The organism is Phyllobacterium sp. 01N428 (genome assembly GCF_056399405.1).
Map to the genome: position 1 here is coordinate 227,249 of NZ_JBFTRH010000003.1, position 57,671 is coordinate 284,919.

General features: G+C 58.0%; 51 protein-coding genes, 2 tRNA genes and 1 pseudogene (1 of these 54 cut by a window edge). 10 read left to right on the forward strand and 44 right to left on the reverse strand.

All coding sequences use genetic code 11. The features are described 5' to 3' along the window. The 4 genes from dnaE to proS all read right to left on the reverse strand — a co-directional run. Positions 1-1,042, reverse strand: partial view of a DNA polymerase III subunit alpha gene (gene dnaE / locus AC1DNI_RS11150; RefSeq protein WP_477691893.1) — the beginning only. Its footprint begins 2,453 nt before the window's first position; the window shows 1,042 of its 3,495 coding nt (coding positions 1-1,042); the start codon lies at positions 1,040-1,042; its stop codon lies off the left edge, out of view. A gap of 455 nt (positions 1,043-1,497) precedes the next feature. Continuing rightward, positions 1,498-2,181 carry an ABC transporter ATP-binding protein gene (locus AC1DNI_RS11155; protein WP_027232490.1) on the reverse strand — a complete coding sequence of 228 codons (684 nt, stop codon included), beginning with the start codon at positions 2,179-2,181 and terminating at the stop codon, positions 1,498-1,500. After that, positions 2,182-3,462, reverse strand: a complete 1,281-nt coding sequence (locus AC1DNI_RS11160) for a lipoprotein-releasing ABC transporter permease subunit (protein ID WP_477691894.1) — start codon at positions 3,460-3,462, stop codon at positions 2,182-2,184. Next, positions 3,455-4,786, reverse strand: coding sequence for a proline--tRNA ligase (gene proS / locus AC1DNI_RS11165; RefSeq protein ID WP_477691895.1), 1,332 nt, complete (start codon positions 4,784-4,786; stop codon positions 3,455-3,457). The genes AC1DNI_RS11160 and proS overlap by 8 nt, the downstream gene beginning before the upstream one ends. A gap of 833 nt (positions 4,787-5,619) precedes the next feature. Between proS and AC1DNI_RS11170 the strand changes: the two genes are divergently transcribed. Further along, entirely contained in the window at positions 5,620-5,757 is a 138-nt protein-coding gene (locus AC1DNI_RS11170; protein ID WP_175499012.1) for a hypothetical protein, read from the forward strand. Between the two features lie 60 nt (positions 5,758-5,817). Continuing rightward, positions 5,818-5,964 carry a hypothetical protein gene (locus AC1DNI_RS11175; RefSeq protein ID WP_027232486.1) on the forward strand — a complete coding sequence of 49 codons (147 nt, stop codon included), beginning with the start codon at positions 5,818-5,820 and terminating at the stop codon, positions 5,962-5,964. Positions 5,965-5,982: 18 nt separating this feature from the next. Here AC1DNI_RS11175 and AC1DNI_RS11180 read toward each other — a convergent pair whose 3' ends face one another. The 21 genes from AC1DNI_RS11180 to AC1DNI_RS11280 form a co-directional block, all read right to left on the reverse strand. Next, positions 5,983-6,252: a DUF1467 family protein gene (locus AC1DNI_RS11180; protein WP_091922555.1), complete on the reverse strand. Its 270-nt coding sequence runs from the start codon at positions 6,250-6,252 to the stop codon at positions 5,983-5,985. After that, positions 6,252-6,656, reverse strand: coding sequence for a methylmalonyl-CoA epimerase (gene mce, locus AC1DNI_RS11185; RefSeq protein ID WP_477691896.1), 405 nt, complete (start codon positions 6,654-6,656; stop codon positions 6,252-6,254). The genes AC1DNI_RS11180 and mce overlap by 1 nt, the downstream gene beginning before the upstream one ends. A 10-nt stretch (positions 6,657-6,666) precedes the next feature. Further along, on the reverse strand, positions 6,667-8,340 hold the full coding sequence (locus AC1DNI_RS11190; RefSeq protein ID WP_477691897.1) for a ribonuclease J: 1,674 nt from the start codon (positions 8,338-8,340) through the stop codon (positions 6,667-6,669). Between the two features lie 22 nt (positions 8,341-8,362). Beyond that, positions 8,363-9,202 (reverse strand): biotin--[acetyl-CoA-carboxylase] ligase, encoded by an 840-nt coding sequence (locus tag AC1DNI_RS11195; RefSeq protein ID WP_477691898.1) that lies wholly within the window; start codon positions 9,200-9,202, stop codon positions 8,363-8,365. A 5-nt stretch (positions 9,203-9,207) separates the two neighbouring features. Further along, complete coding sequence (nuoN, locus tag AC1DNI_RS11200; protein WP_113280099.1) at positions 9,208-10,632, reverse strand: NADH-quinone oxidoreductase subunit NuoN; 1,425 nt, start codon at positions 10,630-10,632, stop codon at positions 9,208-9,210. Positions 10,633-10,652: 20 nt separating this feature from the next. Next, entirely contained in the window at positions 10,653-12,158 is a 1,506-nt protein-coding gene (locus AC1DNI_RS11205; protein WP_091922545.1) for an NADH-quinone oxidoreductase subunit M, read from the reverse strand. Further along, positions 12,158-14,152, reverse strand: coding sequence for an NADH-quinone oxidoreductase subunit L (gene nuoL / locus AC1DNI_RS11210; protein ID WP_477691899.1), 1,995 nt, complete (start codon positions 14,150-14,152; stop codon positions 12,158-12,160). Before nuoL ends, AC1DNI_RS11205 begins: the two co-directional genes overlap by 1 nt. Before the next feature lie 7 nt (positions 14,153-14,159). Then, entirely contained in the window at positions 14,160-14,468 is a 309-nt protein-coding gene (nuoK, locus tag AC1DNI_RS11215; protein WP_027232478.1) for an NADH-quinone oxidoreductase subunit NuoK, read from the reverse strand. A gap of 13 nt (positions 14,469-14,481) precedes the next feature. Continuing rightward, entirely contained in the window at positions 14,482-15,102 is a 621-nt protein-coding gene (locus AC1DNI_RS11220) for an NADH-quinone oxidoreductase subunit J (RefSeq protein ID WP_027232477.1), read from the reverse strand. 181 nt (positions 15,103-15,283) lie between these two features. Then, complete coding sequence (gene nuoI / locus AC1DNI_RS11225) at positions 15,284-15,775, reverse strand: NADH-quinone oxidoreductase subunit NuoI (protein WP_027232476.1); 492 nt, start codon at positions 15,773-15,775, stop codon at positions 15,284-15,286. 11 nt (positions 15,776-15,786) lie between these two features. Then, complete coding sequence (gene nuoH, locus AC1DNI_RS11230; RefSeq protein WP_027232475.1) at positions 15,787-16,833, reverse strand: NADH-quinone oxidoreductase subunit NuoH; 1,047 nt, start codon at positions 16,831-16,833, stop codon at positions 15,787-15,789. A 17-nt stretch (positions 16,834-16,850) separates the two neighbouring features. Continuing rightward, positions 16,851-18,932 (reverse strand): NADH-quinone oxidoreductase subunit NuoG, encoded by a 2,082-nt coding sequence (gene nuoG, locus AC1DNI_RS11235; RefSeq protein ID WP_477691900.1) that lies wholly within the window; start codon positions 18,930-18,932, stop codon positions 16,851-16,853. A gap of 108 nt (positions 18,933-19,040) precedes the next feature. Further along, a complete protein-coding gene (locus AC1DNI_RS11240) occupies positions 19,041-19,610 on the reverse strand; it encodes a 5' DNA nuclease (protein WP_477691901.1) in 570 nt (189 codons plus the stop codon). A 12-nt stretch (positions 19,611-19,622) separates the two neighbouring features. Further along, positions 19,623-20,924: an NADH-quinone oxidoreductase subunit NuoF gene (gene nuoF / locus AC1DNI_RS11245; RefSeq protein ID WP_113280102.1), complete on the reverse strand. Its 1,302-nt coding sequence runs from the start codon at positions 20,922-20,924 to the stop codon at positions 19,623-19,625. Positions 20,925-20,987: 63 nt separating this feature from the next. Further along, positions 20,988-22,163: an NADH-quinone oxidoreductase subunit NuoE gene (nuoE, locus tag AC1DNI_RS11250; protein ID WP_113280103.1), complete on the reverse strand. Its 1,176-nt coding sequence runs from the start codon at positions 22,161-22,163 to the stop codon at positions 20,988-20,990. Next, positions 22,163-23,353 carry an NADH-quinone oxidoreductase subunit D gene (locus tag AC1DNI_RS11255; protein ID WP_091949254.1) on the reverse strand — a complete coding sequence of 397 codons (1,191 nt, stop codon included), beginning with the start codon at positions 23,351-23,353 and terminating at the stop codon, positions 22,163-22,165. Before AC1DNI_RS11255 ends, nuoE begins: the two co-directional genes overlap by 1 nt. Before the next feature lie 42 nt (positions 23,354-23,395). Beyond that, on the reverse strand, positions 23,396-24,004 hold the full coding sequence (locus tag AC1DNI_RS11260; RefSeq protein ID WP_477691902.1) for an NADH-quinone oxidoreductase subunit C: 609 nt from the start codon (positions 24,002-24,004) through the stop codon (positions 23,396-23,398). 9 nt (positions 24,005-24,013) lie between these two features. Further along, positions 24,014-24,595 carry a NuoB/complex I 20 kDa subunit family protein gene (locus AC1DNI_RS11265; protein ID WP_477691903.1) on the reverse strand — a complete coding sequence of 194 codons (582 nt, stop codon included), beginning with the start codon at positions 24,593-24,595 and terminating at the stop codon, positions 24,014-24,016. Then, on the reverse strand, positions 24,586-24,951 hold the full coding sequence (locus tag AC1DNI_RS11270) for an NADH-quinone oxidoreductase subunit A (RefSeq protein WP_091922538.1): 366 nt from the start codon (positions 24,949-24,951) through the stop codon (positions 24,586-24,588). The genes AC1DNI_RS11265 and AC1DNI_RS11270 overlap by 10 nt, the downstream gene beginning before the upstream one ends. A gap of 441 nt (positions 24,952-25,392) precedes the next feature. After that, on the reverse strand, positions 25,393-26,604 hold the full coding sequence (locus tag AC1DNI_RS11275; RefSeq protein WP_477691904.1) for an MFS transporter: 1,212 nt from the start codon (positions 26,602-26,604) through the stop codon (positions 25,393-25,395). 161 nt (positions 26,605-26,765) lie between these two features. After that, positions 26,766-27,092 carry a DUF982 domain-containing protein gene (locus tag AC1DNI_RS11280; RefSeq protein ID WP_477691905.1) on the reverse strand — a complete coding sequence of 109 codons (327 nt, stop codon included), beginning with the start codon at positions 27,090-27,092 and terminating at the stop codon, positions 26,766-26,768. Between the two features lie 781 nt (positions 27,093-27,873). Between AC1DNI_RS11280 and AC1DNI_RS11285 the strand changes: the two genes are divergently transcribed. After that, complete coding sequence (locus tag AC1DNI_RS11285) at positions 27,874-28,203, forward strand: hypothetical protein (RefSeq protein ID WP_477691906.1); 330 nt, start codon at positions 27,874-27,876, stop codon at positions 28,201-28,203. Positions 28,204-28,220: 17 nt separating this feature from the next. Here the strand turns inward: AC1DNI_RS11285 and AC1DNI_RS11290 are convergent, their stop codons facing one another. The 5 genes from AC1DNI_RS11290 to AC1DNI_RS11310 are packed head-to-tail and all read right to left on the reverse strand — an operon-like array spanning position 28,221 to position 33,871. Continuing rightward, a complete protein-coding gene (locus AC1DNI_RS11290; protein ID WP_091922532.1) occupies positions 28,221-29,207 on the reverse strand; it encodes an ABC transporter permease in 987 nt (328 codons plus the stop codon). Continuing rightward, positions 29,204-30,184: an ABC transporter permease gene (locus tag AC1DNI_RS11295; RefSeq protein ID WP_477691907.1), complete on the reverse strand. Its 981-nt coding sequence runs from the start codon at positions 30,182-30,184 to the stop codon at positions 29,204-29,206. The genes AC1DNI_RS11290 and AC1DNI_RS11295 overlap by 4 nt, the downstream gene beginning before the upstream one ends. Beyond that, entirely contained in the window at positions 30,181-31,707 is a 1,527-nt protein-coding gene (locus AC1DNI_RS11300; RefSeq protein WP_197030367.1) for a sugar ABC transporter ATP-binding protein, read from the reverse strand. The genes AC1DNI_RS11295 and AC1DNI_RS11300 overlap by 4 nt, the downstream gene beginning before the upstream one ends. Positions 31,708-31,766: 59 nt before the next feature. Beyond that, on the reverse strand, positions 31,767-32,891 hold the full coding sequence (locus AC1DNI_RS11305) for a sugar ABC transporter substrate-binding protein (RefSeq protein ID WP_370645607.1): 1,125 nt from the start codon (positions 32,889-32,891) through the stop codon (positions 31,767-31,769). Between the two features lie 47 nt (positions 32,892-32,938). Beyond that, the gene (locus AC1DNI_RS11310) at positions 32,939-33,871 is read right to left on the reverse strand and encodes an SMP-30/gluconolactonase/LRE family protein (protein ID WP_477691908.1); all 933 of its coding nucleotides are present in this window, start codon (positions 33,869-33,871) and stop codon (positions 32,939-32,941) included. A 380-nt stretch (positions 33,872-34,251) separates the two neighbouring features. On the opposite strand from AC1DNI_RS11310, the gene AC1DNI_RS11315 reads away from it, so the two are divergent. Beyond that, positions 34,252-34,455, forward strand: a complete 204-nt coding sequence (locus AC1DNI_RS11315; RefSeq protein WP_091922528.1) for a hypothetical protein — start codon at positions 34,252-34,254, stop codon at positions 34,453-34,455. A gap of 145 nt (positions 34,456-34,600) precedes the next feature. Further along, positions 34,601-35,374 carry a LuxR C-terminal-related transcriptional regulator gene (locus AC1DNI_RS11320; protein ID WP_153667628.1) on the forward strand — a complete coding sequence of 258 codons (774 nt, stop codon included), beginning with the start codon at positions 34,601-34,603 and terminating at the stop codon, positions 35,372-35,374. Between the two features lie 41 nt (positions 35,375-35,415). Here the strand turns inward: AC1DNI_RS11320 and AC1DNI_RS11325 are convergent. The 6 genes and pseudogenes from AC1DNI_RS11325 to AC1DNI_RS11350 form a co-directional block, all read right to left on the reverse strand. Further along, positions 35,416-35,673, reverse strand: a pseudogene (locus AC1DNI_RS11325) (transposase); the annotation flags it as partial. 95 nt (positions 35,674-35,768) lie between these two features. Next, positions 35,769-37,208 (reverse strand): HlyD family type I secretion periplasmic adaptor subunit, encoded by a 1,440-nt coding sequence (locus AC1DNI_RS11330; RefSeq protein WP_477691909.1) that lies wholly within the window; start codon positions 37,206-37,208, stop codon positions 35,769-35,771. Between the two features lie 4 nt (positions 37,209-37,212). Then, complete coding sequence (locus AC1DNI_RS11335; protein WP_091922524.1) at positions 37,213-38,934, reverse strand: type I secretion system permease/ATPase; 1,722 nt, start codon at positions 38,932-38,934, stop codon at positions 37,213-37,215. A 103-nt stretch (positions 38,935-39,037) separates the two neighbouring features. Next, on the reverse strand, positions 39,038-39,619 hold the full coding sequence (locus tag AC1DNI_RS11340) for a PE-PGRS family protein (RefSeq protein WP_091922523.1): 582 nt from the start codon (positions 39,617-39,619) through the stop codon (positions 39,038-39,040). Positions 39,620-39,909: 290 nt separating this feature from the next. Then, positions 39,910-40,944, reverse strand: a complete 1,035-nt coding sequence (locus AC1DNI_RS11345) for a hypothetical protein (protein WP_477691981.1) — start codon at positions 40,942-40,944, stop codon at positions 39,910-39,912. Between the two features lie 259 nt (positions 40,945-41,203). Beyond that, positions 41,204-41,884, reverse strand: coding sequence for a hypothetical protein (locus tag AC1DNI_RS11350; RefSeq protein WP_477691910.1), 681 nt, complete (start codon positions 41,882-41,884; stop codon positions 41,204-41,206). 128 nt (positions 41,885-42,012) lie between these two features. On the opposite strand from AC1DNI_RS11350, the gene AC1DNI_RS11355 reads away from it, so the two are divergent. Both AC1DNI_RS11355 and AC1DNI_RS11360 read left to right on the forward strand, forming a co-directional pair. Continuing rightward, the gene (locus AC1DNI_RS11355) at positions 42,013-43,308 is read left to right on the forward strand and encodes a glycosyltransferase (RefSeq protein ID WP_477691911.1); all 1,296 of its coding nucleotides are present in this window, start codon (positions 42,013-42,015) and stop codon (positions 43,306-43,308) included. A gap of 354 nt (positions 43,309-43,662) precedes the next feature. After that, positions 43,663-44,334, forward strand: a complete 672-nt coding sequence (locus tag AC1DNI_RS11360; RefSeq protein WP_091922519.1) for a class I SAM-dependent methyltransferase — start codon at positions 43,663-43,665, stop codon at positions 44,332-44,334. Between the two features lie 17 nt (positions 44,335-44,351). Here AC1DNI_RS11360 and AC1DNI_RS11365 read toward each other — a convergent pair whose 3' ends face one another. Continuing rightward, the gene (locus AC1DNI_RS11365; protein ID WP_477691912.1) at positions 44,352-46,688 is read right to left on the reverse strand and encodes a hypothetical protein; all 2,337 of its coding nucleotides are present in this window, start codon (positions 46,686-46,688) and stop codon (positions 44,352-44,354) included. A 564-nt stretch (positions 46,689-47,252) separates the two neighbouring features. Then, positions 47,253-47,329 (reverse strand) — tRNA-Asp (locus tag AC1DNI_RS11370). Between the two features lie 188 nt (positions 47,330-47,517). On the opposite strand from AC1DNI_RS11370, the gene AC1DNI_RS11375 reads away from it, so the two are divergent. Together AC1DNI_RS11375 and AC1DNI_RS11380 are read left to right on the forward strand one after the other, a co-directional pair. Further along, positions 47,518-47,593: transfer RNA gene (locus AC1DNI_RS11375), tRNA-Val, on the forward strand. A gap of 157 nt (positions 47,594-47,750) precedes the next feature. Then, positions 47,751-48,353 (forward strand): HupE/UreJ family protein, encoded by a 603-nt coding sequence (locus tag AC1DNI_RS11380; RefSeq protein ID WP_477691913.1) that lies wholly within the window; start codon positions 47,751-47,753, stop codon positions 48,351-48,353. Positions 48,354-48,416: 63 nt separating this feature from the next. On the opposite strand, the gene lon is transcribed toward AC1DNI_RS11380, so the two are convergent. From lon to AC1DNI_RS11400, 4 genes are all read right to left on the reverse strand, one after another. Beyond that, positions 48,417-50,837 (reverse strand): endopeptidase La, encoded by a 2,421-nt coding sequence (gene lon, locus AC1DNI_RS11385; protein WP_027232450.1) that lies wholly within the window; start codon positions 50,835-50,837, stop codon positions 48,417-48,419. A 440-nt stretch (positions 50,838-51,277) separates the two neighbouring features. Then, complete coding sequence (gene clpX, locus AC1DNI_RS11390) at positions 51,278-52,552, reverse strand: ATP-dependent Clp protease ATP-binding subunit ClpX (RefSeq protein WP_027232449.1); 1,275 nt, start codon at positions 52,550-52,552, stop codon at positions 51,278-51,280. A 209-nt stretch (positions 52,553-52,761) separates the two neighbouring features. After that, positions 52,762-53,391: an ATP-dependent Clp protease proteolytic subunit gene (locus AC1DNI_RS11395; RefSeq protein ID WP_477691914.1), complete on the reverse strand. Its 630-nt coding sequence runs from the start codon at positions 53,389-53,391 to the stop codon at positions 52,762-52,764. Positions 53,392-53,521: 130 nt separating this feature from the next. Next, a complete protein-coding gene (locus AC1DNI_RS11400; RefSeq protein ID WP_477691915.1) occupies positions 53,522-54,625 on the reverse strand; it encodes an NAD(P)/FAD-dependent oxidoreductase in 1,104 nt (367 codons plus the stop codon). 88 nt (positions 54,626-54,713) lie between these two features. Here AC1DNI_RS11400 and AC1DNI_RS11405 point away from each other — a divergent pair, with 88 nt between their 5' ends. Beyond that, positions 54,714-55,958 carry a cytochrome P450 gene (locus AC1DNI_RS11405; protein ID WP_477691916.1) on the forward strand — a complete coding sequence of 415 codons (1,245 nt, stop codon included), beginning with the start codon at positions 54,714-54,716 and terminating at the stop codon, positions 55,956-55,958. On the opposite strand, the gene AC1DNI_RS11410 is transcribed toward AC1DNI_RS11405, so the two are convergent. Beyond that, positions 55,959-56,303 (reverse strand): cupin domain-containing protein, encoded by a 345-nt coding sequence (locus tag AC1DNI_RS11410; RefSeq protein WP_477691917.1) that lies wholly within the window; start codon positions 56,301-56,303, stop codon positions 55,959-55,961. Next, a complete protein-coding gene (locus AC1DNI_RS11415) occupies positions 56,303-57,589 on the reverse strand; it encodes an O-acetylhomoserine aminocarboxypropyltransferase (RefSeq protein ID WP_477691918.1) in 1,287 nt (428 codons plus the stop codon). The genes AC1DNI_RS11410 and AC1DNI_RS11415 overlap by 1 nt, the downstream gene beginning before the upstream one ends. Between the last annotated feature and the right edge of the window lie 82 nt (positions 57,590-57,671).

A 57,671-nucleotide genomic window follows, 5' to 3' on the forward strand; every position in this document is an offset into this window, starting at 1 on the left:
CATATTGCTGGGGCGTATGGCCCTCAGCCAGACCCTGTTGCTGGATACGCTGGGCAAGCCCTTCCCGCGCCTGCCGGGCGAGTTCATCGGCCTCCGCCTGGAGGGCAGCATCGGGATCATCGCTTTCGCCGGTAAAGCGCGGCAGGATCGGAGCGCGATTCTTTGGATAATAGGAACAACGCAGCGCTATCTCGACACTGTTTTCGATTGCCTCCGGCAGATCGGCGAACAGCGCCACCATCTCCGCTTCGCTTTTCAGATAGTGGTCCGACGTGAGGCGCCGCCGGTCGTCGATGGAGAGAAGCGAACCCGAGGCAATGGCAAGCAGCGCATCGTGCGCCTCGTAGTCTTCGCTCTTTGAAAAGAAGACATCGTTCGTCGCTACAAGCGGCAACTCCAGCTCATAGGCCAGTTCGACCTGCGCTGCCTCCAGAGCACGGTCGTACCCCGCATGTCGCTGTAATTCGACATATAGCCTGTCCCCGAACTGCGACCGCAACAGGCTCAGGCGCTGGCGGGCCCGGTCGCTGCGGTCATCCTTGATCGCTTTGGCGATCGGCCCCTCCGGTCCGCCCGTCAAGGCAATAATGCCGTCGGTTCTGCCGGGAAGCCACTCCGCCGCGATGTGAATTGGATCGCCAGCAGGTGATTCAAGGTAGGCACGGCTGACGAGGCGAACGAGATTGGCATAGCCCGCCTCGGTAGCGGCGATCAGTACGAGCGGGGCAAGACCAAGCGCCTCGCGTCGATTGGCGCTGCGGCTTTCTTCGGCCTGGTCGTGGAAAGCAATGTCGAGCTGGCAACCGATGATCGGCTGCAATCCTGCTTTCGAACCCTTCTGCGCAAACTCGAGTGCGCCGAAGAGGTTGTTCGTATCGGTGATTGCCAGCGCCGGAAACTTGCTGGCAACCGCAAGGTCGATGACCTTGGGAACCTGCAATGCGCCTTCGAGCAGCGAATAGGCGGAGTGCACCCTCAGGTGGACGAATCGCAGAGCCTGCGCATTTGCCTTGCCGCCGCTATTGCCCTGCCCGTCTGCCAATTGTCGTCTCCGGATATTGAACGGAGAACTGATTCACCGCTGCGGCATAGTCGAACAAGCGCCACACGGTGTCCACCCGTATTGGGGTTCTTGCCCGACCGCAACAGTGGATAGAGCAAGATCGCACGGGCTGACGCTCTGCCGCGCGATCTCAGATTTTCAGATTACGCTGACCCACATGGCGAAAGTGGCAATGAAAAGGCTGACGGTAACGAATGACATGACGTCCTGGAAAAGTTCGCTCATCGGTAAAACCCTTCTTCGTTGTCTCTATGTATATGTTTTGTTCTATTTTTGTTCCAAAGTCAAGCGAACCAAAGCGCGGTTTGGCGCTATGGTTTGCAAAATCTTAAGAGAAGGTGAACGATGTCCGGAGCGAAGCGTATTTGAACAGAATTATCTGACCGCACGCTTCATTTCGGACGTGACGGTCAGGCTCCAAAATCCCCGGGGGATCAAAGATCGGTAATCTTGCCGTCCTTCAGGGTCACGCGCCGGTCCATGCGGCGGGCGAGATCGAAATTGTGAGTCGCGATCATCGCCGAAAGCCCGGATTGGCGAACGAGCGCCTCCAGAGCTTCAAACACATAGGACGAGGTAACAGGATCGAGATTGCCGGTAGGCTCGTCAGCCAGGAGCACCAGCGGCGCGTTAGCGACCGCACGTGCGATCGCCACACGCTGCTGCTCGCCGCCCGAAAGTTCGCTCGGCCGGTGCGAAGCCCTCGCCCCGACCTTCATGTAATCGAGGAGCTGCTGTGCCCGCTCAGCCGCTATTCCCGGCTTCATGCCACGAATCATCTGCGGCATCATCACGTTTTCAAGTGCGGAAAACTCCGGCAGGAGATGATGAAACTGGTAGACGAAGCCAATGTCGTTGCGGCGGATTGCGGTACGTTCTTCATCAGAAAGCGTGCCGCACGACCTTCCGGAAAGAATCACATCGCCACTGTCGGGCCGTTCCAGAAGTCCGGCCGTATGAAGCAGGGTCGACTTGCCGGCACCCGACGGTGCGACAAGCGCCACCATCTCGCCCTTGCCCAGCGCAAAATTTGCGTCGTTGAGGATCACCAATTCGCGGTCGATCTCATTGTACCGACGGCCGACGCCCGTCAGTTGAAGAATGGGACCGGCTGCCATTTATTCGTACCTCAGGGCTTCAACTGGATCGAGCTTGGCTGCGCGCCATGCGGGAAAAAGGGTTGCAAGGAACGATAGAACCAGCGCCATGAGAATGACCGAGAACGTCTCGTTGAAGTCCATCTTGGCCGGAAGCGTGCTGAGAAAATAGAGTTCCGGATTGAACAGGGTTGTTCCGGACAGCCAGGAGAAGAATTCCCTAATCCGCTCGACGTTCAGGCAAACGACGACGCCAAGCACGACACCTGCGAGCGTGCCGGTCACACCGATGGCGGCGCCGGTCATGAGGAAGATGCGCAGGATCGAATTGCGCGTCGCTCCCATCGTTCTGAGAATGGCGATGTCATGCCCCTTGTCCTTCACCAGCATGATCAAGCCGGAGATGATGTTGAGTGCTGCGACGAGCACGATCAGCGTCAGGATCATGAACATTACGTTGCGCTCGACTTGAAGCGCAGAGAAGAAGGTCTGGTTGCGTTGACGCCAGTCGGTGAGCATCAGCGCCCGCTGCGCAGCATCCTCGACCGGCTTCTTCAGCGCATCGATATTGTCGGGATTGTCAGCGAAGATTTCGAGCGACTGAACCTTGCCTTCCTGGTTGAAATAGAGCTGCGCTTCCTCGAGCGGCATGATGACGATCGAAGCATCATATTCCGACATGCCGATCTCGAAGATGGCGGTGACCGGATAGGATTTGACGCGCGGCGCCATGCCGAGCGGGGTCACGTCGCCATCGGGAGAAATCAATGTCAGGCGGTCACCAAGGCCGAGACCGAGATTTTCGGCCATGCGCGTGCCAATGGCGACGCCGCCTGCCGTATTGAACCCCTCGAAGGTCCCCTGCCGCACATTCGTCGCAACGAGCTTGAGCTTGGCGATGTCCTCCTCGCGCAAGCCGCGCACCAGAGCGCCCGTGCCTGCGCCGACAGTGCCCTTGGCAAGCACCTGGCCCTCGACAACGGGTATGGCGAAGGATACGCCGGAGACGCCGTCAACACGCTTGATCACCGAATCGTAGTCGTCGAGCGGCCGGTCTATCGGCTGCATGATCAGATGGCCGTTGATACCGAGGATTCGGGTCAGCAGTTCGCTGCGAAAACCGTTCATCACGGCCATGACAATGATGAGCGTCGCAACGCCCAGCATTATACCGGTGAACGAAAACCCGGCAATCACCGAAATGAAGGTTTCCTTGCGCCGCGCCCGAAGATAGCGCCAGGCGATCATCCGCTCATAGGCGGAGAACGGCTTGGAACCGGTCATCGCAGTCTGTTCAGTCATGGGGTCCTGCAAGCTTGTTGATCGCCGATTCGACGCTGAGCGTCTCGCGGGCGCCCGTTGCGCGATCCTTGATTTCGACTTCGCCAGCAGCGACGCCGCGCGGGCCGACGATAATCTGCGTCGGCAGACCGATCAGGTCCATGGTCGCAAACTTGGCGCCCGGACGGTCGTCCGTATCGTCAAGCAGCGGATCGAGCCCGGCATTGGTCAGAGCTTCGTAAATCTTGGCAGAAACCGCGTCGCAAGCTGCGTCGCCCGCCTTCATGTTGACGATGCCGGCGCCAAACGGCGCTACGGATTTCGGCCATATGATGCCGTTCTCGTCGTGCGAGGCCTCAATGATGGCAGCGACGACGCGCGACGGGCCAATCCCATAGGAACCCATCGAGACAAGGTGATCCTTTCCATCGGGGCCGCTGACTTTGGCGCCCATAGGTTCGGAATATTTCGTGCCGAAGTGGAAGATGTGACCGACCTCGATGCCGCGAGCGGCCAGCTGATCGGAGGTCCCGACCTTGGCCCAGGCGGCCTCATCATGCATTTCATCGGTCGCCGCATAGGGCGTAGTCCAGCGCTTTACGATATCGGCGATTTCGTCGTCATTGTCGAAATTCGTATCGGGACCCGGTACAGGCAGGTCGAGATAAGCCCGATCGCAGAAGACCTGGCTTTCGCCGGTATCGGCAAGGATAATGAATTCGTGGCTGAGTTCACCGCCGATGGGGCCCGTATCGGCACGCATGGGTATGACCTGGATACCGAGGCGCGAGAACGTGCGCAAATAGGCGACGAACATGCGGTTATACGCGGCCTTCGCTGCCTCGAAGTCAAGGTCGAACGAATAGGCATCCTTCATCAGAAACTCGCGCGAGCGCATGACGCCGAAACGCGGACGGCGCTCGTCGCGGAATTTCCACTGGATGTGATAAAGATTGAGCGGCAAGTCCTTGTAAGACTTCACATAGGCGCGGAAGATCTCTGTGATCATTTCCTCATTTGTCGGCCCGTAGAGCATATCGCGTTCGCCGCGATCCTTGATGCGCAGCATCTCGTCGCCGTAAGCGTCATAACGACCGCTTTCACGCCACAGATCGGCCGATTGAAGGGTCGGCATCAGGAGTTCGATAGCTCCGGACCTGTTCTGCTCCTCGCGGATGATATTGCTCACCTTGTTGAGAATTCTCAAACCCGCCGGCAGCCATGCGTAGATACCGGCCGACTCCTGTCGAATCAGCCCGGCGCGCAACATGAGCCGGTGGGAGACGATTTCCGCCTCCTTGGGGTTTTCTTTGAGGATGGGCAAAAAGTACCGGGAAAGCCGCATTGAAGATCACCAAATTGAATACAGCCTGAGTGCTTTAAGAATCAGGCAAAACCAAGTGCAAGGTAGCGCATAACACCATAAATCGTGTTCGATTTTTGGGAAGGAATCATGCACCCGTCAAAATCACGCTGCGTTTCTCGGAGTTCGAAAGAAGACAAGCCAGCAGCAAAGTTTACTTAACTGCTTCGCATCTGATTGGAAACCCGTAAGCAGGCGCGAAGAAGCTACTGATTTATCGAAGATTCATGATCCTGCTGGAAATGTAAGCAAAATGTGATGGCAACGAATATTTTTCGTGACATTTCGCAGGCAGTCCGCTATTTTTTTCGGCATAAGGAGAAAGTAAGAAAAATTCTGCTTTCCTACGCGGTCAAAGTCTTGGGAGGATGTGACCTGTGGCGCGATAACACGCAGCCGCCACGCAAGTGGATCAGGTCGGACGCGATCTTAAAATGCAAGGTGAAAGCCTTGCATTTTTTTTGTCCTTAAGCGCAGATTCAAGTACTTGCTTGCTGTTTTGAAATCGAATTCTAAGCAGCCGCTTTGTTGCTGCATTTTCGGCTCTGTTAACCTTTCTCTTCGGCCGATTTCAATTTCGAGCGGCCGCTGTTTGCCAGATCGCGCGACGCCCAATCAAAGTTCTTAGCCAGTTTACGTTTATCGACCGTTCCCGGAGATCGGTGCGAGGCGAAATTTGAGGCGGCAATTCAGGCGACAGGGTCGACGAGTCAATATCCTTTTCCTCGGGAACAATCCTGAAGAAGCGCAAAAGGCCGGCTCATCACGGAACTTTTCGCCGCCGCGCTGGTTGATAGGGCAAACTGGAAACCGTTATGAACTTGCAGACCCTGTTCATTGCAGCGCTTCTGACATTACTCATTCTTGCCGGCCTGCTGGCAGTCTTTCCCCTAAAAGGAAGTAATGAACCCGGAACACCGGCGCCGCACGCGCTGGATCAGACCAACGGCTAATATTCAAAGCCCGCTCACTTCTCTAGTTAGTCTCTCCATCACAACCAAAAGGAAATGATCTTGAATAATCGCAATGGCCTTTACCTGATCGTCGGAGCACTTCTCGTTGCCGTCATCGGATTGGGAATCTACATTTATCGCGAAGAGACCAAACCCGCCGTCGAGCTCAAAATCGGCGAAAGTGGCGTTTCGATCCAGCAAAACTGAAGTTAGTGGCGTGAATTTCTATTTTGCCTGCGGGAACCAGACCGGGAAACTGTCTACGCCAAAGCCATATTCCTGGTTCACGACGTAGAAGGTTGCGAATAGCACCGCCGAAATGATCGTCGTCAGAAGAAAGACCCTGCCCATGCGATGCTTGTGCGGGGCGCTGGCTGGCGTACCCAGCGTTACGTCATCCTCGTCGCCTTGCGTGCGCAGGCCGATCGGCAACATGGTGAACAATGTCAGCCACCACAAGATGAAATAGACTGCCATGGCCGTCGCGATAGGCATTATTCTTGCTCCAGTTCGATCAATGTCCCGTTGAAATCCTTCGGATGGAGGAAGAGAACAGGTTTGCCATGCGCGCCGATCTTCGGCTCTCCATCGCCAAGTATACGGGCGCCCTCACTTTTTAAATGATCGCGGGCGGCAATGATATCGGCCACTTCGTAGCAGACGTGATGCATGCCTCCGGAGGGATTTTTGGCCAGGAAGGCAGCGATCGGCGAATCAGCCCCGAGCGGTTCCAGGAGTTCAATCTTCGTGTTGCCGACGTCGATGAAGACCACCGTCACGCCGTGTTCGGGGAGCACCTGCGGCGCGGTTGGCCTGGTGCCCAGCGTGTTGCGATAGGTCGCCGACGCTGCTGCCAGATCAGGCACCGCAATGGCGATATGGTTGAGACGGCCCAGCATAAGGATTGTCCTATGGGCGGGTCACGAAGACGGTAACCACCGGCTTCTTGCCCCAGACCTCGTTTGTTGCTGCCCGCACGGCGCGGCGCACCGCTTCGCGAACCATCCCCAGATCCCTGCGCTTTTCACGGGGAATGCTTTGCACGGCGCTCACTGCCGCATCGTAGAGCAAGTCCTCGAGCAGTTCGCCCTCATCGTCGCTTTCCGGCAGGCCCACAGGCACGATCTCCGGATCTTCAATGATGTTGTAGTTGTCGTCGAGCAGCATCGACACCGCAACGTGCCCGACATAGGCGAGCTTGCGGCGTTCTACAATGCCCACCTCTTCCTCGTCGCCAATGAGCTTGCCGTCTTTGACTAGCCGGCCGAACGGCGCCTTGTCGATGATCTCGGCCCTGCCCGGCGCGAGCCTCAAGATGTCGCCATTGCGCACCTGCGGCACTTCCGGGATGCCGGCCATGGCAGCGAGCGAGCCTTGGGCGACGAGATGCGCCGCCTCGCCATGCACCGGCACGAGGATGCGCGGACGCACCCACTCATACATCCGCCGCAACTCGTTGCGACGGGGATGCCCGGAAACATGCACGAGCTGGTCGTCATCCGAAATGATCTGGATGCCCTGCTCTATCAAAAGGTTCTTGGTCTCGATGATGGGCTTTTCATTGCCGGGGATCGTGCGGGACGAATAGATCACCAGATCGCCGGCCGAAAGCGCGACGCTGCGCATTTCATCGCGGGCGAGCTTGGCGAGCGCTGCGCGCGGTTCGCCCTGGCTGCCGGTAAGGATAATCACCATGTTCTCGCGCGGAATGAAGCCGTAATCGTCTTCCGACAGGAATTCGGGGACATCGTCGAGATATCCGAGCTCACTGGCGACATCGATCATGCGCTTCATCGAACGGCCGAGCACCAGAACCTGCCTTCCCGCGTCGCGTGCGGCCAAGGCGATCGAGCGGATACGGCCGACATTCGACGAAAAGGTCGTGATGGCGACGCGGCCGCGCGCGTTCTCGATAATATTGCGCAGGCTCTCACCCACCTCGCGCTCGGAAGGCGATTCGCCTTCGCGCAGCGCATTCGTCGAATCGCACATCATTGCGAGAACGCCTTCATCGCCGATGGCGCGGAAGCGCGCTTCATTGATCAGCGGCCCCATTGATGGCTCCGGGTCCATCTTCCAGTCGCCAGTGTGGATGATCGTGCCAAGCGGCGTCCTGATCGCGAGCGATACCGGCTCGGGGATCGAATGGGTGACCGCCAGCGCCTCGAACTCGAATGGGCCGACATTGAATGTCTCGCCGGCGCGATAGATCGTTACCGGAATGTCGGGCGCGCCGGGCTCCGCATGACGCTTGGCCTCGAGCAGTCCGGCGGTGAAGGGAGTACCGTAAACCGGAACATTGAGCAGCGGCCACAGATCGAGCAACGCCCCGTAGTGATCTTCATGGGCGTGGGTGATGACGATGCCCTTGAGGTTCTGGCGTTCAGCCTGCAGGAACCGGATGTCGGGCAGAATGAGATCGGCGCCGGGAAGTTCGGGGCCGGCAAAGCTGACGCCCATATCCACCACCACCCATTCGCGCTTATGCGCCGGGCCGTAGCCGTACATGGCCAAGTTCATTCCGATCTCACCGACACCGCCGAGTGGAAGGAAAACAAGCTCAGCTTGATCGGAATTCGCCATCTACACTCCTAATAGCCGAATTCTATTCAGCCCTTGCGGACGCCACCGCACCAAAATGCACATCACCAGCGGCGATCTTTATGCGCTCGCCCTCGCTGTCGCGAATGACGAAACGGCAATCTTCGTCAATGGTTTCGAATATACCACGCAGGACCGCTCCGTCGACTCGCACAGCGACCTCGCTGCCGAGGCCGGCCGCGCGTGCCAGCCAGCGCTTGCGAACTTCGGCAAGTCCCCGTCCCTCGTTCCAAACCCAGCTGTTTTCCTGCCAGGCGTCGGACAGCGCCAGAAACAGCGTTTCGGCATTGCAATCAGCCCCAAGGCGGGCAAGCGACGTTGCCGGATAAGGCACGTATTCAGGGTATGCCACGACGTTGACACCAATACCGATGACAATCGCGAAACGATTGGCCGCAAGCTGGGTGGACTCGAGCAGGATACCGGCGAGTTTTGCCCCGCCTGCAAGCAGATCGTTCGGCCACTTCAACTCGACACGCAGCGGCGCGCTGGTCGGACCGCGATTGCCGGCACCGTCGAGGCCAACCGAGAAGGCAGTCGATGGGCAGACCGCGTCGAGTGCGTCGGCCAGTGCAAGGCCCGCGACAAAGCCGAGCGTCGCCGCGGCCTTCAGGTCGAATGCACCGGTGAGCAGCAGCGAGGCCGCGAGGTTGCCGTGCGATGTCGCCCAGGCGCGCCCGCGCCGTCCGCGCCCACTTTCCTGCTGCTTGGAAACAATCCAGAGCTTTCCCGGGTCGCCCGCAAGTGCCCGCTCCAACGCCACGGCATTGGTTGAACCTATCGTCTCAAAGGCTTCAAGGCGATAGAAGTTTTGCTGGGCCAGGGGCGATAGGGAAAAGCCCATAGTCGTCAGAAGAAGGTTTTCGCAGCAGCTTCCGCATAGGTGCTGACCGGTCCGCCGACGAAGACATAGAACAGGACCAGCAGGCCGGAAACGCCAAGAACAAGCCGCAACTCGCCGGCCATGGGCACGAACGCACCTGCCGGTTCATCGAACCACATGATCTTGATGATGCGCAGATAGTAGAATGCGCCCACGACCGAGGCGACGATGCCGATGATCGCCAGCGCATAGAGGTTTGCCTGCATCGCAGCAAGGAAGGTGTACCATTTGCCCCAGAAGCCGGCGAGCGGCGGAATGCCTGCGAGCGAGAACATGAGGATCGTCAGGATCGTCGCCATGATCGGATTGGTGCGCGAGAGCCCGGACAAATCGCTGATCTGCTCGACATTGCCGTCCTTGCGTCGCATCGCCAGAATGAAGGCGAAGGTACCAAGCGTGGTGACGAGATAAATGAGCATGTAGATTGCAACGCCGCGCACGCCGACAACAGTCCCGGCGGCGAGACCCACGAGCGCGTAACCCATGTGACTGATCGACGAATAGGCCATCAGCCGCTTGATGTTACGCTGGCCGATAGCCGCAAACGCACCGAGCACCATCGAGGCGATGGCAATGAAAACGACGACCTGTTGCCAATCGTGGGTGATCGGCTGGAACGTTTCGCTGACGACGCGGGTCAGAAGTGCCATCGCCGCCATCTTTGGGGCCGAGGCGAAGAAAGCCGTCACCGGTGTCGGTGCGCCTTCGTAAACATCAGGGGTCCACATATGGAACGGGACGGCCGAGATCTTGAAGGCAAGGCCGGCCAGGATGAAAACAAGGCCAAAGACGACGCCGAGCTGACGTTCGCCGCCGCTGAGCGCCTGCGCGATCGCTTCAAAGCCGGTATGTCCGGTAAAGCCATAGACCAGCGAAATGCCGTAGAGAAGCATGCCGGATGACAAAGCGCCGAGCACGAAATATTTGAGACCAGCTTCGGTCGAACGGACGTTGTCGCGATTGATGGCAGCGACGACGTAGAGCGCGAGCGACTGCAGTTCGAGGCCAAGATAGAGCGAGAGCGTATCATTCGCCGAAATCATCAGCAGCATGCCGAGCGTCGCCAAAAGGACGAGGATCGGGAACTCGAACTTGTCGAACTTCTGTTCCTTGGCAAAGCCCGCCGACATCACCAGCGTCACCACTGAACCGACAAGCGTCAACACCTTCATGAAGCGAGAGAAAGGATCGCTGACAAAGGCGCGTCCGAAAACATGGCCATCCTGCGGGAATATGACGACAAGCGCGAGTGCGGCGAGAAGCAGTGCAACGGCAAGCCCGCCAACCAGCCCGTTTGCCCGCTCGCCGGAAAACGCGCCGATCATCAACAGCACGAGCGCGCCGCCCGCGATGAGCAGTTCAGGAGCCATAAGCGTCAAGTTGGCAATCATGTCGGTTAGGCCTCTTCCTGCTATTTCAGCGCCAGTGTGGCGGCCGAGGACAGCGCATTATTGTATTGATTGATGAGGGCGTGCACGGAGCTTGCCGTCGCATCGAAGATCGGCATGGGGTAGACGCCATAGAAGATCGTCAGAATAACCAGCGGATAGACCACGGCTTTCTCACGCGTCGTCATGTCGAGCAGCGATTTCAGGCTGTCCTTGTCGAGCACGCCGAAGATGACGCGGCGATAAAGCCAGAGCGCATAGGCCGCAGAGAAAATAACACCGCTTGCCGCGAACATCGCCACCCACGTGTTGACGCGGAAGACGCCGAGGAGCGTCAGAAATTCGCCCACGAACCCGGACGTACCCGGCAGGCCGACATTCGCCATGGTGAAGATCATGAAGACGACGGCATATTTCGGCATGTTGTTGACGAGGCCGCCATAGGCCGCGATCTCGCGGGTATGGGTGCGGTCATAGATGATGCCAACGCAAAGGAACAGCGCGCTCGACACGAGGCCGTGCGATAGCATCTGGAACAATGCACCCTGGATGCCCTGCTCGTTGGCCGCGAAGATGCCCATGGTCACATAGCCCATATGCGCGACCGATGAGTAGGCAATGAGCTTCTTCACGTCTTCCTGCATCAGGGCAACGAGCGACGTGTAGATAATGGCGACAACCGAGAGCGTATAGATCAGCGGCGCAAAATCGGCGGAGGCAAGTGGGAACATCGGCAGCGAGAAGCGGATGAAACCGTAGCCGCCGAGCTTCAACAGAATGCCGGCAAGGATCGCGGAAGCCGCGGTCGGCGCTTCGACGTGCGCATCGGGAAGCCAGGTATGGACCGGCCACATCGGCATCTTGACGGCGAAGGAGGCAAAGAATGCCAGCCACAGCCAGGTCTGCATGGATGCCGGGAACTTGTAGGCGAGCAGCGTCGGAATGTCCGTCGTGCCAGCCTGCCAGTACATCGCCATGATGGCAAGCAGCATCAGCACCGAGCCGAGCAGCGTATAAAGGAAGAACTTGAAGCTTGCATAAACGCGCCGCTTGCCACCCCAAACGCCGATGATGATGAACATAGGCACCAGAACAGCTTCGAAGAACACGTAGAAAAGCACGATATCAAGCGCACAGAAGACGCCGATCATCAGCGTTTCCAGCACGAGGAATGCGATCATATATTCCTTGACGCGGTTCTGGATGGCATCCCAGCTCGCAAGGATGCAAAGCGGCATCAGGAATGTCGTCAGGATGACGAACAGCATGGAAATGCCGTCGACGCCCATATGGTACGAGATACCCGAGTCGAGCCACGCCGCCTTTTCGACGAACTGGAAGCCCGACTGGCTGTTATCGAAATAGTACCAGATCGGCAGCGACAGCAGGAACGTGATGATCGTCGTCCACAGCGTCACATTGCGGATGTTCGTCCGCGCTGAGTCGCTGTCATCACGGATGAACAGGATGAGCAGAACACCGACCAACGGCAGAAAGGTAACGGTCGAGAGAATTGGCCAGTCGGTCATTAGAAGTTGCTCCCGAGCATCATCCAGGTGACGAGTGCGGCGACCCCAATGAGCATCGCGAACGCATAGTGATAAAGGTAACCCGTCTGCAGCCGTACGACGCGATTGGTCACGTCAACGACGCGCGCCGAAATTCCATCGGGGCCATGGCCGTCGATCAGCCAGCCATCGCCCTGCTTCCACAGGAACCGTCCGAGCGCTTTCGCCGGGCGAACGAAGAGGAAGTCGTAGAGCTCGTCGAAATACCACTTGTTGAGCAGGAACTGATAAAGGCCAGGATGCTGGGCAGCGAGGCGCTTGGGTGTTTCCGGCGAGCGGATATAGAACTGCCACGAGACCAGGAACCCAACGACCATCGCAATGAATGGCGACAGCTGCACGATGAACGGCACGTGGTGGTGTTCCTCGAGAATCTCGTTGCCCGGAGCCGTGTACAGCGCGCCTTTCCAGAACTCGGCATATTCGTGGCCGAAGAAGTGCTCGTGGAACATCACGCCGGCAAAGAGTGCGCCTGCCGCGAGAATGAAGAGCGGCACCAGCATCACATAGGGCGACTCATGCACGTGATGCATGACATCGTGGCTGGCGCGGGGCTTGCCATGGAACGTCATGAAAATCAGGCGCCACGAATAGAAGCTGGTAAAGACAGCGGCTATGACAAGAAGAATGTAGGCGTAGTTCGCCACCGGATTATGCGAAGCGAAGGCCGACTCGATGATCATGTCCTTCGAGAAGAAACCGGCCGTGCCGATCAGCGTGCCCGGAATGCCGAGACCGGTCAGGGCAACAGTGCCGATGATCATCATCCAGTAGGTTGTCGGGATGAGCTTGCGCAGTCCGCCCATGTGGCGCATGTCCTGCTCGTTCGAAACGGCATGGATGACCGAGCCCGCGCCGAGGAACAGCAGCGCCTTGAAGAAGGCGTGCGTGAACAGGTGGAATATGCCTGCGCCATAGGCGCCGACACCGAGCGCCACGAACATGTAGCCGAGCTGCGAACAGGTCGAATAAGCAATCACGCGCTTGATGTCGTTCTGAACGAGGCCAACCGTAGCCGCGAAGAACGCGGTCGTTGCGCCGATGAAAGTGACGAACATCAGCGCCGTGTGCGAAAGTTCAAAGATTGGCGACAGGCGCGCGACCATGAAAACGCCGGCCGTGACCATCGTTGCGGCATGGATGAGCGCTGAAACAGGGGTCGGACCCTCCATGGCATCCGGCAACCAGGTGTGCAGCAGGAACTGCGCCGACTTGCCCATCGCACCCATGAAGAGCAGGAGCGCGGCAATCGTGATTGCGCCTTGCTTATCAAGCGTATAGCCAAGGAAGTTGAGAACGACCTGGCTGCCGTCGGTTGCGGCGCCTTCTGCCGGCAGATATTGCGCGGCTGACGCGAACAGTGTGTCGAACTGGACCGTATCGAACAGAACGAACAAGGAGAAAATACCGAGAAGGAAACCGAAGTCGCCGACGCGGTTGACGATGAAGGCCTTCATGGCCGCAGCGTTGGCGGATGGCTTCTTGTACCAGAACCCGATCAGCAGGTACGAGGCAAGACCGACGCCTTCCCAACCGAAGAACATCTGGACGAGATTGTCGCCCGTCACCAGCATCAGCATGGCAAAGGTGAAGAGCGAGAGATAGGCGAAGAAGCGCGGGCGATCGGGGTCATGGTGCATGTAGCCGATCGAATAGGTATGAACTAGCGCCGAGACCGTATTCACGACGACGAGCATGACCGCCGTCAGCGTGTCGATGCGCAGCGACCAGTCGAAGCTCAGCGAGCCAGACTCGACCCAATGCGCCACAGGAATCTTGAACGCCTCGGTATGCCCAAGGGCGACCGAGCCGAATGCGATCCACGAAAGGATGGCGCAGACGATCAGAAAGCCGGTCGTGACATATTCGCTCGCCTTCGCGCCGATAGCGGAGCCGAAAAGCCCGGCGATCAGGAAGCCGAGCAGCGGAAGGAAGACAATCGCCAGATACAGCATGCCCCCGTCAACCTTTCATCATGTTGACGTCTTCTACGTCAATCGATCCACGATTGCGGTAGAACACGACGAGAATAGCAAGACCGATGGCTGCCTCGGCGGCGGCGACGGTCAGGACAAACAGCGCAAAGACCTGGCCGACCAGATCGTGCAGAGCGGCGGAAAACGCCACGAAATTCAGATTGACCGCAAGCAGGATCAATTCGACCGACATCAGGATGACGATAATGTTCTTCTTGTTGAGGAAGATGCCGAAGATCCCGAGCGTGAACAGCAGGGCAGAGACAGTCAGATAATGTGCGATACCAATTTCCATCATGACGCTCCTGTCAGATACCCTTGCCGGTTTCGACCTGCTTGACCTCGATGGCCGTTGCAGGCGTGCGAGCCACCTGCTGCGCGATGTTCTGGCGCTTGATGTTCGGCTTGTGCCGCAGCGTCAGAACAATGGCGCCGATCATCGCAACCAGAAGCACCAGCCCGGCAATCTGGAAGAAATAGATGTAGTCCGTATAAAGAATGTCGCCGAGCGCTGCAGTGTTGGTGCGGGTCGCAAGATCGGGCGTCGGCTGGACCGGCGATGCGGTCAGCGTCGGCGCGAAAATCGAACCGCCAAGAACGATGATCAGCTCAGCGGCCAGGATGAGCCCGACCAGTGCGCCGATCGGCGCATATTGCAGCGCTCCGCTCTTCAGTTCGGCAAAGTCCACATCCAGCATCATGACGACGAAAAGGAAGAGCACCGCCACAGCGCCGACATAAACGACGAGAAGGATCATCGCCAGGAATTCGGCGCCGGTCAGCAGGAATAGACCGGCCGCATTGAAGAAGGCGAGGATCAGGAACAGCACGGAATGCACGGGATTGCGTGCAGCAATAACCATGAAACCACTGGCTACAGTGATGAAGGCGAAGAGATAGAAAAACGCCGCCGCGATACCTGTCAGCATGGGTTCCCCCGATTTCCATTCTGGCAGGTCGTCCTGCCATTAAACCCGGCAGATAAAACTGCCAATTCAAACGGATCGTTTGCCGTTGCGGCCAAATGATCTTTCAATTTTTCAAGCCTCTTAGCGCATGTTCCCCGCCGGTTGAAGATCAACGGCCAAGACACATGCGCGCAGTTCATATTCAGCGATAGGGCGCATCCATCGCGATGTTGCGCGCCAGTTCCCGCTCCCAACGATCGCCGTTGGCAAGCAGACGTTCCTTGTCGTAGTAGAGTTCTTCGCGTGTTTCCGTGGCGAACTCGAAATTCGGCCCCTCGACGATCGCGTCGACAGGGCATGCTTCCTGGCAGAAGCCGCAGTAGATGCACTTCACCATGTCGATATCATAACGAACCGTGCGGCGCGTGCCGTCATTGCGGCGCGGACCAGCCTCGATCGTGATCGCCTGTGCCGGGCAGATCGCCTCGCACAGCTTGCAGGCAATGCAGCGTTCTTCGCCGTTTGGATAACGGCGCAGCGCGTGTTCACCGCGAAAGCGCGGGCTGACCGGCCCCTTTTCGTACGGATAGTTCAGCGTCGCCTTAGGCGCAAAGAACTGCCGCATCGACAGGAAGAACGCCCCGACGAATTCCAGAAGCAGGAGCGATTTAGCAGCTTGTGCCAGTTGTGCCATGCTCGTTCTCCTTAAGGCGTCAGGCCGGTGATTTTGAGGAAGGCCGCGGTGGCGACGACCATGAAGATCGAGATCGGCAGGAATACCTTCCAGCCAAGGCGCATCAACTGGTCATAGCGGTAGCGCGGAACGAAAGCCTTCACCATGGCGAACATGAAAAAGCAAAGGAACAGCTTCAGCAGGAACCAGATGACGCCAGGCACCCAGTTCAGGAACCACACATCGACGGGTGGCAGCCAGCCGCCGAGGAAGAGGATCGTCGTCAGCGCGCACATCAGGGTGATGGCGACATATTCGCCGAGGAAGAACAGCAGGAACGCCGTGGACGAATATTCGATCATGTGGCCGGCGACGAGTTCCGATTCGGCTTCGACCAGATCGAAGGGTGGACGGTTGGTCTCCGCCAGTGCCGAAATGAAGAAGATGATGAACATCGGGAACAAGCCGAGCCAATGCCAGTCGAGGAACGTATTCGGCAGACCGATCATCGTGCCGAGGCCGGTCGTCTGCGACATGACAATGTCGGTCAGATTGAGCGAACCCACGCAAAGGAGGACGGTGACGATCACGAAGCCGATCGAGACTTCGTATGACACCATCTGCGCGGCCGAGCGCAGCGCGCCAAGAAACGGATATTTCGAATTGGACGCCCAGCCCGCCATGATGACGCCGTAGACTTCGAGCGACGAAATGGCGAGGACGTAAAGGATGCCGACATTGACGTTGGCGACCGCCCAGCCCTCATTGACCGGAATGACAGCCCAGGCCGCCATGGCAAGGACGGACGATACGAGCGGCGCAAGCAGGAAAATGCCCTTGTTGGCGCCGGATGGGATGATCGGTTCCTTGACGACGAACTTTAAAAGGTCGGCGAAGGACTGCAGCAAACCAAACGGCCCGACGACGTTGGGGCCGCGCCGCAACTGCACGGCCGCCCAGACCTTGCGATCCGCCAGAAGCAGATAGGCGATGATCAGCAGCATCACCACCAGCAACAGCAGTGATTTGCCGAGGATGATCAGCAGCGGCAGGATGTAGGTTGCGAAAATCTCTTCCATATCAGTCTCTTTCCCGCCTACTCGGCCGCCTGCTTGAAGCCGCCCTTGGCGAGCGCCGAACACTCGGCCATGACGGCAGAGGCGCGTGCGATCGGGTTGGTCAAGTAGAAATCCTTGACCGGCGAGATGAAGGCCGTCTTCTCGACTGCGCCGATTGCACTCGCCAGCTTCTCGACATCGGCAGGATTGCCGGCTTCGATCGAGTCGACCGAAGCGAGATGCGGATACTCTACATAGAGGCCGGAGCGCAAGGCCGCGAGCGAGTCGAACGGTAATTTCTTGCCGAGTGTGTCGGATAGAGCGCGCAGGATTGCCCAGTCTTCCTTGGCGTTGCCAGGCGCAAAGCCGGCGCGGTTCGTCATTTGTACGCGGCCTTCGGTGTTCACATAGGTGCCCGACTTTTCCGTATAGGTCGCGCCGGGCAGAATCACGTCGGCATTGTGCGCGCCCTGATCACCATGCGTGCCGATGTACACCGTGAATGCCTTGTCCTTGCCGGACCAGTCGAGTTCGTCGGCGCCGAGCAGGAACAGAACATCCATCGCGCCCTGCATCTCGGCTACGGTCTTGCCGCCCTCACCCGGCACGAAGCCGATGTCGAGCGCGCCGACACGGCTCGCAGCGGTATGCACCACGCCAAATCCGTTCCAGTCGTCGCGCAGAGCGCCGGCTTCAGCGGCGATCTTTGCCCCAAGTCCCAATACCGACTGGCCGTCCGCGCGCGATAGAGCACCCTGCCCGACGATGATCATCGGGTTCTTGGCCGTCTTCAGAACCGACAGGAAATTCATCGATCCAGCCGCAAGATCGGCGAGCGTCTCGGCGCCAGCGCCAAGGTATTCGTATTTATAGCGCAGGTCGGCCTGTTCGCCGATCAGGCCGATCGGCGTTCCAGCGGCACGCCAGCGCTTGCGGATGCGGGCGTTGAGCAGCGATGCCTCGAAACGCGGATTTGATCCGATAATGAGGATCGCATCAGCCTGCTCGATTCCGTCGATCGTCGGATTGAAAATGTATGAAGCGCGGCCGCCTGCCGTAGCAAGCGCCGAGCCGTCCTGGCGTGCGTCGATATTGGCCGAACCAAGCGACGCCATCAGCGCCTTAAGCGCATACATCTCCTCGACACTGGCGAGATCGCCGGCAATCGCGCCGATCTTGCTGCCGTCAGTCTTGGCAACGGCGGCCCTGATCGCGTCGAAGGCCTCCGGCCAGGTGGCGGCAACGAGACGCCCGTCCTTGCGGATATAGGGACGGTCGAGGCGCTGCGTGCGCAGGCCGTCCCAGATGAAGCGCGTCTTGTCGGAAATCCATTCCTCGTTCACCTGCTCGTTGACGCGCGGCAGGATGCGCATGACTTCGCGGCCACGGGTATCGACGCGGATCGCCGAGCCGACTGCATCCATCACATCGATGGATTCCGTCTTGTTCAACTCCCAGGGACGTGCCTGGAAGGCATAGGGCTTCGAGGTCAGCGCACCGACCGGGCAAAGGTCGATGACGTTGCCCTGGAGTTCGGAGGTCATCGCCCGTTCGAGATAGGTGGTGATCTCGGCATCTTCGCCGCGGCCGATCAGGCCGAGTTCGGAAATGCCGGCAACTTCCGTCGTAAAGCGGACGCAGCGCGTGCAATGGATGCAGCGCGTCATGATCGTCTTGACGAGAGGACCAATATATTTGTCCTCGACGGCGCGCTTATTCTCGCGATAACGCGAGGAATCGACGCCAAAGGCCATAGCCTGGTCCTGCAGATCGCATTCGCCGCCCTGATCGCAGATCGGGCAATCGAGCGGATGGTTGATGAGCAGGAATTCCATCACGCCTTCGCGGGCCTTCTTGACCATCGGCGTATTGGTGAAGATTTCCGGTGTCTCGCCATTGGGACCGGGGCGCAGATCGCGCACGCCCATGGCGCAGGACGCTGCCGGCTTCGGCGGTCCGCCCTTCACTTCGATCAGGCACATGCGGCAATTGCCGGCAATCGACAAACGCTCGTGGAAGCAGAAGCGCGGAACCTCGGCACCCGCCGTTTCCGCAGCCTGCAGAAGCGTATAGTGATCCGGTACCTCTATTTCCTTACCGTCGACTTTGATCTTTGCCATCGTCCGTCCAACCTCGCGGAACATACCGCATTCCAGTCCGGCATTTCCGCAGTTGCCGAAATGCCCTTAATTCTCAACGTGCCGGGTAACAACCGGCGCGCACCTTGTTCAGGGTTTCCCCATCAATCGATTTGCCTGGCCAACCCAATCGTCGCGCACAATGCGCCCCCCGAACTTGAGTTCGTCCTCGACCTTCGCGATCACGTCCGTCGTCCAGCCGGCAATCTGCGCATAGGTGCTTATTCCCATGCCGTTCAAGACCTGCTCGAGCTTCGGCCCTATGCCCGCGATCAGCTTCAGGTCGTCGGCCCCAGTCGCCACGGCCGGAGCCAATTTCGCGGCAATTGCAGTTTCAACCGGAACAATCTCGGGCTCTACGGATGCCGGAAGCCGCTTCGCGGGTGCCGTGGCAGTCTTGCCGCGAATGATCGTCTTGAGATCATCGACGTCCGCTGCAACGCGCGGAGCACCGGCTTCCGCCGTCTTCGAGTTCAGATCAAACGCCCCGGCAAAAGCACCGGCCCAGAAACCCCACATCTGGCTGGCAATGCCAAGACCGATTGCGGATGCGGCGGCGGCCGCGCCCAGCGACGGCGTCAACAGGTTGACTGCCGCAACCGTGTGGTTCGGCATCAAGGCCGTCCAAGTGTCGATGCGATGTTTTGCGTTGTCTGCCATCGGACTTTCCACCTATTCTGCCGCTTCGAGCACAGGGCTCGGCGAGGCATTGCGGGAAAACTCGTCGATGCGGCGCTCAATTTCAGGGCGGAAACTGCGAATGAGGCCCTGAACCGGCCATGCCGCGGCATCGCCAAGCGCACAGATCGTATGACCCTCGATCTGCTTGGTGACGTCGAGCAGCATCTCGATCTCGCGCTTTTGCGCGTTGCCGGTGACCATGCGCTCCATCACGCGCCACATCCAGCCCGTGCCTTCGCGGCAAGGCGTGCACTGGCCGCAGCTTTCATGCTTGAAGAAATAGGAAATACGGGCAATGGCGCGGACAATGTCGGTGGACTTGTCCATGACGATCGCAGCCGCCGTTCCGAACGACGACTTGACTGCACGCAGCCCGTCGAAGTCCATCGGGCAATCGATAATATCTGCTGCCGGAACCACCGGGCAGGAAGCGCCGCCGGGAATGACCGCCAGAAGATTGTCCCAGCCACCGCGAATACCGCCGCCATGTTTGTCGACGAGCTCGCGGAACGTGATGCCCATGGCTTCTTCGACAGTGCATGGCTTGTTCACGTGACCGGAAAGCATGAAGAGCTTGGTGCCGACATTGTTCGGGCGGCCGATACCGGAGAACCACGCTGCGCCGCGACGCAGGATCGTCGGCGCAACGGCGATCGACTCGACATTGTTGACGGTGGTCGGGCAACCATAGAGCCCCATATTTGCCGGAAACGGGGGTTTCAGGCGTGGCTGGCCCTTCTTGCCTTCGAGGCTCTCGAGAAGCGCTGTTTCCTCGCCGCAAATATAGGCGCCGGCGCCATGATGGACGAAGATATCGTAGTCCCAGCCGTTCTTGTTGTTCTTGCCAAGAAGGCCGGCATCGTAGCATTCGTCGATTGCCGCCTGCAGCGCCTCGCGCTCGCGGATATATTCGCCGCGCACATAGATGTAGCAGGTGTTGGCGCCCATGGCGAAACCGGCAATCAGGCAGCCTTCGATCAGCGTATGCGGATCGTGCCGCATGATATCGCGGTCCTTGCAGGTACCGGGCTCGGACTCGTCGGCATTGACGACGAGGTAATGCGGCCGTCCGTCGCTTTCCTTGGGCATGAACGACCATTTCAACCCGGTCGGAAAGCCCGCGCCACCACGACCACGAAGGCCGGATGCCTTCATTTCGTTGATGATCCAGTCGCGACCCTTTTCGAGGATCTGCTTGGTGCCGTCCCAATTGCCACGGCTCATCGCGCCCTTCAAGGACTTGTCCTTGTGGCCGTAAATATTGGTGAAGATGCGGTCTTTGTCAGCGAGCATTTCGCACCTGTCCTACTCTCTTCGTCCATTCCAGGCGGGCGCTCAAGGCAGCCGCCAAATTGATCATCTCGGCTTCTTGCCGAAAACCTTGATGTATTCCGCTTCGCCGCCCTTGGCCAAAGCCTTGGCTTGCTTGACCCACTCGTCGCGCTCGATGCGGCCCTTGAAGTTCAGGTAGTTGTCGACCCACTCCCGCTCGGCCTTCTTCCAGGCAGCGACCTGGGCGAAGGTGAAAATGCCAAGCTCATGCAAGATATCTTCAATCTTCGGGCCAACGCCTGCAATCAGCTTCAGATCGTCAATGACGGCCGGTCTTTCGATTGCGGCCGGCCGGCTCTTGTCTTCCAGCGAAACAGGCTTTGCGGCGATATCTACGCCCTGGACGTCAGGCTTCTCACCGAGCGAACCTTCCGCGATCGGAGGGTTCTTGATGGTACGTGCAGCAACAGGCTTTGCTGCCGGCTTCGACGTCGCATCCTCGGCCGCCTTCGTGGCCTTCACCCTTGATGGCGACTTGATCGCAGCATTGGTCGTTTCGTCGTGCGTGACGGGCTTTGCCGCGTTCGAAGGCGGTATGGATGCGCTATCTGGGGCAGCCTGTCCTGCGCTCTTCGGCGTGGCGGCGCCATTTCCATCCGTCAGCGATGTGAGGCCGCCTTCGGGTGCCGAGAAGATGCGGTCAATCTGCGGTCCTACCGGGACCGAGGCGCCGTTTCCAGCCTCGAAGGCGTCGATGATTTCCTCGAGCCGTTCCGGGGTCAGATCCTCATAGGTGTCCTTGAACACCATGACCATCGGAGCATTGACGCAGGCGCCAAGGCACTCGACCTCTTCCCACGACAGCGTGCCGGCTTCGTTGGTGTGGAACTGCTCGTGGTGAATCTTGTGCTGGCAGACGCGCTTGAGCTCGTCCGCTCCCCGCAGCATGCACGGCGTGGTGCCGCATACCTGGATGTGCGCCCGCGTTCCGACCGGCTTCAACTGGAACTGCGTATAGAAGGTGGCGACTTCGAGCACACGGATCAGCGGCATGTCGAGCATGCCGGCGACATGTTCGATCGCTGCCTTCGTGACCCAGCCATCCTGCTCCTGCGCGCGCATCAGCAAGGGGATAACAGCCGACTGCTCACGCCCCTTCGGATATTTGGCAATCGCTTTCTCGGCCCAGGCACTGTTTTCGCGATTGAACGCGAATGCCGCTGGCTGGATATTATCTTCTGCAAGACGACGGACGGACATTAACGATCAACCTCACCAAATACGATATCGAGCGAGCCGAGCACCGCCGATACGTCGGCGAGCATGTGGCCACGGCACATGAAGTCCATGGCCTGGAGATGGGCAAAGCCTGGTGCGCGCAATTTCACGCGGTACGGCTTGTTGGACCCGTCCGAGACGAGGAAAACGCCGAACTCGCCCTTGGGCGCTTCCACGGCCGCATAAACCTCCCCGGCGGGGACGTGATAGCCTTCCGTGTAGAGTTTGAAGTGATGGATCAGCGCTTCCATCGAGCGCTTCATCTCGCCGCGCTTCGGCGGTACGATCTTGGCCGACGTGTTCGATACCGGCCCAACACGTTCCTTGCCAAGCAAAAGGTCGACGCACTGGCGCATGATCCGCACAGACTGGCGCATCTCCTCCATGCGGATCAGATAACGATCATAGCAATCGCCATTCTTGCCGATGGGAATATCGAACTCCATCTCGGAGTAACATTCATAGGGCTGCGACTTGCGCAGATCCCAGGCGGCGCCCGAGCCGCGCACCATGACACCGGAGAAGCCCCATGCCCACGCATCCTCAAGCGTAACGACGCCGATATCGACATTGCGCTGCTTGAAAATGCGGTTTGGCGTGATGAGATCGTCGAGGTTCTTTACTGTCTGAAGGAACGGATCGCACCATTTGCCGATATCTTCGACGAGTTTGTCCGGGATGTCCTGATGAACACCGCCTGGCCGGAAATAGGCGGCGTGCATGCGCGCGCCGCAGGCTCGCTCGTAGAACACCATCAGCTTTTCGCGCTCTTCAAAACCCCAGAGCGGCGGCGTCAGCGCGCCAACGTCCATGGCCTGCGTCGTCACGTTCAAAAGGTGGGATAGAATGCGGCCTATCTCGGAAAAAAGCACACGGATAAGCTGACCGCGCCTTGGCACCTCGATCTCGAGCAGGCGCTCGACGGCAAGCGCATAGGCATGCTCCTGGTTCATCGGAGCCACGTAGTCGAGCCGATCGAGATAGGGCACGGCCTGCAGGTAGGTCTTGGCCTCCATCAACTTCTCTGTGCCGCGATGCAGGAGGCCGATATGCGGATCGACGCGTTCCACCACCTCGCCGTCAAGCTCGAGCACGAGGCGCAAAACGCCATGCGCCGCAGGATGTTGCGGGCCGAAGTTGATGTTAAAGTTACGGACGCTATGTTCAGTCATCGCTTGCTCCGCGAGATGGGAGACACAGTCTCATCAACACGCTCAATTTGTCTGCGCCTTCTCATCGCCCGGCAGCACGTAATCCGTGCCTTCCCATGGCGACTGGAAGTCGAAATTGCGAAATTCCTGGCGAAGTTCGACAGGTTCGTAAACAACCCGCTTGATCTCGTCGTCGTAGCGCACTTCGACAAACCCGGTCAGCGGGAAATCCTTGCGCAGCGGGTGCCCCTCGAAGCCGTAGTCGGTGAGGATGCGGCGAAGATCCGGATGACCCGAAAAGAGCACGCCGTAAAGATCGTAGGTTTCGCGCTCGTACCAATCGGCACCGGGATAGACCGCTGTCGCCGAGGGAACCGGCGTATCCTCGTCTGTTGTGACCTTGACGCGGATGCGCAGGTTCTGGCGCGGGGACAGGAGGTGATAGACGACGTCGAAGCGATGCTCGCGTGACGGATAATCCACACCGCTGATGTCGATCAGCGAAATGAACTGGCATTGTACGTCGTCACGCAGGAACGTCAGTGTATCGATCAGCTTGTCGCCGCCAACCTCGACCGTCAACTCGCCATAGACGAGTTCGGCGGACTTTATTCCCAGTGACGGCTGTTCGCCGAGATGGCGGGAGAGTTCACCCAAGGCTTCTTCGAACATCGCCCTCTCCTATCGCTCGATCGTGCCGGTGCGGCGGATCTTCTTTTGCAGGAGCAAAACGCCGTAGAGAAGCGCTTCCGCGGTGGGCGGGCAGCCGGGCACATAGATATCGACGGGAACGACACGGTCGCAGCCGCGCACTACGGAATAAGAGTAGTGATAATACCCGCCGCCATTGGCGCAGGAGCCCATCGAGATCACATAGCGCGGTTCAGGCATCTGGTCGTAGACCTTACGCAGCGCCGGCGCCATCTTGTTGGTAAGCGTGCCCGCAACGATCATGACATCCGACTGGCGCGGGGAAGCGCGCGGCGCAAAGCCGAAGCGCTCGCCGTCATACCGCGGCATCGACGTGTGCATCATCTCTACGGCGCAGCACGCCAGGCCGAAGGTCATCCACATCAACGACCCGGTGCGCGCCCAGGTAATGAGCGCGTCAGCCGAAGTGACGAGGAAGCCTTTGTCGGCAAGTTCATTATTGATATCGCCAAAGAATGCATCATCCGAACCTATGGGCTTGCCGGTGTTCGGATCGAGGATGCCCTTGGGTTTTGGTGCAACGAGGGTGGTGGTGCCGTCGGTCAATCCCATTCCAGCGCTCCCTTCTTCCACTCATAGATAAAGCCGATCGTCAGAACGGCGAGAAACACCATCATGGACCAGAAGCCGAACCAGCCAATCTTGCCGAAGGATATCGCCCACGGGAACAGGAAGGCCACTTCCAGATCGAAGATGATGAACAGGATCGAAACGAGATAGAACCGCACATCGAACTTCATGCGGGCGTCGTCGAACGCGTTGAAACCGCATTCGTAGGCCGACAGTTTTTCCGGATCCGGCGCACTGTATGCGACCAGAAAAGGCGCAACCAACAGTGCCAGACCGATTACCAGCGCTACCCCGATAAAGATAACGATGGGCAGGTAGGAACTTAATAGCTCGTTCATGATCCGTCTTTTTCCGCCTTGTGAACTCAGGCTGACAAGAATGCCATGTTATGCACATGACTGCCACTTATACGCGACAGATCACACTATCCCGGAAGATGGTGCGATGCGGCGAGGGTTAGCGCGTTAGCGCCATGGGCGCAAGTGCGACGATGGCCGCAAATCTGTTCGCAAGTTCCAGCTTCCGCAGTGTCCACTTGCTCCAAAATCGTCAATTTCTGCATGATTTGCCTTGTTTTCGCGCCAAATAGCCCGCGAATGCCTCTTTAGAATGATGTTAATGTGGCCCGCGCTTTCGAGCCTGCTGGGCGAGAGATATCTGACTGCGACATTCGGTCCTATAAACGATTTAACCCCTGACCGCCGCGATCCCCAAGGCGCGCGCCAACACGGCGCAAGCGCCCGTCCCTCAGCGCCGAACAGGGTACAGTAGTGTTGGTTTCAAACACCTGCCAATGGCTCAAGACCGAGGCCCTGCCCTTCTTCGCAGAGGGCCTTTTGGCGATGCTGCTTCCTGTCGAGCAGCATCGACCAGGTTGCCACCGCAAGTCCGGTCGCGGCCAACAGCGAAGCCACATAGGGTAGATTCTGATAGGAGACCCCGATTGTCAGCGCGACGCCGCCAATCCACGCTCCCGCCGCATTGCCCACATTGAACGCGCTCTGGTTGAGCGTCGCCGCAAGATTAGGCGCGTCCCCAGCCGTTTCCACCACGCGCATCTGCAGCGGCGGAATGGCGATGAAAAAGATCAGGCCCCAGAGGAAGACGCCGGAGATCGCGGCAAACTGGTATGTGCTGACCCCGGCAAAGACGATATAGACGAAGACAAGTGCAAGCAGGGAGCCAATCACCGTCGGCATCAGCTTCCAGTCGGCGAGCCTGCCGCCCAGGATATTGCCGAGCGTAATTCCCGCACCGAAGAGCAGCAGCACCCAGGTGACCGACGAGGCCGGGAGGCCAGAGACGTCGGTCAGAATTGGCTTGATATAGGTGAAGACCGCAAACAGGCTGCCCGAGGCAAGCGCCGATATCAGCATGGCAAGCCATACCTGCAACTTGCCAAGCACCCTGATTTCGCTGAGGATGCCCGCGCCCTTGTCCGTATCCTTCGCTGCGGGGACGAGGAAGGCGATGGCAATGACGGCGGCGATGCCGATCGCGACAACCGCAAAGAAGGTGGAACGCCAGCCATAGGCTTCCCCAAGTGCGGTGCCCAACGGTACACCGAGAATGTTGGCAAGCGTCAGGCCGGCAAAGAGCAGCGCGATCGCGCTCGCGCGCTTGTGCCGGGGAACGAGATTTGCCGCAACGACCGAACCGATACCAAAAAATGCGCCATGACCGAAGGCGGTAAAGACGCGCGCGACCATCAGCATCCAATAGTTCGGCGCTATGGCACAAAGGAAATTGCCAATGACGAACAGCATGGCAAGTCCAACGAGTACGGGCTTGCGCGGCAGCGAAGCCGTGGCGATGGCAATGATGGGTGCACCGATGACGACGCCGAGCGCATAGCCTGTCACCAGCAGGCCCGCGTGCGGAATGGAAACGCCGAGATCCGCAGCGACCTCAGGCAACAGTCCCATGATCACGAATTCGGTCGTTCCGATACAGAACGAGGCGATAGCTAAGGCGAGAATCGGCAAAGGCATGGGAAGGACCGCAAGTCTTGAGAAAGTACCGATCCTGCATAGCGCAGCATGTTAAACAAATGACGATTGTGCAATGCAGCGATGCATTTCCGCTGGAACTGTGAGTTAAGCGTGCGAAAGTCGGCGAAGAGGGTGTCCGCCTCGCCGTCCTGTTGAATTAATCACCTTGCCCGATCGTGATGGTGAGGCTGGGCGGCCTCGTCCTCAACCGAAAAGGCCGCGGCATTCACCTTGTCGTTGGCGGAACGGTGGGCGGCTGACGCTTCGGTCTTTTCCTCGACGAACGCATCGACTTCCTTGGCTGCTTCAACGAATGCGAAACGAGCCGCTCTTGCGGTCGCTTCACCTTCCAAAGCCTTGGCACAGACGGCTTTCGCTTCTTCGTAGAGCGGGCCGCATTGTTTCGTCCAGCAATGCTTCAACAGGTCCGCAGCCTGCTTAACCGAAGACACATTCATTATTGTGCCGGAGCGCGGTGATTTGATCATTACATGTTCAAAGGATTGATCACGCATAACACAAGAATGCGGGCCAATAGGAATGGTTCCGGAGGCTCCCTGGGACCCTATAAGATCTACTTACAGTAGAATTCAGTTCGCATTGAACCAAAGCAGTTGAAATGCGTTTGATTAGTGGATTGCATGGCATGACAATTTTGTGAGTCGGAAAGATCGCGTTCACAAAGGGGTTGGCTCCAAGAACGTTTGCTGATATTCGGCCCGCTCCATTGAAGAAGGACTTATGCAGCAATGAACAGTCACTTTGCTCTCATCCTGGCGATGCTTACGGCAGTAGCCTGGACCGGAACACTGGTTTATCTGGTCAAGCGGTGGAGCCACGGTCACGGTCGGAAGTGACAATTTCCGGTGATCTGTACCGGAATGTGATTTGACAGCCTAAATCGAAAGTATCAGGGTAGATTTAAGCCCTCCCCCGGCCCATGGAGGCTCGACGATTGCCATCGACATGAGTGGCGCATCGTCGAGCCTCATTTTTTTCCAAATAGCTCTAAATGCGCAACCGATGTCTGGTTTCTGCGTTATTGTAGTGTCGGGAGCGTTATTTGAACCCGTTTCAGATATCCCGATCGAGGCCCAGTATCGTCCATGGCAATCAAACGCTGTGTGGCCATCTGGGCCTCACTCTGTTTGGTCACACCTGCCATTTAGTACTTTGGATGTAGCCGCGCATCACTCATCCGATTAGGTTGTTCGGCTTTTACCCCTAGGTTAGCGTTCTGTGAAAACGCGTGACTCGGGGGACTTGCGCATGCTGATAACGGTACTGCTGGGCTTGGCCCTGACTACTGGCAAGGTGGACAAGGGTGATGCCGTCATGCAGGCCCAGTTCGACCTGCTCAGATTGTCCTATGCATGTGGCGATCCGCTATACAGGTCGAAGCGTGACTCGACCCGGCGCTGGATCGAACGGCTGGAATCAAACACAACCTACAGTATGCAGGACGTTGCAGATCTCGATAGCGGTCTGAAGAACGGCACCATCAAACCCGCAACTCGGGTAGAGCGCGGTGACTGCATCAAACTTCTCGCAGATGGGGAGGCCAAGGTCGACAGCCTCGTCGAGGAATACAACCGCTAGTCACGTTGTTTCATTGATTATTTCCGGTCGATCTCGCCACGTCCATAACCGAGCAGCATGACAAGAATGACGACGCCGTAGATGATCTGGCGACCTGCCTCCGGCATTTGCATCACAGCTAGGATCGATTGCAGCAGCGTTATCAGGATAACGCCGGCGATCGTGCCGAGATAGTTGCCCTTGCCGCCAAGGATATTTGTTCCGCCAAGCACAACGGCGGCAATGGCCGGCAGGAGATAGGGGTCTCCCATCGCCTGATAGGCCTTGGTCGAATAGCCGGCCAGTAAAACACCTGCAAAAGCCGCCGCGGCACCCGAGAGCACGAAACACCAGATGATGACGCCATTGGTGTTCACGCCCGAAAGATATGCCGCCGATTCGCGATTGCCGACCGCATAGACCCGGCGCCCGAAGGCGGTTCGGGTCAGAAGATAGGTGGTGAACCCGCCGACGATGATCCAGATGAAAAGCGCGTTGGGAAAGCCGAAGAACAAGCGCCCGACTGCCATGAAATGCATCGCGTCGGTTGCATGATCCTGCGGTGCGAAGCCGCCAGTGTGCAGCACCATGAGACCCTGGACGACCGCGTTCATGCCCAACGTGAAGATCATCGACGGCAATCGCAAATAGGCGACGCCGAGTCCGTTCAGCAGGCCGACAAGCGCGCCGCAAAGGACGCCGACCGGTATGGCGACGACATTGCCGATGTCGCCGAACCAGCCGGCGACGGCCGTGGCCATCATGGCTCCGAGCGTAACTGTCCAGGGTATCGACAGATCGATGTGTCCGATGAGAATGACCATCATTGCGCCGGAGGCGATAATACCAAGAAACGCGCTGATCTGCAGTTGCTGTAGGAGATACTCCGGAGAAAGAAACTCGCGCGAGTAGAGTGCGCCGCCAAGCAGCATCAAGACGATGCAGCCGAACGCAATGATGACGGAGCGGTCGAGTGTAAACCGGAGGATCGGGACAGTGCCGGCCTGAAGCTTCTGGTCGTTCATGCGAAAAGCTCCAGCCGGTTGCGAATGCGCAGCACGCGGATGGCGCCGAGGCTGACGGCAGCAAGAAGCACGACGCCCTGAAACAATGGCTGCCAGAGCGGATCGAGATTGAAGACGAAAAGCAGGTCCTCGATTGTGCGCAGCACGAATGCCCCGAAAATGGAGCCGATGGCGGATCCCCATCCGCCAAAGAGCGACGTTCCGCCGATGACAACAGAAGCGATCGAGTTCAGCGTATAGGAGCCGGCTATCGGCGCGGATGCCTCTCCCGAATAGGTGTTGAAGGTCAGCATCAGGCCGCCAAGTGCGGCGAGAAAACCCGCGAGCGTATAGGCAAGCAGTTTGGCGCGTTGGACCGGCACGCCCGACATATACGCCGCTTGCTCATTTGAACCCACGGCATAGGCCGCGCGGCCGAGAACCGAGCTGCGATAGGGCAACCAGACCAGCACGACAACGACCAGGAGAATAACCAATGCGGTCGGAATCACTCCGAAAAGCTGGCCGGTGGCAAAATCCGCAAGGTCGGACTGCACATCTCCGCCGGGGCCCGGTCTGATGTAAAGCGCGATGCCGTAATAAATCGCACCCGTTGCGAGGGTGGTGATGATAGGCTGAAGCCTGCCCCAGACGACGATGGCACCATTGAGGAAACCGGCCGCGGCCCCGACGGCAAGGACGGCCACAGCACCGAGCAGCCCCTCGCCCAATGTGCCGACCACGATCGCCGAGGCGAGGCAATTGGCAAGGATGAATATCATCCCGACAGAAAGATCGAGCCCGCGCGTCAACACCGGCAGGGTCTGGGCCATGGCAACAAGTGCGAGCAGCACCGCCTTGTTTGCCGCCGTTGCGGCAACAGCGGCATTGAGGCCGACCGGATGATTCGAGGTGTATATGGTGAACATCAAAATGAAGAGTGCAATCGCGCCCAGGAGACCGGCATTATGCGAGATATGATGGCGAAGATTGCTCATGCGGCCTGCTCCTTGCCATTCACGTTCAGCGCTGTCTCGATGATATTTCGCTCGTTGAGATCGCGGCCGAAAAGTTCGCGCGCTATCCTGCCGCCATACATCACCAGCACCCGGTCGCAGCAGCCGATGAGCTCGGCGTAATCGGTCGAGTAGTAGAGGATTGCGACGCCGCTATCGGCAAGATCGCGCAGCAGCTTGTAGATTTCCTGCTTGGTGCCAACGTCAATGCCACGGGTCGGATCGTTCAAGAGAATGATCCCCGGCCCGGTCATGAGCCATTTCGCCAGCACGACCTTTTGCTGGTTGCCGCCGGAAAGCGTGCTGACGGCGGCCGCTAGATCGCTGACCTTGATCTTCAGGCTCCTGATCATCTGCTCGACCGCCGCATGTTCTGCGCTGCGGTCAAAGCGAAGCCCTTTTTGGAACCGCGACAGCGAAGCAAGGCTTATGTTGTCGCGAATGTTCATCGGCAGCATCAGCCCTTCTGTTTTCCTGTCTTCCGGAATGAGGGCGAGCGGCAGCCCTGCCCTCAGGGCCGCGCGCGGGCCGGACAGCCGTTGCTGCTTGCCTAGAACCTCAACTGTTCCGGATACGCCCTTCAAAACGCCAAACAATGCAAAAAGCAGCGAGCGCTGGCCTTGGCCATCGAGCCCGCCCAGCCCGACGATCTCGCCCTTGCGAACGTCGAGAGAGATGTCCTTCAATTGCTCCGCCCAGGAAAGGTTACGAACCGACAGAGCCACGGGCGCCGAAAGATCGGCGGCGGGCTTTTCGGGATAGTGGTGGGTGAGTTCACGGCCGATCATCATCTGGACGATGGCGTCCATCGAGCGCTCGCCGATGCCAAACGTCTCGATCTTGCGTCCATTACGGAAAACCGTCGCGCAATCGGCAAGCGCCGTAATTTCATGCATGCGGTGCGACACGTAAAGGATGCCAACGCCTTCGGAACGCAGTTTGCGGATAATCGCATAGACACGTTCCACGTCGGCCGCAGTGAGTGCCGAGGTCGCTTCGTCCAGAATCAAAAGCTTTGGCCGTTTTGCCAAAGCCTTGGCAATCTCGACCATCTGCCGGCGCGACAAGGGAAGGTTGCGCACGAGTTCGAGCGGGTGGATGTCGTCGCAGCCGATCATCGCCAAAAGTTCACGCGCCCTTTCGCGTTGTGCGCGCGCATCGATCAAACCTGCCCGCATCGGCGGTGAAACGATTGAAAGATTGTCAGCGACAGTCATATCGGGGAGCAGCGACAATTCCTGAAAGACGCAGACCACGCCCGCCGCCATTGCCTCGGTCGGGTTGCGGAAATCCACCCGCTTTCCTTCCACGTAGAGTTCGCCTTCACTCGGGTCTGTCACACCGGCGGCAATCTTTATCAGCGTCGATTTCCCTGCGCCGTTCTCGCCGAGAATGGCGTGAATCTCGCCGGGATAGGCAACGAAATCCACCTCGCTCAAGGCCGCTATGCCACCATAGCTTTTCGAGACATGCTTCATTTCCAGAATGGGCGCGGGTTGCGACACGTCATCCTCCTCCAAGACGCGAGTATACCGGGGCGCGAATGCGCCCCGGTTGGTGCCGCTTACTGGTCGGCCTTCGTCTGGCCCATGATCTCCTGCGCCGAGAAGTTGATCCCGCAGGTCGGGAAGGAATTGCCGACGAAGAAGTTGTCGCTCTCCTTCGCATAGTAGCTGTCGCCGTCCTTGAAGTTCGGGTCCTCGACAATCGACAGTGGCAGCGAGATCGACTGCGGCACGACCTCGCCCTCGAGCGCAGCTATGGCCGTCTTGATGGCAACCGCGACCTGGGCCGGCCCGGTACCGGCGGAAGTGCATTTCAGCCCATCCTTCGAATGTTCAGCGCATAGTTTGCGGAAACCATTCTCGGTTTCGCCGCCGACGGGAACGAACGGATGCTTCGCGTCAATCATGGCGCGGACCGTACCTGTCGAGCCGCCCTGTACCGACACACCGTCGAAATGCTTGTGGACCGCGATGGCATCGGCAACGACCTTCTGGGCGGTGCCGTCATCCCAGCGGCCGACCACCTCGACCGTTTCCCATTGACCGCCGGACTTCTTCAGGACTTCCTGGATGCCCTCGTGGCGATCACGGTCGACCGATGTACCGGTGACCCCGCGCACTTCCAGGAGTTTGCCCTTGTTGCCTGGCACATTCTTGACCAGCCAATTGCCCCACAGTTCACCGAGGCCCTTCTGATCGACATTCACATTGACGGCTTCATCCGTGTCGAGCGTGTTGTCGAATGCAACGAGTACGACGCCGGCGGCATTGGCGCGCTTGATTACCGGTTTGAAGGCGGTCGGATTCTGCGCGTTGACGACAATCGCATCGTAGCCGGAGTTGATGAAATTATCGACGGCAGCAATCTGTGCGGCGACATCATCCCCGGTCGATACGACCTTGAATTCCTTCAACTTGGCTTTGACTTCGGGCAGGGCGGCATAGGCTTTGGCGGTCTGGATCATCTGGATGCGCCAGGTATTGCCGATAAATCCATTGGCCAGGGCTATGCGATAGGGACCTTCTTTCTTGGGCCACTGGAAAAACTTGGTCTCGGACGTTTGCGGCTTGAAGCATTCGGCATCCTTGCTTGGGCCTTTTACGACCTCGGGGCCTGCAGCATAGGCGGATACACTCATCATCAGACTGACCGCTGTCGAAATCATCATGCTCTTTAGAATCATGCTCATTTCTGCTCCTCCTCCGTTGATTTATTGTCGTTGTCTGCCGATTACGGTGCCTGTACTCCCTGTCTCCTGGTCTCCACCGCGTAGACTGAACTCGTCGCCGTTATAAAAAGGCGTGATTTGGACGGTCCGCCAAACGTCAGGTTGGCGACTACCTCCGGGACCAGAACGCGGCCGAGCCTTTCGCCCGCCGGCGTATAGCAATGGACGCCGTCCGCGGCGGATATCCAGAGAAGGCCCTCCGTATCGACACGCAATCCGTCCGGCACTATGTCGATAACCGCGACAACCCGGCTTTTTCCAAGCTTGCGGCCGTCGACGACATCCAATGCGCGTACATGATGCGGGCGCGTGTCATCGAAGCCGAAACCAAATCCGCCGGCCCGGCCCGAATCCGCGATGTAAAGGACGCTCTCGTCGGGCGAAAAGGCAAGTCCGTTGGGCCTGTCGAAATCATCGGCCACCAATTCCACGGCGCGGGTATCAGGATCGATGCGATAGACATTGTTGCCGTCGATCTCGCGGTCGGCCCGTATGCCCTCGTAATCCGAAATGATCCCATAGGGCGGGTCGGTGAACCATATCGAGCCGTCGGACTTGACCACAACGTCGTTCGGCGAATTCAGCCGCTTGCCCTGCCAGTGGGTGGCAAGAACCTCATACGCGCCATCCCTGCCGGTTCGACTGACACAACGCCCGCCGTGCTCGCAGGATACCATTGCGCCGTCGCGGTCGAGCGTGTGGCCATTGGCACGTTGCGAAGGCTGCCTGAAAACCCGCACGCCCTTTGTTTCTGACCATGTCATCATCCGGTTGTTGGGGATATCTGAGAAGCGCAGTTCCTGGATATCATTCAGCCACACGGGCCCCTCGGCCCAGACAAGACCGGTTGCGATCTGCTCGAGCTTGGCATGCTCAGGAAAGAATCCCGCAAAGCCGCGTTCATCTTCCGATAGAAAATGTTGTTCAACTCCCATGCGCCGGCCCTCCCGTGCCGGTTAGCCTCGCTGGACGCGAGACGCCTTAACCTTTCCCTCTCATGCCGCCATGAGGCATCTCACGACATGGCGCTCGCCCGCGCGTCGCCCGGACAGCGAAATTCTGTCGCGCGCAACACGCTCGCAGTTGCAAGCGGTAGCGGGTTCTATCAGCATTGTTTTCGGGTAACGGCCGGCGACACGTCCCACCCCTGAATAGAGATTTTATATCTAAGATAACATATGCGTCATCGAGAGCCCAAGACTTTGTTAGCCGGAACGCCTGTCTTTACGATTATAAGTTGCATAGGCTGTATACAGCGCGTTACCACGTTCCGTGCCCCCCGAGACAAGCCCATTCCAAGGGCAAGGAGAAATGAATGACAGTCGCAAGAGCCATCGCCGCGCTCATTACAGCTTGCCTGCTAATGGGCTGCAGCAGTGCCAAAGGCGATTGGCGCGCGCGTTATAACGCGATGTGGCGGACGGAACGCTCATGTGCTTCGGGCTATTACGATTGCGGCCTGCGAACCAGCAATCAGGCGAGCCTTCACGGCGCGCGCAATAACAGAAACTGGCACTGACGCAACAACCGGGAAACCGCCCGCACCATTGGATATCAGCCAAAGGATATAGCCCTATGGAGGCATACCTATGTCCAGATTGGAGTTAATCCCCTTTTTATCATGACATGACGCACGAACGGGAATAATATGTGTTGCAAATGGATTGCAAAAAATCCAAGGGGGGCTGCAAGTGTCCATTAACTCTGACACAAAACGCCGTAAGGCGCGTAATGCGCCGACTGTAATCGTCATAGAGCAACATACACTGGCAAGGACGACAATAGTCAGACTTCTCGAACATGAGCTCGCTGGCTGGGACTTTATCGATATGGTCTCAATAGAGACTCTCGATAGTGCTCTCGGAATGGACGTGCGGCTTATCGCACTCGACCTTGCCGGCCGGACACTGGACAGTACCAGCCTCAACGACGATCTCGACGCAATCAGGGAACGTTTCCCAGAAGCCTCTATCGCACTTCTATCAAATACAGACGATACGTTCGTGGCTTCGCAGGCGCTCGAAATGGGCATTCGTGGTTATTTCACCACATCCATTCCACTCGATGTTGCGCTCGCGGGCATGCGCCTTGTATTAGCGGGCGGCGTGTTTTACCCGCATCCGCTTGTTGCCTCACCTTCGCGCAGTCGCGCAATCATCGCGCCCAGCGGGCCTGCAGACGAGCCGCGCAAGGTGATCAGCGTCAATACCGACTATCTGACGATAGCCGATTTCACGCCGCGCGAGGCGGACGTACTTGCAGAATTGCAGTGTGGACACCCCAACAAGGTGATCGCTGGCAAACTCAACCTGTCGGGCCACACAGTCAAAATGCATCTGCAGCACATCATGCGCAAGTTGCAGGTCCAGAACCGTACGGAAGTCGTTGCCCGCCTTGGCCAAAGGGCGATGGCAGACCAGGACGTCAGAGCCAATTGAGGCTTTGTGTAGAATCGGTTCTAGGCATTTCCGCGTGAGGTCTTCTCCAGCATTTCACTCAGCGTCGCCGCGGCCAGCATGGTCTCGGCGAGCAGTTTCTTGAGCTTCTGGTTTTCTTCTTCCAATGCTTTCAGTCTTCTGGCGTCGAACCCGACATTCTTGAACTGCAATGACTGCCAGCGATAGAATGTCGGCTCACTGATACCGTGCCGGTGGCAAACCTCGGCCACCGTCGTTCCGGCCTGGTGTTCTTTCAGAATGCCTGTGATTTGATCGTCGTCGAACTTTCTCTTACCCATCGATACGATCCTTCGATGGCCGCTGACGACGAAGCGGATGCGGCGGAACAACCCGGCATGGTGTTCCGCCCGAATTGATCCGTCCCACGCCCATATCAGTCTTCGCGGAACGCGCGGTGGAAGCTGTCGATGAGGGGACGCAGCGCATAGAATGCAACGCTGTTTTCGCCGGTCTCGATGAGAGCCTGGGCAGGCATGCCCGGAACGAGCTCCACATCGCGCATCTTCGCCAGCCGTTCGTCGGTCACCCGGATGGTCGCGGCGTAATAGGGTTGGCTCGTCTGCTTGTCGACAAGACGGTCGGCTGAAACGTATTCGACGATACCCTTGAGTAGCGGGACGCGGCGTTGATTGTAGGGAAGCAGGTGGACTTGCGCCTGCAGGCCCGGATGGACGACGTTGATGTCTTCCGGCCGCACCCGCGCCGAGACGACAAGCTTGTCTTCACGCGGCACGAGGTCGACCAAGGGTTGCCCCTCACCGATGACGCCGCCCGTCGTATGGACACGTAAATCCATTATCGTGCCGTCTTCCGGCGCGCGGATCGAGGTCCGCGTCAATTGATCGTCGATGGCACGCAGGCGTTCACTCAGCTGCAAAATCTGCGTTTCGGTGTCGCGCATGCCTTGCGAAACCTCGTTGAGGCGATCGCTCTCGAGCTTCACAAGATATGCCTGGCTTTCGCTGATGACCTGATAGGCGCGGGAAATCTGCGCGGTGACCTCGCCGAACTGACCATCGAGATCGGCTTTTTCCCGGCCAAGAACGAGTAGCCGGCTCTTGCGCTCAAGGCCCTTTATCGCGAGCGGAGTCACCGTCTCTAGTTCCTGTCTGGCGATCTCGACCCGTTCCGTCAGCGCGGCCTTTTGCGCCGTAAGCCCGGTGATTTCCTCCTGCACCTGCTCCATCTTCTTTTGCGTGATCGCAATTTCGGATTGGAGGACCTGTTTACGCGTCTCGAAGATCCGCTGTTGACCGCTGAGGATGCCATCAACCGATGGGTTGTTGTGGCGAACCTCTTCAAGATCGATGGGGTACACGACGCGGTCGAGGTTCTTTTGCTCCGCGAGCAGGCGAGCGTGACTCGCCTTGGCATCCCAGAGCTGGCCCTGGAGGCTGTCGCGCTCTGAACGCGATTTGGTGTCGTCAAGCTGGAAGAGTACCTGCCCGGCCTTTACCGCATCGCCGTTCTTGACGAGGATCTGGCGTACGATGCCGCCCTCCAGATGCTGGATGGTCTTGCGGCTCGACTCTGGCTCGACCAGCCCGGATGCGATCGCTGCGCTTTTGAGCGGTGCGAAAATCGACCATGTGCCGAAGCCGATGATGAAGACCCCGATCAGGAGGTTGCCGACTAGGGCGACCCTGCGGAGCCGTGACATGGGTGACGGCGCAGCCAACAGGGCATTGACCTGTGAGCCTTGTGGCGAATAGCTGAGAAGCCTTTTGAGACTCGTGCCGGCTAGAGCGGTCCGGCGCATCACGCTCAGTGCTCCGGTCATACGTGACGGAATCTCGGATTGAACGAGGGCCATGGCTCTATCCTTGTGTCCCTGCCGGTGACGGCGGCTGGAGATAGGTGTCGTAGATGTGGTCGCTGTCGCCGAAGGCGTCGACCGTCCCATTACGCATGATCGCAATCTTGTTGGTCACGGGCAGCAGCCCCATGCGGTGGGTGATGATGACGACAGTCATCCGGCGCGCCTTCATCCGCTCGATGGCGTTGAACAATACGCGCTCACCGTCAAAATCGAGGCTCGAGTTCGGATCGTCGAGCACGACCAATGAGGGATTGCCGTAGGCAGCGCGCGCCAATCCAAGTTGCTGGCGCTGCGCGCGCAGCAGCAAGGCACCGCCGTCGCCGATATCAGTATCGTAGCCCTGCGGCAGCCGCATGATCGTGTCGTGCAACCCGACAAGTTTTGCCGCTTCGATGGCCTTGCTGGCGTCGCCACCGTCAAGGCGCCCGATCACGTCCCTGATGGCACCGCCAAAGAGTTCGATATCCTGCGGAAGATAGCCGATATGCCCGGCCCCGCCGCAAAGCCGCAGCGCCGATATATCGACGCCTCCGAGAAGCGCGCAACCGTTGGTCGGCTGCAGGACGCCTGCCATGATGCGGCCAAGGGTGGATTTGCCGGAACCCGACGCACCGATCAAGGCGACACAATCGCCGGGTGCTAGGCGAAGATTCACGCCCTCCAGCAGGTTCTTTTCCTTGAACGGCAGCTTGTAGCCAACATTGTCGAGTACGAGGCCGCTCGATTCCGGTACCGGCACGATGCGGGCATCGGTGCCGGACTGGACGGCGATGAGCATTCTGTTCAACCGGTTGAAGGCATTGCGGGCAAAGGCAAATGACCGCCATGCGCCTATTGCCCCTTCGACCGGCGCGAGCCCGCGGCCAAGCAGAAGGCTCGCGACGAAGATGATGCCGGGGCTGCTATTGGCTTCAAGAACAAGCCAGGTGGCAGCGCCCATGACCAGGATCTGCGTCAGCGTACGGATCGATTTCGAAAATGCCAGGATGATTTCCGTCCGGTGCATGGCGCTGTCCTGCGCCTTGCGGGCAAGTTCGGCGTCGCGATAGACGATTTGCGCTGCGCCGTCTTGCATGCCCATCGAGCGGATGACCTGTATATATTTAAGGGCGGTTGCGAATTTGGAATAGCTGCGTGCGAGCGCAAAATTCGCATGCGCCAGAGGTTCGCGTGTCGCAAACTCCGTCAGCAGCGCAAGCAGCAGCAGCGATACGGCGCTTACGAGGCCGATGGCGCCAAGCAAAGGGTGCACCATGAAGAGCAGAAGCAGGAATACTGGCGCCCAGGGCACATCGAAGAGCAGAGCGCTTGCGGGGGAATCGAGAAACTGGCGCAGCGACGCAAGATCGCGATAGCAATCGGTGGCTGTTCCGGTATCGGCGCGCGCGGCGTATTCGAATGACGCTGTCAGTACCATCGGACGAAGCCGATGATCGAGCCAGCTGCCGATCCGCGACAGCGCGGCGCGTCGCACGATATCGAGCGCTGAACCCACAACCACGGCTGCCGCAATGATCAGCGTCAGCATCACCAGCGTGTCGGCACTACGGCTCGACAGCACGCGATCGTAGATTTGCAGGAGGTAGACCGAGGGGGCCAGCAGGAAAAGGTTGTAGCCGCAACTATAGACGAAGACGAGCCCGAAAGCTCCGGCGCAGGCGCGGAGCGCGAGGACCAGATGCGTCGGTTGGCGCTGGGATTGTGTGAGATTCGTTGTCATTATCGGGGTCTCAATACGCAGGGTACTGACAAGGCAGACGCGTGGTCACACCATTCGGAGAGGCAGGATCGCCGGATATACCGGCGATCCTCCTGGGGTCTGCTTATGATCCCAGATCGTGCAGGTCGATCGAGCCGAGCACGTTGACGAAATGATCAAGCGCATTGTTGACCGTCGTCGTTGTGGTTTCAGGATCCGTGTGAACAACGGCTGCGGAAATATCGCCGCCGAGTGCATTGTTGCCGTTACCGCCATTGCCGCCGACGCCAGCAAGGATCGTGGCGTGCTGATCAGCTGCAAGTTCGTTCAGCTGGTTGCCGGTCGTGGCAGCAGAAACCGCTGCAACGTCGCCGCCGCTGTTGTTGGACTGGCTGCCGTTCGATGTTGCGTCGCCGCCTGCACCGCCAGCACCGAGATTGGTGATCGCTGCCAGGAAGCCATCATGGGCCGAAGCGTTACCGCCCTGCCCGCCGCCACCAGCTTCCCAATCCGCCTTCTGCCAGACATCATCGCCGTTGTACAATTTGGTATGTGCGCCTTCGACAGTCTGTGAGGCTTCAAAATAGGCTGTAGGGCTGAAGTTGATCGTGCCCTCATTGTATCCATCGCCGCCATTGCCGGCATTGGCGTCGCCTGCATCGGAATGATTGAGCTGGATGGTGTCAGACAATTGTGGAATAGGCATAATTTTACTCCTCTACTTTAGTTTTTGTCCGTGTTTCTCCCACGGCCCGGTACCCAGCAGTCTCCGCCAGGCAAGATAACCGCCCCATAAGAGTGCTCGCGTTCGGGGCGGCGAACTAGCTAGATATTCGGGGATGTTCCTTTGGGCGGGGTGGCTTCGAAGAGTGGTATGTAGTCCGGGAACGGACAAATGGATGTATCCTGCCGTTCAGCCAAAACGACCTGCAGACGGCGGGCGCAATGGCCGCCGTCTGCAGAAAAAACCCTGTTTGCTTTGTGGGCTAGCGCACTTTAAGCGTGCAAGAACGACATGATGTCGTCCACGAGTGAGGCGTGATCGACCGTCAGGTTACCCTCGCCGCCATGCCCGCCGATGCCCGCCATCTGTAGCGCATGCTGGTCATAGAGCACGTGGTCGATCTGTTGGGCGTCCGCGGTGCCGCCCGCCGGAACGGCAATATTGACAGGATGGAAATAGCCGACATTGACATCGACGATGCTGCCGTTCGAATAACCGGAGCCTCCGCCGCCTCCCGAGCCCATGCCGGAACCGGTGAAGATCGTATCTGAACTTAAATTGAAGCCGCCACCGTCTCCGCCAATGCCGGCGATTTGCACGGCACCCTGATCAAAAACAACATTGTTGGTCTGGTGAGCTTCGGCCGATCCGCCAGCTGCGCCAACGGCGATGTTGATCGGCGAAAAGATAGCAACGTTCACATCGATCATGCTGCCGATGAAGTACCCGTTGCCACCGTGCCCGGCATAAAGATCGCCGCTATAGGTGAGCGCCGTTCCAGCGCCCCCAGGCGAGTTGGTGATGGCACCATTGTGGTCGCCGCCATCACCGCCGATGCCACCGATCTGGGTCGCGCCCTGCAAGAAGAGGGCATTGTTGTCCTGATGGGCCGTCGCATGCGAACCTGAACCCCAGGATACGGCCGTATTGACGGGAGCAAAGACCCCGACGTCAGAGCTGACCATGCCGCCGTAGAAAATACCGTTACCGCCAGTCCCGGCGTGGTTCACGGTATCGCCGCCCCCGCCATTCAAAACAACATTGCCGCTGCCACCGTCTCCGCCCATGCCAGCCATTTCGGTAACGTGCTGATTCATCAGCGCATTGTTACCCTGATTGGCGTCAGCCGAGGAATGAGGGCCAGCGATGGCAGCGTTGGAAGGCGTAAAGATCGCGAGCGGATCGGCCGATATTAGCCCGATGGCGATTCCATCGCCACCGCTGCCGGCGGAACTGCTCGGAAGAACTTCAAGCGGAAGCCATGTCGGCACGAGCGCCAGATGCCCCGAAGCGGAACCCGGGATCATGCTTTGATTGACGCTCGGATTGAGCGCTTCTTCTGCTACGGGCCGATTATCCGCCATGACGTCTCTCCACTCCGCTTACACGCACGGTCCCGACAAAACATGCGGGCGCATGGTTCTTATTGTCCGCTATTGTGAAGGCGAACGGCGAAAAAGAAGAGCCTGCAATTCGTCTACAGCCGTTTGGGCGTAGGAATAGCCATTTGGCTATATCCCCCGGCCTTCAACTCCGCGGGCCCGACCGGCCCGAGGTGCGTGCCCATCAGTCGGCCTGTTCAAAGTGGGCTAGATCGTGCAGGAGCGATTGCACCACCGGCTGGAAATGCTCCTCCACTGTCAGGCATGATTCATAGGTTCCGGCCAATACCCGTTCGCGCCCGATCGATTCCCACGTCGGAGTGGCAAAGCCGCGCCAGTCGGTATTCTGATCAATAATATACTCCCGGTCGAGCGCGGTTGCATCTTGCTCCAAGATACGCTGCACTTCCTCCGCCAGAGGCGTGTATTCCTTTACGGCCTGCAATTTCCTCGCACGGGCCGCTTCATCCAGGCTGATTTCTTCGACGAGGTCGCCCCTCGCGCTCGGCACTGCGGCCGAAAAGGCCAAACGTGCCTTCACCCCGCGCTGGGTCAATTTCTTTTGCAGCGCCAGGCCCATTGCCGATGCCAGATCATGGACGGGATTGTAGCCGTCGACGGCGTCAGCAACAATGCGAATGGTCCTGGCATGCGGAATATCGCGTTCAATGCGATCCAGGACGGATCGGAAGAATGATATATTCTGATCGCGAAACGCTGAATACCATGTTTTGTCGGCAATCTCACCGAAGACAGCCCCGCAAGTGCTGCCGGTTGCCTCGACGATGGTCCGGGAACAATGGGTGCGCGATACCTCCCTGCCGCCCGAACCGTCGGTCAAGAAATAGACGCGCGGTTTGTTCAACTCCAACCAGTGATGTATTCGCAGTTCGTGACCGGGGTGAGCAAGAATCAGGATATTTTGAGTTTGTATATTTACCATGCGCAGAATAAACCACGCCCTGTAACTAAATGCACCGGGGCAAAACAAAAGTGCGGGTATTAATTACCAACTTCCTCTTTGGAACACGTTCCGGCAGTGAAAGTGTCGTCGAGCTCCTCGCGGATGCGCTACGGATTGCCGGGCATGACGTGATGATCTTTGCGCCGACCCTGCGTGGCGAAGCGCAGGGCATGATTCACAATGGCCATCGCGTTTATAGTGAAATCGACCAAATTCCCTATCTCCCCGATGTAATACACGCCCACCATATTTCGCCATGTTTCATAGCGATGGCTCGATTTCCGCACGTCCCTGTCGTTTACACTTGCCACAGTTCGGTGTTCGCGCTCGAGGCTCCATTGCTCCACCCGCAGATCAAACATTATGTTGCCGTCGACGAAGCTTGCCGGGACAAGTGCCTCGCATGCGGCATCCCGGCCGATATGTTGAGTGTGATCGGGAATGCTGTGGATGCTTCCCGCTTTGCTGCACGATCGAGGCTGCCTGACAGTCCGGCAAAGGCGCTTTTGCTGACAAAACAAAGCTTCCACGCTGAAATTGTTCGAACCGCCTGCCGGGAAAGCGAGATTGAACTGGATGAACTCGGCCCCGGAACAGCCACCTTTTCCGACCAGCTCGAACTGGAGTTGCCCAGATATGACATCGTGTTTGCTACGGCGCGAATGGCGCTCGAAGCAGCATTCGTCGGGTGCTCGGTGGTTGTGTGCGACGCGCGCGGGTTCGCCGGGCTTCTGACCTCGCGCACCGTAAAGACGTGGCGGAAGCATAATTTTGGTGTTCGCCTGCTGGCTCGACCGACCACCGTCGCATTGTTGAAGGATGCGATCGATCAATATGATGCCAGCGACGCTGCGCTTGTAACCGACTATCTGCGGCGGGAGGCGCCGGCAGATTACTATGTTGCGGCGTATGAAAAGATTTATCGAAAGGCCATCAAGGCAGTCCCGGCCGACGCCAATGAACTTGGCCTCGCAAACGGACGCTGGGCACAGGAGCTCGCTGTCACCGCGGAAAAGCGGTTGTGGTATCGGATTGCCTCGGAAATGCAGTGGATGCCCGAACACAAGTCCATCGGCGACATGCTTCACCAGACGAAGGTGGAGCTTCTTGCTCACATGGTCTCGCTATCGGAGCGTCAAAACGCCAGCGCATCCCTGATGGATACGCGAACTGCGCTGATAGGCGAGCAGATCTGTGAAATGCAACGCGACGTATCAGCCTCAGCGGACTTTCTGGAGAAACTCCGAACCATGTTCCGAGCGGTAGTCCCGTTATGGCTCAGGCGCGCCCGTGCGAATTTGCGCGCGCGTTTCGCAAGGCGATGATGCCGATAGACCGCGATGACCGTTGTTGGCAAAGGCGGACGTCTGCGGGAGCGAGCGCTGTAGAGGCCAGACCCCAATCGCAAGTTTCAGACTTGGCAAAAGGTTGTCTCCTCCCCACCGGCGTTATTCGATTTCATCTTGTCTGCGCTAATCGATTCCATTCAGCACTGGGCGCCGAGCATATTACGGATGACAACGTATTTCCTGGGCCGCTGGCGTCGAATGCCAATCGCCTTCCTCATCCAGACAAATTCCTTCGCTCTCGAGGAAAGGTGGCGATGCGACTGGCCACCTGAGGTTGTGATCTGACGCTTCATCGACTAGGCTACGGTCAATGAAAATAGGGGACATCGAATGGCCTTAGAGTCTGCAGCCAACGTCACAGAGATTTACAAGAAGCGCTTCATAGAAACTGGCCTCGCGAAACGGGACCGGGTATGGAAAACGCTTTGCAGCTCGTATTTCAACGATCTCGTGGTTGCGGATGGGTCTATCCTCGATCTTGCTTGCGGATATGGCGAGTTCATCAACAACATCAACGTTCGGGAAAAATACGCGGTTGATCTCAATCCGGATGCGGCGGAGCACCTTCTTCCCACGGTATCCTTCACGCCATCAATGGCTGATGATCTTGGCCACTTGCCAAGCGACTCGCTTGATCGCGCATTTACGTCAAATTTTCTTGAGCACCTTCCGGACAAAAAGGTTTGTGACGCTGTCCTCAAAGAAATTCTGCGGGTTCTAAAACCCGGAGGGCGATTCATCATTATGGGCCCCAATATTCGCTACGCTTACAAAGAGTACTGGGACTTTTACGATCACTATCTGCCTCTCTCCGATGTGTCCCTGGCGGAAGGCCTCGCGATGAACGGTTATAAGGTCGTTTCGGTGACAGATCGCTTTCTACCATTCACAATGGCAAACAAGCAGCCTACGCACGACCTGCTTATAAAAGCATACCTGCGTATGCCTTTCTTCTGGCGTTTCTTTGGAAAGCAATTTCTTGTAGTTGCCGAGAAGCCCTGACCAATCTTGTCGATGCTCTATTGGGCATCGATAAGCGACCAGTAAGACCATCCCCAGTCACACGCCGCGACGCATTCGGTACGCAGCTTCACTGATTGTGTGCCTTCGGGCAGTTCGATGCTCGCGGCGTGCTCTCCGCGATCCTGCTCTTCTGAAAGAGGCGTGAGACACCGTTTGAATAAGGGGGTGGAACCAGAACTTTCAGCCACAAAACATACTCCGGTTGTGGTGCCCTGCTGCCACGACCCATCCCGCATGCCAAATTTAACATTAAGCACTTTGTGACCCGATACATCTATTTTTACTTCAGTTGGGCTGTGGGCGAACAACTTTCTGTCCACTATGTCGAGCATAGGCGGCTTCAAGACATTCTGCTGCGTAACATTGCGTAGCCAATCAGTTTCCTTGATTCTGGCCTTCAAAAAAGCATTCGTGGTTGACGCGACAGCCAAAGGATGGGCGTCGAGTTTAGCGTATTGAACCTTGATTTCCGGTTCGTAGGATCTGCCAAGCCAATTTGGACGGAGAATCTCAAAGCTTACCGGGCGGTTAGAGCCAATAGGGTTTTCCACCCCTGTCGCTATGTCAACAAATTCTCCAACCGACTTAATAACTGGCGATAGAATAAAGCCGTTTTCCGCTATACCCGGAATAAACCGAAAAACTTCTGGTTCACGATCTGCATAGTACAGTTTTATGTGCAACTCAGGTGTCTTGAATAATAATCTTATTATTCGTCCAATGAGGGTATGCCTGATTTCAATTTTCGCGAAAACAACGGAGTCATCCTTAGGAAGGTCTATCTTTTCGCCAATGCGACCCGTTGCCATACTGAATGCCCCGGTAAGTTCCGGCAAGGCTTGCGCGCGTTGCCTTAGAACCACGAGGCCGTCTTTTTCTTCTGTCGGCTCATATTTTTCCAAAAACAAAGGCCAAAGCGCTCCTTCAGTAAAAGCTGGGAGCCGTTGATCGATCGGATCGATCCCAAAAAGAACTGTACGAGGTGCTCTCATCGACTTGAAAAATTCGCGATTTGCCTCGATCAATGCCGTCGAGTACGTGGCATATTCCTGGATGGTCGGCCTGGGCGTGTATTGCATACCCGATGCGATCACGCGAGATTGGATATTGGGTATGACATCGACCGTCCCCTCAACCAAAGGCAACGGCTTCGCTGCGTTTATCCGCGCCTTTGCGGATGACTGTGCCTCCGCATTATCGTCTGCCCATCGAGCGGGATTCCGCAGAAATCTTCCAATCTCGCCAACTTCCGATAAGCCTGCAGATAGGCGGGTTGGAATGCTCGGGATCGACCATCGGTCGCGGATAGCGTCAAAGTTTGCATAGGTGTGCGTCCACACGATCGAACATAGAACGATACCTGCCAAGGCAATTTTGCTGACGTTGGAATTGGCCACAAAAATGGCGCCGCCAATGCTCAAGATCAGCGCTGACCATGCAATAAGCGAATGCAGATCGTGCCTGACAAACCCGTGCTTCAATGAGAGAAGTAAAATAATGAAGAGCAAAACCGGGCCGCTCGACACTTGGATGAACTTCCCAATCGTGAAGGGCCTTAGCCTAAACAGTTGGTCCAGGGCGAAAATAGTTGCTCCCGAAACGGCTAGGACGAGCCAAATCCATATCTCCCTGACAGAGCCCGGTAGACTCATTGAGTCAGCGTAAGTGGCCGACATATCCAAGCCGGACACCATGTAATCCGGGAGACTGCCAATTTGCATCCCCGCGAGGAACATGGCCAGGACCAAAGCCACAAGAAATAAAACTGAACAGATGGGAGCTTGACGGCGAGAAAGCCTAATGAGGTCGATTAATAGCGAGGCCACAATTATGACAGGTAAGGCAGAAAATTTTGTCAGAGCTATAATCGAAAATGCGGTGGCCGATGCTGCAATGAACAAAGTGTTAGGCTTGTTGTCTCTCCCCATTACGTACACAGCGAATAGCGGCAGTATACCGAGTAAGGAATCCGCGAAAAAAACGGTGCTCATCAGAGCTGCGACGATAAAAATCGTCGTATAAACAGCATCCTTGGTGAACAACTTGAACGAAGTGAGAACACCATATGCAATCAGAATCACCGAACCCGTGAACACGGCGATTGAAAAGTCCCCCTGGTAATATTTATAGAGGACGTTCAGATATGGGCCGACCGTAAAGCGAATTTCAGGGCCGAACTGCAGCCCACCTGATTGTGCCTCGGAAACCCCCGCTACCCAACTGGGATCTAAACCATCGGCGATAGGTGTGAACTTTAGTCGGATGACGTATGAAAGCCACACTCCAAAAACGGCAGTTGCAACCACCCTCACCCAATACCCGACCCGTACCATTCATCACCCAAAACAACCAAATCTTCGAGAACGAGCTATACCAGATCGTGATTCTGAGCAATTTATGATTTTATGAAACTGGGTGCCTAGCGACTTTCCAAGCCCCCTCTGCGGGCAACGGCTTGATTTACCGAAATTCGCCAGCTTGCGCCTGATGCCATTCCATGGCGTGAACTGGCCGCTACCGCGATCTGTTCCTTCATTCGTACGATCATCCGAAATGGCAATGAAGCGAGAATGCTCAGTTCCTGCCTTCTCCCAACTTCTCAATTGCCGGGTCACCGATACGACGTCTTACCAAAGTGGAGGATTGTTTTTTTACGCTCATGTATAGCTGCGAAAATGGGCCACAGCATCGATCAGAACAAGACGCTGCAAAAAACCTATATGCGGTCAACCTGACGGCAAGCAGCGGAAGAGTCACGCAAGATTGGACGCAGCAAAAAGGCATTAGAACAGAATGAGATCAAAAAGTTGAAACTCGTGGGTAAATAACAGTTGAAACTCGCGAGAGCGCCGCTCTTCCAGCGGCAAGCTATTTAACTGATTTATCTGAGAGAAAAGTGGCGCGAGTGACGGGGCTCGAACCCGCGACCTCCGGCGTGACAGGCCGGCACTCTAACCAACTGAGCTACACCCGCGCACTTTCGTGCCGAACATTTCGTCCGGCGTGAGCGGTCGTTTAAGGGGTTCGCGGGGGTGTGTCAAGCACAACCGGACAGGAAAAATGCGAATGTGAAAAACTCTTCGCGGAAATCATAAAAGTGTCGCAACCCTCTTGCCAATATTGCGCTAAACGCATAAACGCTCCGTCCATACCCTTTGAGTAGGGCGATTAGCTCAGTTGGTAGAGCGCTTCGTTTACACCGAAGATGTCGGGAGTTCGAGTCTCTCATCGCCCACCATTCCATCTCCCAAAGCGTATCTGAGAGGCAGGCGATCGCGACAGCGATGACCGCTGATTTTATGCCGCTGCCAGCATTTCCTCTTTCTCTCGCGGCCCATCTGCGGCAACAATGGCTTCAGCCTCCTTCCAAGAACGCTGAAACACGGGAACAGAACATGCCAGCCCTTCGCACCTTCAGAATCGCCATTGCCCTCGCCGCCAGCCTCTTACCGTCCCTTGCCCATGCCCATGTGGGCCTCGGCGATACAGGCGGATTTACGCATGGATTCGCCCATCCTTTAACCGGTCTCGACCATATCCTTGCCATGGTGCTTGTCGGCATCCTCGCCGTACAGATGGGCGGGCGTGCCTTGTGGCTCCTGCCCCTTGCCTTTATCGGCATGATGAGCGCCGGCGCTGCGCTGGGCTTTGCGGGCCTTGGCATGCCGTTCGTCGAGGTCGGCATCGCAGCATCGGTAATCGTGCTCGGCGCCGCGGTTGCGTTTGAGGTCAAGCCGCCGGTCGCCGTTGCCGTTGCCCTCGCAGGGTTGTTTGCCACCTTCCACGGCCATGCGCATGGCGCGGAGATGCCGATGGATGTTGCCGGGTACGCCTACGGCGCCGGATTCATCGCCGCCACCGCCCTGCTTCACCTTGCAGGCATCACCATCGGTGTCGGGGTTGCCAAACTTGGCGAGCGCTTCGGTCCCAATCTGATGCGCATCGCCGGAGCGATCGCCGCTGCCACGGGCTTCGGCATTCTCGGCGGCGCTATCTGAATTCAAGCGCCGAATCAAAAAGGCCGGGCAATTGCTTGCCCGGCCTTTTGTTTATGCGTTCGCCTAGTGAGCGACCTGCGCTGCCGTTTCATCCTCTACAGGCGCGGCCGGCACATGTGCAGGCTCGGTCCACTCGATCCGCTCCGGCTGACGGATCAGCGCGTGCTTGATCACCTCGTTGGCATGCGAGACCGGAATGATCTCGAGGCCGTTCTTCACATTGTCAGGTATTTCCACCAGGTCCTTGGCGTTATCCTGCGGGATCAGAACAGTCTTTATGCCACCGCGCAGCGCGGCAAGCAGCTTCTCCTTGAGGCCACCGATCGGCAGGACCCTGCCGCGCAACGTGATCTCGCCGGTCATGGCGATATCCTTGCGAACCGGAATGCCCGTCAGTATCGACACGATGGCCGTAACCATCGCGATACCTGCCGAGGGCCCATCCTTCGGCGTTGCGCCTTCCGGCACGTGCACGTGGATGTCGCGGCGATCGAAGAGCGGCGGCTCGACGCCGAAATCAATCGCGCGCGAGCGGACATAGGAAGCCGCTGCGGAAATCGATTCCTTCATCACATCGCGCAGGTTGCCCGTCACTGTCATGCGGCCCTTGCCGGGCATCATGACACCTTCGATGGTCAGCAATTCGCCGCCCACCTCGGTCCAGGCAAGACCTGTAACGACACCGACCTGGTCTTCGCCGTCGATCTGGCCGAAACGGAACTTCTCGACGCCTAGATAGTCATCGATGTTGCTTTCCGTAACCTTCACCGCCTTCTTCTTGGTCTTCAGAATTTCGGTGACGGCCTTGCGGGCGAGCTTCATCAGTTCACGTTCGAGACTGCGCACACCGGCTTCCCGCGTATAGTTGCGGATGATGGCGCGGATCGCACCCTCTGAAACCGAGAACTCCTTCGGCTGCAATGCATGATCGCGGATAGCCTTGGGCAACAGGTGCCGCTTGGCGATTTCCAGCTTCTCATCTTCCGTGTAGCCGGCAATACGGATGATCTCCATGCGGTCCATCAAGGGGCCTGGAATATTCAGCGTATTGGCCGTCGTCACGAACATCACATTCGACAGGTCGTACTCGACCTCGAGATAGTGATCCATGAACGTCGAGTTCTGTTCCGGATCGAGCACTTCGAGCAGCGCAGAGGACGGATCGCCGCGGAAGTCCTGGCCCATCTTGTCGATCTCGTCGAGCAGGAAGAGCGGATTGGACTTCTTGGCCTTCTTCATCGATTGGATGACCTTGCCGGGCATCGAGCCGATATAGGTACGGCGGTGACCGCGGATCTCGGCCTCGTCCCTCACGCCGCCGAGCGACATGCGGATATATTCACGCCCCGTCGCCTTGGCGATCGAGCGGGCAAGCGAGGTCTTGCCGACGCCGGGAGGACCGACGAGGCAAAGGATCGGACCTTTGATCTTGGTCGAGCGCGCCTGCACGGCGAGGTACTCCACGATACGGTCCTTGACCTTGTCGAGCCCGTAATGCTCGGCATCGAGGATCTCGTCGGCGAGGTTGAGATCGTTCTTGATCTTCGACTTTTTGCCCCACGGAATGGACAGCAGCCAGTCGAGATAGTTGCGTACGACGGTCGCCTCGGCGGACATCGGGCTCATCTGCCGCAGCTTCTTCAGCTCGGCATTGGCCTTCTCGCGCGCTTCCTTCGAAAGCTTGGTCTTCTTGATCCGGTCTTCCAGCTCGGCTGCCTCGTCGCGGCCGTCTTCGCCGTCGCCGAGTTCCTTCTGGATCGCCTTCATCTGCTCATTCAGGTAGTATTCGCGCTGGGTCTTCTCCATCTGGCGCTTGACACGCGAGCGGATGCGCTTTTCCACCTGCAGGACGGAGATTTCCGATTCCATGAACGACATGGCTTTTTCGAGCCGTGCGCGCACCGAAAGAATGGAAAGCATGTCCTGCTTTTCGGGAATCTTGATCGCTAGATGCGAGGCGACCGTATCGGCCAGCTTCGAGTAATCCTCGATCTGTCCGGCGGCGCCGACGACTTCCGGCGAAATCTTCTTGTTGAGCTTGACGTAATTCTCGAAATCCGAGACGACCGAGCGCGCAAGCGCTTCGATCTCGACAGGATCTTCCTCGGGTTCTGCGAGCGTTACGGCAGTGGCTTCGTGATATTCCTCGCGATCGCTGAAACCGGTGATTTCGGCGCGGGCGATACCCTCGACGAGCACCTTGACTGTGCCATCCGGCAGTTTCAGAAGCTGCAGCACGTTGGCAATCGTGCCAACAGTGTAGATCGCGTCTGCCTGCGGATCATCATCCGCAGCGTTCTTCTGTGTGGCAAGCAGGATTTGCTTGTCGACGCCCATGACTTCCTCAAGCGCACGAATGGACTTTTCGCGGCCGACGAAGAGTGGAACGATCATGTGGGGGAAGACAACGATATCGCGCAACGGCAGAACGGCATAAAGCCCGCTCTGGCCACCCGCTGGTGTCTTCTTGCTTGCAACCGTCATTTCATGTCCTTTCTCAGGCCATCTGGCCAGATCGCCACGCCCGGGTACCCATGGGTTGCATGATCATTCCAAAAAGCGTCCACTTTCGGGGATCAGCATGAGCGGCGTACTACCGGTTGTGCGGCTTACCTCATTACTTGGAGTGGCGGCCCGCCTGTTTCAAGCATCCCGGCCCCAAGCACAGTCACAGAATCGTAATCTATCCTGCTCCTGCAAATTTCGGAGCGCAATCTTCCGCAAGGCAACAATTAGGGTGCGACGGTGTGATTATCGTGGAAATCATCCACATACGCCGTCTGTTCTTCATTGCCTTTCGAACAGCGCTCGATGGTGTCAACCAAACCTCATGCAACCTTTAGCGCAATTCAGCCGACATATAAAACAGAAAAGCTCCGCAGGTGTGCGGAGCTTTTCACATTTGGCGGCGAATCTCTCCGCGATCAGGCGGAAACATTGCCTTTCTCTTCCTTGCGTTCGGCATAGATGTAGAGCGGGCGTGAATTGCCCTCCACCACATCGCCGGAGATGACGACTTCCTGGACGCCGTCGAGCGTCGGCAATTCGTACATCGTGTCGAGCAGGATCTTCTCCATGATCGAACGCAGGCCGCGTGCGCCGGTCTTGCGGGCAATTGCCTTCTTGGCAATCGCCTTCAACGCGTCCTCGTGGAACGTCAATTCGACGTTTTCCATGTCGAACAGGCGCTGATACTGCTTGACCAGGGCGTTCTTCGGTTCAGACAAAATCTGCACCAGAGCGACTTCATCGAGGTCCTCGAGGGTCGCGATGACGGGCAAGCGGCCCACGAATTCTGGAATGAGGCCAAACTTCAACAGGTCCTCCGGCTCGAGTTCGCGGAAGATCGCGCCGACGCGACGATCGTCCGGAGCCTTGACCGAGGCACTGAAGCCGATGGAGGTCTTTTCGCCGCGAGCCGAGATGATCTTGTCGAGACCAGCAAAGGCGCCGCCGCAGATGAACAGGATGTTCGTCGTGTCGACCTGCAGGAATTCCTGCTGCGGATGCTTACGGCCGCCCTGCGGCGGGACGGAAGCAACCGTACCTTCCATGATCTTCAGCAAGGCTTGCTGCACACCCTCGCCCGACACGTCGCGGGTTATCGACGGATTGTCGGACTTGCGGCTGATCTTGTCGACCTCGTCGATATAGACGATGCCGCGCTGCGCCCGCTCGACATTATAGTCGGCAGATTGCAGCAGCTTGAGGATGATGTTCTCGACATCCTCGCCGACATAGCCCGCTTCCGTCAGCGTCGTCGCGTCCGCCATGGTGAATGGCACGTCGATGATGCGTGCAAGCGATTGAGCCAGATAGGTCTTGCCGCAACCGGTCGGGCCAACCAGGAGGATGTTGGACTTCGCCAGTTCGACTTCATTGTTTTTCGATGCGTGCGCCAACCGCTTGTAGTGGTTGTGCACAGCGACAGAGAGAACACGCTTGGCATGGCTCTGGCCGATGACATAATCATCGAGAACAGCCATGATTTCCTGCGGCGTCGGGACGCCTTCGCGGGATTTCACCATCGAGGATTTGTTTTCCTCGCGGATGATGTCCATGCACAATTCGACGCATTCATCGCAGATGAATACAGTCGGGCCCGCAATCAGCTTGCGAACTTCGTGCTGGCTCTTTCCGCAAAACGAGCAATAAAGCGTATTCTTGGAATCGCCGCCGCCGTTGCTGACTTTGCTCATTGCAGTTTCCTTTCAGTATCGGCCCCGCTCTCTCAGGACCGTCACTTCCAACCGACGGAAGTGATATAGACGTATGCAGATCGGGCTTCCTAACTCACAATGGCTTAACGTAACGTCTGTTGGCCTCTATGCAAGCCGGTTGTGTGGCAGAAAGTCCGCATCGGTGTCAAAAAATGTTCATTTCAGACCCCGATGCGGGATTTAGCCGGTTACTTTATCTCGCCTTCCAGAAGTTCGCGGGACTCAAGCACCTTGTCGATCAAGCCGAATTCAAGTGATTCCTGAGCCGTCATGAAATGGTCGCGGTCGAGCGTGCGCTCGATCGTCTCATAATCGCGGCCCGTGTGCTTCACGTAGATTTCATTGAGGCGGCGCTTCAGCTTGATGATGTCCTGGGCATGGCGCTCGATGTCGGAGGCCTGTCCCTGGAAGCCGCCCGAAGGCTGGTGCAGCATGATGCGGGCATTCGGCAGGGCAAAGCGCATGTCCCTTGCGCCGGCCGTCAGCAGGAGCGAGCCCATCGAAGCGGCCTGACCAAAGCAGAGCGTTGCCACGGCGGGGCGAATGAACTGCATCGTGTCATAGATCGCCATGCCGGAGGTGACGACGCCGCCCGGGGAGTTGATATACATGTTGATTTCTTTTTTCGGATTTTCCGATTCAAGGAAAAGCAGCTGCGCGCAGATCAGCGTCGCCATGCCGTCCTCGATGGGTCCGGTAATGAAAATAATGCGTTCTTTCAGCAGGCGCGAGAAAATATCATAGGCCCGCTCGCCCCGATTGGTCTGTTCGACGACCATAGGCACGAGGTTCATAGCTGTTTCGATTGGATCTCTCATCGGTGGGCCTCAGCGTTTTGAGAATAATGGGGCATGCCCCAGATTCGTGGATGACACTTTCGATACATAGGGCTTCGCAACCCGTTTCCGCAAGATCCTCGCATGACCATGCCGGGCGGGTTGCCGGCGATCATGCCGCTTCCGCGCGCAGCCAGCGCTGCAGCGAGGGCAGGCTTCCATCGTCGAGGGAGCGGGCGACGCGCCTGCCGACAGCCGCACCAAACTTGTAGCCATGGCCGGAACAGGCTGAAACGATTAGGCATTTTCCGATTTCCGAAGCGAAGAAGCGCTCATCGGCGGTAAACGTGTAAGCGCAGGTGACCACGTCCACAACTCTGTACTCCGAAAGCCGCTTCATCGGCGGAGCGAAATGAGCGCGTATGGCCTCGCCCTCGCCCTCCGCCGCCACGCGGTCGAGATCGGCGTCGGGACTTTTGCGCTTATGAAGCCCGGTCCCGAATTTGAGACCACCCCCGCCGCTTGCCGGTATGATGTAGCCGTCAGTACCCCCGCCAACATCGAGGACCACGGGCGAATTCTCCCAGGCCGCTCGCAAGTCCGCAGGTGGGTCGAGATAGACAACGGCAGTGCGATAGGTTGTCAGGTTTGTCGCAATCTCGGGGAAGAGCTTGGTGACCCAGGCGCCTGCGGTGACGATGACGCGATCCGCTTCGATAACTTTGCCATCGGCGAGGCGCACCGTGGCCAAATCCGTGTCGACCGAAACGACCCGGGCGTTTTCCACGACCCTCGCGCCTTTTTCGCGCAGCCAGTGCGCGACATCCGTTGCGATTTTTCGGCAATGAAGCGCGCCGCCCTCCGGCGAGAAGAACGCGTAGCGGAAAGTGCCCTCCTCAAGATAGGCGTAGCGCTGAACGGCATCCCTGGGCTCATAGATTTCGAGCGGATAGCCTCCATGCTCGAGCCCTTCACGATATTCATCCGTGTCATCGCCGGCCTCCCGCGATACGCAAATGAAACCGCGCGGATCAAGGTGGCTCGTCCCAATGTCGTGCCAAAGCTCGTCCCAGGCCTCGTAGGCCTCGGAGATGGCGTCGGCATATCCGCCGGCCTTGCCATAGGCCCGCCGTATGATGCGGTGGTGATCGCCCGAGGCGGCGAGCGGATTGGGGATCGGGCCCTGTTCAAGGAGCGTGACCAGATGGCCGGCCTTGGTCAGGGACCAAGCCGTCGACAATCCGGCGATGCCAGCGCCGACAATGGTAATTTTCATGGTGGGATTCCTGTATCAGTCTTGGGGGCGGAAATATGAAACGATATGTAGTGAATGCTCAACCCCTGATCACGCATGGAAAATGCCAATGACCCTCCCCGCATCGTTTCGCCACGATTCCGAACGCCGCCATCTGCAGCTCGATCCGCTGGACGCGAGCTTCTTTCAGGACCCCTACCCGACCTATGCACACCTCCATGCGACAGGTTCCAGTTTCTTCTGGGAAAACTACGGATTCTGGTGCTTCATCGGCTACGACGCCGTCAACCGGCTGTTGCGTGATCGGCGTTTCGGCCGGGAAAAGCGGCACAGCGATGCCGATTCGCAAGGCAGAGCCGGCGACCGCTCGCATCTGACGGATTTCGACCACATCGAGAAGTTCTCGATGCTTGAACTCGAGCCACCGGTCCACACGCGGCTGCGCACGCTGGTCAATCGCGCATTCGTTTCGCGTCAGGTCGAGCGGCTGCGCCCGCGCATCGAAGCGCTGGCAAACGATCTGATCGACAAGTTCGAGCCAAGAGGCCAAGCCGACCTGATCGCGGAATTTGCCACGCCTATTCCCGTGACTGTTATCGCGGAAATGCTTGGCGTGCCGACGCAAGCCGCGCCGCAACTTCTGGATTGGTCACACCGCATCGTTGCGATGTACATGCATGGCCGAACCCGTCAGTCGGAAGAAAGCGCGAACGCCGCCGCGGCGGAATTCTCGCAATTTCTGCGCGACTATGCCGGCAAGCGCCGGTCAGAACCCGCCGACGACCTGTTGAGCCTCTTGCTTGCCGCGGAGGCAGACGGCGCAAAGCTGACGGAAGACGAACTCATCACAACGGCCATCCTGCTTCTCAACGCCGGCCATGAGGCAACAGTGCACCAGACCGGTAATGCGGTTAAGACCATCCTTGAAAGCGGTACAAATCCCGCAAGCCTTCTGGCCGATGCGGATACCACGGCCAAAACCGTGGAGGAATGCATCAGGTACGACGCACCGCTCCACATGTTTACCCGCTATGCCTATGAGTCGATCGATCTTGGGGATGGCATCAAGCTCAAGCCCGGCGACCAAATCGGATTGATGCTCGGCGCTGCCAACCGCGACCCGCTGGTCTTTCAATCGCCCGAGATTTTCCGGCCCGACCGCACGGACCAGAAAAATCTCTCGTTTGGCGCAGGCATCCACTTTTGCATCGGCGCGCCGCTGGCGCGGCTTGAACTGCAGGTGGCGCTCAAGGTGCTCTTCGACCGGCTACCCAATCTGAAGCTTTGCGACGTGCCGCGCTATCGCAACACCTACCATTTCCACGGCCTCGAACGGCTCGACGTCTCCTGGTAATCAAAGCCTGATCACATATTCCTTGCGCGTCGTCTCCAGGACTTCCCACGTTCCGCGAAATCCTGGGCGCAGCACGAAGCTATCTCCGGCACCGAGGTGATGCGGGTCGCCGCCTTCTTCGGTGACAATAGAGCGGCCTGAAAGGATGTGGCAAAACTCCCACTCGTCATAGACGATCTGCCATTTGCCCGGCGTCGCCTCCCAGATGCCGGCATAGAGCCCGCCATCCGCCTCCTCGGCGTTCCAGGTGCGGAATTGGGGACTACCCGAAACCACCCGGTCCGCCGCAGGGGCACCTACTTCCGGCTCGATTCCGTCAATGCCGATTTTAACGAGATGCCCCATTAGCCTGCCTTGCTCAATGCCTGTTCGAGATCGGTGATGATATCTTCAACGCTTTCAATGCCGATGGAAAGTCGTACCACGTCGGGCCCGGCCCCCGCCGCGACTTTCTGTTCGTCGCTTAGCTGGCGGTGGGTGGTGGACGCTGGATGGATGACCAGCGATCGCGTATCGCCAATATTGGCAAGGTGCGAGAAGAGTTGCAGCGCCTCGACGAATTTGACGCCGGCATCGTAACCGCCGCGCAGGCCGAAGGTGAAAACGGAACCCGCGCCTTTCGGCGCATATTTCTGCTGCAACGCGTGATAGGCATCCTCGGGCAGCCCGGCATAGCTGACCCACGCAACCCCCTCCTGCCTTTGCAACCATGTGGCGACCGTTAGGGCATTTTCGGCATGGCGCTGCATGCGCAGCGGCAAGGTCTCAATGCCGGTGAGGATCTGGAACGCATTGAATGGCGAAAGCGCCGGACCTAGGTCGCGCAGGCCAAGAACGCGGCAAGCGATGGCAAAGGCAAAATTGCCGAAGGTTTCGTGGAGGACGGCGCCGTTATATTCCGGTCGCGGCTCCGACAGCAGGGGATAATTGCCGGATTTCGACCAGTCGAAGGTGCCGCAATCGACGATGATCCCACCCATGGAATTGCCATGGCCGCCGAGAAACTTGGTGGCGGAATGAACAATGATATCGGCGCCATGCTCGATCGGCCGGATGAGCCAGGGCGACGCGAGCGTGTTGTCGACGATGAGCGGGATGCCGCGGCAATGGGCTATCTCGGCGATGGCCGCAATATCCGTAATAATCCCGCCCGGATTGGCGATGCTTTCGATGAACACCGCCCGCGTACGATCATCGATCTGCGCTTCAAACGAGGCGGGATCGTCGCCCTCCGCCCAGCGCACTTGCCAGCCAAACGATTTGAAAGATTGGCCGAACTGGTTAATCGAGCCGCCATAAAGCTTGTTCGCCGCAACGAAATTGTCGCCCGGCTGAAGAAGAGTGTGGAAGACCAGAAGCTGCGCCGCATGACCGGAAGCGACGCTCAGCGCGGCGGTGCCCCCCTCCAGCGCTGCGACCCGTTCTTCCAGCACCGCATTGGTCGGGTTGGTAATGCGCGAGTAGATATTGCCGAAAGCCTTCAGCCCGAACAGCGACGCTGCATGGTCAGCATCTTCGAAGACGAACGCGGTCGTCTGATAGATCGGCGTCGCGCGCGCGCCCGTCGCAGGATCGGGCTTGGCGCCAGCGTGAACGGCAAGTGTTTCTATTCCGGGTGCGCGATGCGCCATGGTATTCCTCCTGTCGGGATAATCGGGCAAATTATGGAATGACGACGCTGGAGCCAACAGCGCATGTTTGCAAAGCAATGGC

What these genes read in the sequence shown, in the direction of transcription:
- AC1DNI_RS11155 (WP_027232490.1), bottom strand. Translation starts at nt 2,181, where the DNA reads ATGGCAGCCGGTCCCATTCTTCAACTGACGGGCGTCGGCCGTCGGTAC.
- AC1DNI_RS11160 (WP_477691894.1), bottom strand. Translation starts at nt 3,462, where the DNA reads ATGACTGAACAGACTGCGATGACCGGTTCCAAGCCGTTCTCCGCCTAT.
- proS (WP_477691895.1), bottom strand. Translation starts at nt 4,786, where the DNA reads ATGCGGCTTTCCCGGTACTTTTTGCCCATCCTCAAAGAAAACCCCAAG.
- AC1DNI_RS11170 (WP_175499012.1), top strand. Translation starts at nt 5,620, where the DNA reads ATGAACTTGCAGACCCTGTTCATTGCAGCGCTTCTGACATTACTCATT.
- AC1DNI_RS11180 (WP_091922555.1), bottom strand. Translation starts at nt 6,252, where the DNA reads ATGCCTATCGCGACGGCCATGGCAGTCTATTTCATCTTGTGGTGGCTG.
- mce (WP_477691896.1), bottom strand. Translation starts at nt 6,656, where the DNA reads ATGCTGGGCCGTCTCAACCATATCGCCATTGCGGTGCCTGATCTGGCA.
- AC1DNI_RS11190 (WP_477691897.1), bottom strand. Translation starts at nt 8,340, where the DNA reads ATGGCGAATTCCGATCAAGCTGAGCTTGTTTTCCTTCCACTCGGCGGT.
- AC1DNI_RS11195 (WP_477691898.1), bottom strand. Translation starts at nt 9,202, where the DNA reads ATGGGCTTTTCCCTATCGCCCCTGGCCCAGCAAAACTTCTATCGCCTT.
- nuoN (WP_113280099.1), bottom strand. Translation starts at nt 10,632, where the DNA reads ATGATTGCCAACTTGACGCTTATGGCTCCTGAACTGCTCATCGCGGGC.
- AC1DNI_RS11205 (WP_091922545.1), bottom strand. Translation starts at nt 12,158, where the DNA reads ATGACCGACTGGCCAATTCTCTCGACCGTTACCTTTCTGCCGTTGGTC.
- nuoL (WP_477691899.1), bottom strand. Translation starts at nt 14,152, where the DNA reads ATGCTGTATCTGGCGATTGTCTTCCTTCCGCTGCTCGGCTTCCTGATC.
- nuoK (WP_027232478.1), bottom strand. Translation starts at nt 14,468, where the DNA reads ATGGAAATTGGTATCGCACATTATCTGACTGTCTCTGCCCTGCTGTTC.
- AC1DNI_RS11220 (WP_027232477.1), bottom strand. Translation starts at nt 15,102, where the DNA reads ATGCTGACAGGTATCGCGGCGGCGTTTTTCTATCTCTTCGCCTTCATC.
- nuoI (WP_027232476.1), bottom strand. Translation starts at nt 15,775, where the DNA reads ATGGCACAACTGGCACAAGCTGCTAAATCGCTCCTGCTTCTGGAATTC.
- nuoH (WP_027232475.1), bottom strand. Translation starts at nt 16,833, where the DNA reads ATGGAAGAGATTTTCGCAACCTACATCCTGCCGCTGCTGATCATCCTC.
- nuoG (WP_477691900.1), bottom strand. Translation starts at nt 18,932, where the DNA reads ATGGCAAAGATCAAAGTCGACGGTAAGGAAATAGAGGTACCGGATCAC.
- AC1DNI_RS11240 (WP_477691901.1), bottom strand. Translation starts at nt 19,610, where the DNA reads ATGGCAGACAACGCAAAACATCGCATCGACACTTGGACGGCCTTGATG.
- nuoF (WP_113280102.1), bottom strand. Translation starts at nt 20,924, where the DNA reads ATGCTCGCTGACAAAGACCGCATCTTCACCAATATTTACGGCCACAAG.
- nuoE (WP_113280103.1), bottom strand. Translation starts at nt 22,163, where the DNA reads ATGTCCGTCCGTCGTCTTGCAGAAGATAATATCCAGCCAGCGGCATTC.
- AC1DNI_RS11255 (WP_091949254.1), bottom strand. Translation starts at nt 23,353, where the DNA reads ATGACTGAACATAGCGTCCGTAACTTTAACATCAACTTCGGCCCGCAA.
- AC1DNI_RS11260 (WP_477691902.1), bottom strand. Translation starts at nt 24,004, where the DNA reads ATGTTCGAAGAAGCCTTGGGTGAACTCTCCCGCCATCTCGGCGAACAG.
- AC1DNI_RS11265 (WP_477691903.1), bottom strand. Translation starts at nt 24,595, where the DNA reads ATGGGATTGACCGACGGCACCACCACCCTCGTTGCACCAAAACCCAAG.
- AC1DNI_RS11270 (WP_091922538.1), bottom strand. Translation starts at nt 24,951, where the DNA reads ATGAACGAGCTATTAAGTTCCTACCTGCCCATCGTTATCTTTATCGGG.
- AC1DNI_RS11275 (WP_477691904.1), bottom strand. Translation starts at nt 26,604, where the DNA reads ATGCCTTTGCCGATTCTCGCCTTAGCTATCGCCTCGTTCTGTATCGGA.
- AC1DNI_RS11280 (WP_477691905.1), bottom strand. Translation starts at nt 27,092, where the DNA reads ATGATCAAATCACCGCGCTCCGGCACAATAATGAATGTGTCTTCGGTT.
- AC1DNI_RS11285 (WP_477691906.1), top strand. Translation starts at nt 27,874, where the DNA reads ATGCTGATAACGGTACTGCTGGGCTTGGCCCTGACTACTGGCAAGGTG.
- AC1DNI_RS11290 (WP_091922532.1), bottom strand. Translation starts at nt 29,207, where the DNA reads ATGAACGACCAGAAGCTTCAGGCCGGCACTGTCCCGATCCTCCGGTTT.
- AC1DNI_RS11295 (WP_477691907.1), bottom strand. Translation starts at nt 30,184, where the DNA reads ATGAGCAATCTTCGCCATCATATCTCGCATAATGCCGGTCTCCTGGGC.
- AC1DNI_RS11305 (WP_370645607.1), bottom strand. Translation starts at nt 32,891, where the DNA reads ATGATTCTAAAGAGCATGATGATTTCGACAGCGGTCAGTCTGATGATG.
- AC1DNI_RS11310 (WP_477691908.1), bottom strand. Translation starts at nt 33,871, where the DNA reads ATGGGAGTTGAACAACATTTTCTATCGGAAGATGAACGCGGCTTTGCG.
- AC1DNI_RS11315 (WP_091922528.1), top strand. Translation starts at nt 34,252, where the DNA reads ATGACAGTCGCAAGAGCCATCGCCGCGCTCATTACAGCTTGCCTGCTA.
- AC1DNI_RS11330 (WP_477691909.1), bottom strand. Translation starts at nt 37,208, where the DNA reads ATGGCCCTCGTTCAATCCGAGATTCCGTCACGTATGACCGGAGCACTG.
- AC1DNI_RS11335 (WP_091922524.1), bottom strand. Translation starts at nt 38,934, where the DNA reads ATGACAACGAATCTCACACAATCCCAGCGCCAACCGACGCATCTGGTC.
- AC1DNI_RS11340 (WP_091922523.1), bottom strand. Translation starts at nt 39,619, where the DNA reads ATGCCTATTCCACAATTGTCTGACACCATCCAGCTCAATCATTCCGAT.
- AC1DNI_RS11345 (WP_477691981.1), bottom strand. Translation starts at nt 40,944, where the DNA reads ATGATCCCGGGTTCCGCTTCGGGGCATCTGGCGCTCGTGCCGACATGG.
- AC1DNI_RS11360 (WP_091922519.1), top strand. Translation starts at nt 43,663, where the DNA reads ATGGCCTTAGAGTCTGCAGCCAACGTCACAGAGATTTACAAGAAGCGC.
- AC1DNI_RS11365 (WP_477691912.1), bottom strand. Translation starts at nt 46,688, where the DNA reads ATGGTACGGGTCGGGTATTGGGTGAGGGTGGTTGCAACTGCCGTTTTT.
- AC1DNI_RS11380 (WP_477691913.1), top strand. Translation starts at nt 47,751, where the DNA reads ATGCCAGCCCTTCGCACCTTCAGAATCGCCATTGCCCTCGCCGCCAGC.
- lon (WP_027232450.1), bottom strand. Translation starts at nt 50,837, where the DNA reads ATGACGGTTGCAAGCAAGAAGACACCAGCGGGTGGCCAGAGCGGGCTT.
- clpX (WP_027232449.1), bottom strand. Translation starts at nt 52,552, where the DNA reads ATGAGCAAAGTCAGCAACGGCGGCGGCGATTCCAAGAATACGCTTTAT.
- AC1DNI_RS11395 (WP_477691914.1), bottom strand. Translation starts at nt 53,391, where the DNA reads ATGAGAGATCCAATCGAAACAGCTATGAACCTCGTGCCTATGGTCGTC.
- AC1DNI_RS11400 (WP_477691915.1), bottom strand. Translation starts at nt 54,625, where the DNA reads ATGAAAATTACCATTGTCGGCGCTGGCATCGCCGGATTGTCGACGGCT.
- AC1DNI_RS11405 (WP_477691916.1), top strand. Translation starts at nt 54,714, where the DNA reads ATGACCCTCCCCGCATCGTTTCGCCACGATTCCGAACGCCGCCATCTG.
- AC1DNI_RS11410 (WP_477691917.1), bottom strand. Translation starts at nt 56,303, where the DNA reads ATGGGGCATCTCGTTAAAATCGGCATTGACGGAATCGAGCCGGAAGTA.
- AC1DNI_RS11415 (WP_477691918.1), bottom strand. Translation starts at nt 57,589, where the DNA reads ATGGCGCATCGCGCACCCGGAATAGAAACACTTGCCGTTCACGCTGGC.